55 protein-coding genes and 1 riboswitch (2 of these 56 cut by a window edge) are annotated in these 55319 nt (G+C 72.4%); of the genes, 20 read left to right on the top strand and 35 right to left on the bottom strand.

Annotation, left to right across the window (positions count from 1 at the left end; all coding sequences use genetic code 11):
- Together KUM49_RS41290 and KUM49_RS41285 are read right to left on the bottom strand one after the other, a co-directional pair.
- Nucleotides 1–301, bottom strand: the beginning of a protein-coding gene (locus KUM49_RS41290) for a DUF885 domain-containing protein (RefSeq protein WP_217242076.1). The gene continues 1391 nt to the left of window position 1, outside the view; the window shows 301 of its 1692 coding nt (coding positions 1–301); the start codon lies at nucleotides 299–301; its stop codon lies off the left edge, out of view.
- A 33-nt stretch (nucleotides 302–334) separates the two neighbouring features.
- Entirely contained in the window at nucleotides 335–829 is a 495-nt protein-coding gene (locus KUM49_RS41285; protein ID WP_217242075.1) for an Lrp/AsnC family transcriptional regulator, read from the bottom strand.
- 59 nt (nucleotides 830–888) lie between these two features.
- Here KUM49_RS41285 and KUM49_RS41280 point away from each other — a divergent pair, with 59 nt between their 5' ends.
- Nucleotides 889–2130 (top strand): PLP-dependent aspartate aminotransferase family protein, encoded by a 1242-nt coding sequence (locus KUM49_RS41280; protein WP_217242074.1) that lies wholly within the window; start codon nucleotides 889–891, stop codon nucleotides 2128–2130.
- Here the strand turns inward: KUM49_RS41280 and KUM49_RS41275 are convergent.
- From KUM49_RS41275 to KUM49_RS41265, 3 genes are all read right to left on the bottom strand, one after another.
- A complete protein-coding gene (locus KUM49_RS41275; protein WP_254402543.1) occupies nucleotides 2105–3547 on the bottom strand; it encodes a GNAT family N-acetyltransferase in 1443 nt (480 codons plus the stop codon). The genes KUM49_RS41280 and KUM49_RS41275 overlap by 26 nt on opposite strands.
- Nucleotides 3548–3689: 142 nt before the next feature.
- Nucleotides 3690–5264 carry an alkaline phosphatase gene (locus KUM49_RS41270; protein WP_217242072.1) on the bottom strand — a complete coding sequence of 525 codons (1575 nt, stop codon included), beginning with the start codon at nucleotides 5262–5264 and terminating at the stop codon, nucleotides 3690–3692.
- Between the two features lie 345 nt (nucleotides 5265–5609).
- Nucleotides 5610–6440, bottom strand: a complete 831-nt coding sequence (locus KUM49_RS41265) for an alpha/beta fold hydrolase (RefSeq protein ID WP_217242071.1) — start codon at nucleotides 6438–6440, stop codon at nucleotides 5610–5612.
- 152 nt (nucleotides 6441–6592) lie between these two features.
- Here KUM49_RS41265 and KUM49_RS41260 point away from each other — a divergent pair, with 152 nt between their 5' ends.
- Together KUM49_RS41260 and KUM49_RS41255 are read left to right on the top strand one after the other, a co-directional pair.
- Nucleotides 6593–7477: an RNA polymerase sigma-70 factor gene (locus KUM49_RS41260; protein WP_217242070.1), complete on the top strand. Its 885-nt coding sequence runs from the start codon at nucleotides 6593–6595 to the stop codon at nucleotides 7475–7477.
- 129 nt (nucleotides 7478–7606) lie between these two features.
- A complete protein-coding gene (locus KUM49_RS41255) occupies nucleotides 7607–8368 on the top strand; it encodes a GntR family transcriptional regulator (RefSeq protein ID WP_217242069.1) in 762 nt (253 codons plus the stop codon).
- Nucleotides 8369–8437: 69 nt separating this feature from the next.
- Here the strand turns inward: KUM49_RS41255 and KUM49_RS41250 are convergent, their stop codons facing one another.
- The 3 genes from KUM49_RS41250 to KUM49_RS41240 form a co-directional block, all read right to left on the bottom strand.
- Nucleotides 8438–9595: an ROK family protein gene (locus KUM49_RS41250; protein WP_217242068.1), complete on the bottom strand. Its 1158-nt coding sequence runs from the start codon at nucleotides 9593–9595 to the stop codon at nucleotides 8438–8440.
- 215 nt (nucleotides 9596–9810) lie between these two features.
- Nucleotides 9811–10473, bottom strand: a complete 663-nt coding sequence (locus KUM49_RS41245; protein WP_217242067.1) for a response regulator transcription factor — start codon at nucleotides 10471–10473, stop codon at nucleotides 9811–9813.
- Between the two features lie 14 nt (nucleotides 10474–10487).
- Complete coding sequence (locus KUM49_RS41240) at nucleotides 10488–11657, bottom strand: sensor histidine kinase (protein ID WP_217242066.1); 1170 nt, start codon at nucleotides 11655–11657, stop codon at nucleotides 10488–10490.
- Nucleotides 11658–11764: 107 nt separating this feature from the next.
- Here KUM49_RS41240 and KUM49_RS41235 point away from each other — a divergent pair, with 107 nt between their 5' ends.
- The 3 genes from KUM49_RS41235 (at nucleotide 11765) to KUM49_RS41225 (ending at nucleotide 13936) form a co-directional block, all read left to right on the top strand.
- Nucleotides 11765–12700, top strand: a complete 936-nt coding sequence (locus KUM49_RS41235; protein WP_217242065.1) for an ABC transporter ATP-binding protein — start codon at nucleotides 11765–11767, stop codon at nucleotides 12698–12700.
- Nucleotide 12701: 1 nt separating this feature from the next.
- Entirely contained in the window at nucleotides 12702–13427 is a 726-nt protein-coding gene (locus KUM49_RS41230) for an ABC transporter permease (RefSeq protein ID WP_217242064.1), read from the top strand.
- Between the two features lie 62 nt (nucleotides 13428–13489).
- The gene (locus tag KUM49_RS41225) at nucleotides 13490–13936 is read left to right on the top strand and encodes a hypothetical protein (RefSeq protein ID WP_217242063.1); all 447 of its coding nucleotides are present in this window, start codon (nucleotides 13490–13492) and stop codon (nucleotides 13934–13936) included.
- A 4-nt stretch (nucleotides 13937–13940) separates the two neighbouring features.
- On the opposite strand, the gene mug is transcribed toward KUM49_RS41225, so the two are convergent.
- The 9 genes from mug to KUM49_RS41180 all read right to left on the bottom strand — a co-directional run bounded on the left by mug (nucleotide 13941) and on the right by KUM49_RS41180 (nucleotide 24431).
- Nucleotides 13941–14489 carry a G/U mismatch-specific DNA glycosylase gene (gene mug / locus KUM49_RS41220; RefSeq protein WP_217242158.1) on the bottom strand — a complete coding sequence of 183 codons (549 nt, stop codon included), beginning with the start codon at nucleotides 14487–14489 and terminating at the stop codon, nucleotides 13941–13943.
- Nucleotides 14486–15928: an adenylosuccinate lyase gene (gene purB, locus KUM49_RS41215; protein ID WP_217242062.1), complete on the bottom strand. Its 1443-nt coding sequence runs from the start codon at nucleotides 15926–15928 to the stop codon at nucleotides 14486–14488. Before purB ends, mug begins: the two co-directional genes overlap by 4 nt.
- Nucleotides 15929–16169: 241 nt before the next feature.
- Nucleotides 16170–16952: an SGNH/GDSL hydrolase family protein gene (locus KUM49_RS41210; RefSeq protein WP_217242061.1), complete on the bottom strand. Its 783-nt coding sequence runs from the start codon at nucleotides 16950–16952 to the stop codon at nucleotides 16170–16172.
- Nucleotides 16953–17068: 116 nt separating this feature from the next.
- Nucleotides 17069–18082, bottom strand: a complete 1014-nt coding sequence (locus tag KUM49_RS41205) for a hemolysin family protein (RefSeq protein ID WP_217242060.1) — start codon at nucleotides 18080–18082, stop codon at nucleotides 17069–17071.
- A complete protein-coding gene (locus tag KUM49_RS41200; protein WP_217242059.1) occupies nucleotides 18079–19413 on the bottom strand; it encodes a hemolysin family protein in 1335 nt (444 codons plus the stop codon). The genes KUM49_RS41205 and KUM49_RS41200 overlap by 4 nt, the downstream gene beginning before the upstream one ends.
- 160 nt (nucleotides 19414–19573) lie before the next feature.
- A complete protein-coding gene (locus KUM49_RS41195; RefSeq protein WP_217242058.1) occupies nucleotides 19574–19999 on the bottom strand; it encodes a GNAT family N-acetyltransferase in 426 nt (141 codons plus the stop codon).
- Complete coding sequence (locus KUM49_RS41190; RefSeq protein ID WP_217242057.1) at nucleotides 19996–20979, bottom strand: LLM class F420-dependent oxidoreductase; 984 nt, start codon at nucleotides 20977–20979, stop codon at nucleotides 19996–19998. The genes KUM49_RS41195 and KUM49_RS41190 overlap by 4 nt, the downstream gene beginning before the upstream one ends.
- A gap of 46 nt (nucleotides 20980–21025) precedes the next feature.
- Complete coding sequence (locus KUM49_RS41185; protein ID WP_217242056.1) at nucleotides 21026–23593, bottom strand: ABC transporter permease; 2568 nt, start codon at nucleotides 23591–23593, stop codon at nucleotides 21026–21028.
- A gap of 4 nt (nucleotides 23594–23597) precedes the next feature.
- The gene (locus tag KUM49_RS41180) at nucleotides 23598–24431 is read right to left on the bottom strand and encodes an ABC transporter ATP-binding protein (protein ID WP_217242055.1); all 834 of its coding nucleotides are present in this window, start codon (nucleotides 24429–24431) and stop codon (nucleotides 23598–23600) included.
- Nucleotides 24432–24640: 209 nt separating this feature from the next.
- Between KUM49_RS41180 and KUM49_RS41175 the strand changes: the two genes are divergently transcribed.
- Nucleotides 24641–24916, top strand: a complete 276-nt coding sequence (locus KUM49_RS41175; RefSeq protein ID WP_217242054.1) for a toxin-antitoxin system HicB family antitoxin — start codon at nucleotides 24641–24643, stop codon at nucleotides 24914–24916.
- Between the two features lie 4 nt (nucleotides 24917–24920).
- Nucleotides 24921–25295 (top strand): fic family toxin-antitoxin system, toxin component, encoded by a 375-nt coding sequence (locus KUM49_RS41170; protein WP_217242053.1) that lies wholly within the window; start codon nucleotides 24921–24923, stop codon nucleotides 25293–25295.
- Here KUM49_RS41170 and KUM49_RS41165 read toward each other — a convergent pair whose 3' ends face one another.
- Both KUM49_RS41165 and KUM49_RS41160 read right to left on the bottom strand, forming a co-directional pair.
- Entirely contained in the window at nucleotides 25296–25985 is a 690-nt protein-coding gene (locus KUM49_RS41165; RefSeq protein ID WP_217242052.1) for a class I SAM-dependent methyltransferase, read from the bottom strand. It abuts the gene before it with no gap.
- Between the two features lie 83 nt (nucleotides 25986–26068).
- Complete coding sequence (locus tag KUM49_RS41160) at nucleotides 26069–26752, bottom strand: triacylglycerol lipase (protein ID WP_217242051.1); 684 nt, start codon at nucleotides 26750–26752, stop codon at nucleotides 26069–26071.
- A gap of 223 nt (nucleotides 26753–26975) precedes the next feature.
- On the opposite strand from KUM49_RS41160, the gene KUM49_RS49375 reads away from it, so the two are divergent.
- Nucleotides 26976–29840: a LuxR C-terminal-related transcriptional regulator gene (locus tag KUM49_RS49375; protein ID WP_374200268.1), complete on the top strand. Its 2865-nt coding sequence runs from the start codon at nucleotides 26976–26978 to the stop codon at nucleotides 29838–29840.
- Here the strand turns inward: KUM49_RS49375 and bioD are convergent.
- From bioD to bioB, 3 genes are read right to left on the bottom strand one after another with little or no spacing between them, the layout of a single operon-like run.
- Entirely contained in the window at nucleotides 29837–30553 is a 717-nt protein-coding gene (gene bioD / locus KUM49_RS41145; RefSeq protein WP_217242050.1) for a dethiobiotin synthase, read from the bottom strand. The genes KUM49_RS49375 and bioD overlap by 4 nt on opposite strands.
- Nucleotides 30554–30566: 13 nt before the next feature.
- On the bottom strand, nucleotides 30567–31856 hold the full coding sequence (locus tag KUM49_RS41140; RefSeq protein ID WP_217242049.1) for an adenosylmethionine--8-amino-7-oxononanoate transaminase: 1290 nt from the start codon (nucleotides 31854–31856) through the stop codon (nucleotides 30567–30569).
- Nucleotides 31849–33015 (bottom strand): biotin synthase BioB, encoded by a 1167-nt coding sequence (gene bioB / locus KUM49_RS41135; RefSeq protein ID WP_217242048.1) that lies wholly within the window; start codon nucleotides 33013–33015, stop codon nucleotides 31849–31851. Before bioB ends, KUM49_RS41140 begins: the two co-directional genes overlap by 8 nt.
- A 167-nt stretch (nucleotides 33016–33182) precedes the next feature.
- Here bioB and KUM49_RS41130 point away from each other — a divergent pair, with 167 nt between their 5' ends.
- Nucleotides 33183–34310 carry an 8-amino-7-oxononanoate synthase gene (locus KUM49_RS41130; protein ID WP_217242047.1) on the top strand — a complete coding sequence of 376 codons (1128 nt, stop codon included), beginning with the start codon at nucleotides 33183–33185 and terminating at the stop codon, nucleotides 34308–34310.
- A 42-nt stretch (nucleotides 34311–34352) separates the two neighbouring features.
- Here the strand turns inward: KUM49_RS41130 and KUM49_RS41125 are convergent, their stop codons facing one another.
- Both KUM49_RS41125 and KUM49_RS41120 read right to left on the bottom strand, forming a co-directional pair.
- Entirely contained in the window at nucleotides 34353–34583 is a 231-nt protein-coding gene (locus KUM49_RS41125; RefSeq protein WP_217242046.1) for a DUF397 domain-containing protein, read from the bottom strand.
- Nucleotides 34584–34592: 9 nt separating this feature from the next.
- Nucleotides 34593–35453: a helix-turn-helix transcriptional regulator gene (locus KUM49_RS41120; protein WP_217242045.1), complete on the bottom strand. Its 861-nt coding sequence runs from the start codon at nucleotides 35451–35453 to the stop codon at nucleotides 34593–34595.
- 213 nt (nucleotides 35454–35666) lie between these two features.
- Between KUM49_RS41120 and KUM49_RS41115 the strand changes: the two genes are divergently transcribed.
- Nucleotides 35667–36125, top strand: coding sequence for an ATP-binding protein (locus KUM49_RS41115; protein WP_217242044.1), 459 nt, complete (start codon nucleotides 35667–35669; stop codon nucleotides 36123–36125).
- A gap of 35 nt (nucleotides 36126–36160) precedes the next feature.
- On the opposite strand, the gene KUM49_RS41110 is transcribed toward KUM49_RS41115, so the two are convergent.
- The 4 genes from KUM49_RS41110 to KUM49_RS41095 all read right to left on the bottom strand — a co-directional run bounded on the left by KUM49_RS41110 (nucleotide 36161) and on the right by KUM49_RS41095 (nucleotide 38800).
- On the bottom strand, nucleotides 36161–36724 hold the full coding sequence (locus KUM49_RS41110) for a DUF6328 family protein (protein WP_217242043.1): 564 nt from the start codon (nucleotides 36722–36724) through the stop codon (nucleotides 36161–36163).
- 101 nt (nucleotides 36725–36825) lie between these two features.
- Nucleotides 36826–37299, bottom strand: a complete 474-nt coding sequence (locus tag KUM49_RS41105; protein WP_217242042.1) for a C40 family peptidase — start codon at nucleotides 37297–37299, stop codon at nucleotides 36826–36828.
- A gap of 3 nt (nucleotides 37300–37302) precedes the next feature.
- Nucleotides 37303–37514, bottom strand: a riboswitch (cyclic di-AMP (ydaO/yuaA leader).
- Between the two features lie 337 nt (nucleotides 37515–37851).
- Nucleotides 37852–38157 carry a hypothetical protein gene (locus tag KUM49_RS41100; RefSeq protein ID WP_217242041.1) on the bottom strand — a complete coding sequence of 102 codons (306 nt, stop codon included), beginning with the start codon at nucleotides 38155–38157 and terminating at the stop codon, nucleotides 37852–37854.
- A 7-nt stretch (nucleotides 38158–38164) separates the two neighbouring features.
- Complete coding sequence (locus KUM49_RS41095; RefSeq protein WP_217242040.1) at nucleotides 38165–38800, bottom strand: ATP-dependent Clp protease proteolytic subunit; 636 nt, start codon at nucleotides 38798–38800, stop codon at nucleotides 38165–38167.
- Nucleotides 38801–38863: 63 nt separating this feature from the next.
- Between KUM49_RS41095 and KUM49_RS41090 the strand changes: the two genes are divergently transcribed.
- Complete coding sequence (locus KUM49_RS41090; protein WP_217242039.1) at nucleotides 38864–39142, top strand: type II toxin-antitoxin system Phd/YefM family antitoxin; 279 nt, start codon at nucleotides 38864–38866, stop codon at nucleotides 39140–39142.
- A gap of 86 nt (nucleotides 39143–39228) precedes the next feature.
- On the opposite strand, the gene KUM49_RS41085 is transcribed toward KUM49_RS41090, so the two are convergent.
- Nucleotides 39229–40242, bottom strand: coding sequence for an ABC transporter permease (locus tag KUM49_RS41085; RefSeq protein ID WP_217242038.1), 1014 nt, complete (start codon nucleotides 40240–40242; stop codon nucleotides 39229–39231).
- Between the two features lie 115 nt (nucleotides 40243–40357).
- On the opposite strand from KUM49_RS41085, the gene KUM49_RS41080 reads away from it, so the two are divergent.
- From KUM49_RS41080 to KUM49_RS41045, 8 genes are all read left to right on the top strand, one after another.
- Nucleotides 40358–40987 carry a TetR/AcrR family transcriptional regulator gene (locus KUM49_RS41080; protein WP_217242037.1) on the top strand — a complete coding sequence of 210 codons (630 nt, stop codon included), beginning with the start codon at nucleotides 40358–40360 and terminating at the stop codon, nucleotides 40985–40987.
- Between the two features lie 133 nt (nucleotides 40988–41120).
- Nucleotides 41121–41423: an urease subunit gamma gene (locus KUM49_RS41075; RefSeq protein WP_010988499.1), complete on the top strand. Its 303-nt coding sequence runs from the start codon at nucleotides 41121–41123 to the stop codon at nucleotides 41421–41423.
- A gap of 15 nt (nucleotides 41424–41438) precedes the next feature.
- Complete coding sequence (locus tag KUM49_RS41070) at nucleotides 41439–41750, top strand: urease subunit beta (RefSeq protein WP_217242036.1); 312 nt, start codon at nucleotides 41439–41441, stop codon at nucleotides 41748–41750.
- Nucleotides 41743–43464, top strand: a complete 1722-nt coding sequence (locus tag KUM49_RS41065; RefSeq protein ID WP_217242035.1) for an urease subunit alpha — start codon at nucleotides 41743–41745, stop codon at nucleotides 43462–43464. Before KUM49_RS41070 ends, KUM49_RS41065 begins: the two co-directional genes overlap by 8 nt.
- A 13-nt stretch (nucleotides 43465–43477) precedes the next feature.
- On the top strand, nucleotides 43478–44152 hold the full coding sequence (locus KUM49_RS41060; protein WP_217242034.1) for an urease accessory protein UreF: 675 nt from the start codon (nucleotides 43478–43480) through the stop codon (nucleotides 44150–44152).
- Nucleotides 44153–44313: 161 nt separating this feature from the next.
- A complete protein-coding gene (ureG, locus tag KUM49_RS41055; RefSeq protein WP_217242033.1) occupies nucleotides 44314–44991 on the top strand; it encodes an urease accessory protein UreG in 678 nt (225 codons plus the stop codon).
- Nucleotides 44988–45752 carry an urease accessory protein UreD gene (locus KUM49_RS41050; protein WP_217242032.1) on the top strand — a complete coding sequence of 255 codons (765 nt, stop codon included), beginning with the start codon at nucleotides 44988–44990 and terminating at the stop codon, nucleotides 45750–45752. The genes ureG and KUM49_RS41050 overlap by 4 nt, the downstream gene beginning before the upstream one ends.
- 142 nt (nucleotides 45753–45894) lie before the next feature.
- Nucleotides 45895–47490 carry an alpha/beta hydrolase gene (locus KUM49_RS41045; RefSeq protein WP_217242031.1) on the top strand — a complete coding sequence of 532 codons (1596 nt, stop codon included), beginning with the start codon at nucleotides 45895–45897 and terminating at the stop codon, nucleotides 47488–47490.
- A 54-nt stretch (nucleotides 47491–47544) separates the two neighbouring features.
- On the opposite strand, the gene KUM49_RS41040 is transcribed toward KUM49_RS41045, so the two are convergent.
- From KUM49_RS41040 to ddaH, 6 genes are all read right to left on the bottom strand, one after another.
- Nucleotides 47545–48588, bottom strand: a complete 1044-nt coding sequence (locus KUM49_RS41040) for an NAD(P)-dependent oxidoreductase (protein ID WP_254402542.1) — start codon at nucleotides 48586–48588, stop codon at nucleotides 47545–47547.
- A gap of 58 nt (nucleotides 48589–48646) precedes the next feature.
- On the bottom strand, nucleotides 48647–49372 hold the full coding sequence (locus KUM49_RS41035) for a 1-acyl-sn-glycerol-3-phosphate acyltransferase (RefSeq protein ID WP_217242030.1): 726 nt from the start codon (nucleotides 49370–49372) through the stop codon (nucleotides 48647–48649).
- 227 nt (nucleotides 49373–49599) lie between these two features.
- Entirely contained in the window at nucleotides 49600–50829 is a 1230-nt protein-coding gene (locus tag KUM49_RS41030) for a PP2C family protein-serine/threonine phosphatase (RefSeq protein ID WP_217242029.1), read from the bottom strand.
- A 78-nt stretch (nucleotides 50830–50907) separates the two neighbouring features.
- Nucleotides 50908–53394 carry a SpoIIE family protein phosphatase gene (locus KUM49_RS41025; protein ID WP_217242028.1) on the bottom strand — a complete coding sequence of 829 codons (2487 nt, stop codon included), beginning with the start codon at nucleotides 53392–53394 and terminating at the stop codon, nucleotides 50908–50910.
- Nucleotides 53395–53543: 149 nt separating this feature from the next.
- Nucleotides 53544–54779 carry an ornithine--oxo-acid transaminase gene (rocD, locus tag KUM49_RS41020; RefSeq protein WP_217242027.1) on the bottom strand — a complete coding sequence of 412 codons (1236 nt, stop codon included), beginning with the start codon at nucleotides 54777–54779 and terminating at the stop codon, nucleotides 53544–53546.
- Nucleotides 54776–55319 carry the 3' portion of a dimethylargininase gene (gene ddaH / locus KUM49_RS41015; protein WP_217242026.1) on the bottom strand. 278 nt of this gene lie beyond the right edge of the window, so only the last 544 of its 822 coding nucleotides appear in the window; its start codon lies beyond the right edge, outside the window; its stop codon occupies nucleotides 54776–54778. The genes rocD and ddaH overlap by 4 nt, the downstream gene beginning before the upstream one ends.

Here is a 55319-nt window from a genome sequence, read left to right as displayed (position 1 = left end):
GCAGCCCCTCGTCCGCCTCGTGCACGGCGAGCTCCGCACCGAGCCGTTCACGCAGCAGCCGCGCGCACCGGCGCTCGATGTCACTGTCCGCACCGGGCTGCCGCTCGGCCTCGTCGAGCCTCGCGAGTGTCGTCCGCTGGAGTTCCGCGAGCGCCTCCTGGCCCGCGGGCGAGAGGTCGGGCAGCCTGCCGGAACTCTCCTTCACGCCGAGATACGTACCGGTGACCGGGTCGAGGGCGATGAGTTCGTCGACGTACGCGTCGGCGACCTCACGGGGCAGCGGGCTCTTGGTCTCAGACATGGGGACCATCCTCGTACGACGGGTCGCCGCACGTCACCCGGATTGAGCCGACGGCGTAGCGGGCGGGAGGAGGGGCCCGCAGTCCCACTGCTGGAAGATCAACCGGGTCTCCACGCGGGCCACTTCGCGCCGGGACGTGAACTCGTCGATGACCAGGCGTTGCAGGTCGGTCATGTCCGCGACGGCCACATGGACGAGGTAGTCGTCCGGGCCGGTGAGGTGGAAGACGGTCCGGGACTCCGCGAGCGCCCGGATCCGCTCCACGAAGGGGCCCACCAACTCCCGCCGGTGCGGCCTGACCTGCACGGACAGCAGCGCCTGAAGGCCACGGCCCAGCTTGGCGGGGTCGAGCCGGAGCTGATGGCCGAGGATGACGCCCGCGCGGCGCAGCCGGGTCACCCGGTCCAGACAGGTCGACGGGGCGACGCCGACCTGCGCGGCGAGGTCCCGGTAGGTGGTCCGGGCGTCGTTCTGCAACAGCCGCAGCAGATGCAGGTCCACCGGATCCAGTACGACAGATTCGGACATCGGCCGAACGTAGCACGGGCATTCGCCCCCGTCCCCCGTCCGGTGTTCACCCTTGCGTCATGGACACAGCGAGCAGGGAGGCGTCGTCGTACGACGCCGTACGCACCGCCACGAGAGCACTGGCCACCGAGGCCGTCCACGCCGGCCGCGACGACCTCGCCCGGCAGGGACTGCACGCCCCGCCGATCGACCTGTCCACCACCTATCCCTCGTACGACAGCCGCGGCGAGGCCGCCCGGATCGACGCCTTCGCGACCACGGGCGCCGAGCCTCAGGGCCCGCCCGTCTACGGGCGGCTCGGCAACCCGACCGTCGCCCGCTTCGAGACCGCCCTGGCCCGTCTGGAGGGCACCGGGGCCGCGGTCGCGTTCGCCAGCGGGATGGCCGCGCTGAGCGCCGTCCTTCTCGTGCGGTCCTCCCTGGGCCTGCGGCACGTCGTGGCCGTACGCCCGCTGTACGGCTGCAGTGACCACCTGCTCACCGCCGGGCTGCTCGGCTCCGAGGTGACCTGGACCGACCCGGCGGGGATCGCGGACGCGCTGCGGCCGGACACCGGCCTGGTGATGGTGGAGTCCCCGGCCAATCCCACGCTCGCCGAGGTGGACCTGAGGGCCGTCGCCCACGCCTGCGGCTCAGTGCCGCTGCTCGCGGACAACACGTTCGCCACACCCGTACTCCAGCGTCCCGCCGAGGACGGCGCGAGGCTGGTGCTGCACAGCGCGACGAAGTACCTCGGCGGGCACGGGGACGTCATGGCCGGGGTCGTGGCCTGCGACGAGGAGTTCGCCGGGCGGCTGCGGCAGGTCCGGTTCGCCACGGGCGGTGTGCTGCATCCGCTGGCCGGCTATCTGCTGCTGCGCGGCCTCGCGACCCTGCCGGTGCGGGTCCGGGCCGCGTCCGCGAACGCCGCCGAACTCGCCCGGCGCCTCGCGGCCGACCCGCGTGTCGGCCGCGTCCACTATCCGCGCATCGGCGGCGCGATGATCGCCTTCGAGGCGGAGGGCGACCCGCACGAGGTCATCGGCGGCGTCCGCCTGATCACCCCTGCCGTGAGCCTCGGCAGCGTCGACACCCTCATCCAGCACCCGGCGTCCATCAGCCACCGCATCGTGGCCGCCGAGGACCGGCGGGGCGCCGGTGTGAGCGACCGCCTGCTGCGGCTGTCGGTGGGCCTGGAGGACGTCGAGGACCTGTGGGAGGACCTGGACCGGGCGCTGGGCGAACGGTCCGACAGGGTGTGTCGGACCGTTCGCCCGGCCAAAGAGCCCGCGGCACCTAGTCCCGCACGGTCTCCTCGCTGAACTCCCGCTCCCGCTGCCGCTCGTACGGCGGACGGGCCGCGACCGAAGCCGCGTCCAGGCGGGCCGTGATCACCAGGGTGCCCTCCTCGATCTGGTAGTCGAGGGGGAGGCCCAGGCCGCGCATCGCGGCGACCATGCCGGTGTTGGACGCCTGCGTCACCGCGTACACGCTCGCGCAGCCGGCCTCGACGGCCATCGCCACCAGCCGGCCGAGGAGTTCGCCGCCGATGCCGCGCCGCTGCCAGGCGTCCTCGATGAGGAGGGCGACCTCCGTCTCGTCCCCGTCCCACAGCAGGTGACCGAGCCCGACGACGCGTCCGGAGGCGGTCCGCACGGTGAGGGTCCGGCCGAAGCGGGGGCTGAGCAGGTGGTTGAGGTAGCGGTCGGCGTCACCGACCGGGCCGTGGTACCGCATGCCGAGAGTGCGCTGCGAGCACCGCTCGTGCATCGCCCTCGCGGCCTCCAGGTCACCCGTGTCGGCCCGGCGCACGGTGATGTCGCTGCCCTCGGGGAGCGTCAGCACGTCGTGGCTGCGCGGCACCCGCGGACCGAGCTGCGCGTCCAGCTCCATCAGGGCCCGCACCCGCGCGAACTCGGTCGGCGTGAACGGCAGGTACGGCCGCTCCACGGTGATCACTCCGCCCTCCGGCGCCCGCAGCCGCATCACGGTGTCCTCCAGGATCCCTTCCGCGGGTACCGCCTCGGGCCCTGCGCCGCCACCGGCCACCGGCTTCGCGGGCTGCGAGCGGATGGTGCACCGGCCCAGCAACTGCCGCAGCGCGAGCGGCAGTTCCGCCGCGTCCAGGGCCGTGCGGGCGGCGAGGCCCAGGACGCGGGTCGGCGCGTCCACCAGGTCGTGGGCGTCGGCCCGCTCGATCCAGGTGTCGCTGCCGCCGGCCAGCGCGACCGCGCGGGTGATCTCGCTGCCCGCGAGGTCTCCGGGGGCGCGCAGCAGGAACTCGTCCACGGTGCCGTCGGCCAGCGGGTGCGTCTGCAGGCTGAGGATGTCGACGCGCTGCCCGGCGAGGGCCGTGCACAGGGCGGCCAGCGAGCCCGGCGCGTCCTTCACCGTGGTCCGCATCCGCCACAGCGTGCTCTCCTCGGCCACCGGGTCCGGTGTCGCCGACGCCTGGTCGGACGGCCCGGCCTGCTGCTCGGTGGGCAGCGGCCGGGCACCGGTATCGCCCGTCGGGGGCGCGTGACCGTGGCGGCGTGACCACCATGTGTGGAACCCCGCCGTGGCGACCAGGACGATCGCGGAGATCGCCAGCAGCGCGGGGCCGTCGGGCCCGTGCCCGACCAGGTTCGCCACGGCGTCCGCCACCGCCACGGCCGTGAACAGGGCGGCGAGTTCGACCACGTCGCGCCGCCAGTGGTGGACGGGGCGACCGTTCTTGGCGCGCGTCACATCGGACATTTTTCGAGTCATGCAGCCACTGTGGAGGAACGGTGTTGCGTGATCACGAACGCTTTGTGACTGATCGGTAAAAGATAGTTCCGTACCTTTTGTTTTTCTTTATACGATTCTGATGTGGCCGTTGCGGGCTCCTGCTTGCCCGTTACTGGCCGACCCGGCCCGGCTGGAGCGCCTGTGTGAACAACACGGTGCCGTCCTGTTCCCGCAGCCGTACCGTCATCTCCGCGCTGTTCCCGTCGATGTCGACCTCGCCGAAGAACTGGTATCCGCCTGCCGGGGAGACGTTGGCCGTGGTGGGCGCCTTCACGAAGACGCGGTCCGGGCCGAAGGTGCCGTCCAGCGCGTTCGCCGGGAAGGCGCCCGCGTTGAGCGGTCCGGAGACGAACTCCCAGAACGGCGCGAAGTCCTTGAACGCGGCCCGCGACGGGTCGTAGTGCTGGGCCGAGGTGTAGTGGACGTCGGCCGTGAGCCACACCGTGCCGGTGATCCGCCGGTGCTTGACGAACCGCAGAAGCTCGGCGATCTGCAGCTCCCGGCCGAGCGGCGCGCCGGGATCGCCCTGCGCGACCGCCTCGATGTTGGGCTTGCCGTCGCCGGTGTCCGGGACGACCAGGCCGAGCGGCATGTCGGAGGCGATCACCTTCCACACCGCCCGGGAGCGGGCCAGCTCGCGCTTGAGCCATTCCAGCTGCTCGCGGCCGAGGATGCCCTGCGGGTCGGTGGTCTGGTTGTCCGGCGAGTTCGCGTTGCGGTACGTGCGCATGTCCAGGACGAAGACGTCGAGGAGCGGGCCGTGGTGCTGCACCCGGTGGACCCGGCCGTCGGGGCGGCGCAGGGTCGAGATCGGGAAGTACTCCGAGAAGGCCTGCCGGGCGCGGGCGGCGAGGACGTCGACGTTCTTCTCCGTGTACCGGGTGTCGGCGAGGATTTCCCCCGGGAACCAGTTGTTGGTGACCTCGTGGTCGTCCCACTGGATGATGGAGGGGACCCGGGCGTTGAAGCGCCTGAGGTTCTCGTCGAGCAGGTTGTAGCGGAAGTTGCCGCGGAACTCCGCCAGCGTCTCGGCGACCTTGGACTTCTCCTCGGTGGTGATGTTCCGCCAGGTCCGCCCGTCCGGCAGGGCCACGGTCTCGGTGAGCGGTCCGTCGGCGTAGATGTTGTCGCCGCTGCAGAGGAAGAAGTCCGGGTCGAGGGCGCCCATCGCCTCGTAGATGCGGTAGCCGCCGAGCTCAGGGTTGATGCCCCAGCCCTGCCCGGCCAGATCGCCCGACCAGACGAACCGCACGCCGTCGCGTCGCCGGTCGGACGCCGTACGGAATGTGCCGGTCACCGGCTCGCCGGTGCGGCGCGGGTCGTCCGGGTCGGCGAGCAGTACGCGGTAGTGGATCTGCTCGCCGACCGGCAGCCCGCGCAGCCGGGTCGTGCCCGCGAAGTCCGTGTCCGCGCCGAGCAGCGGCCCGTGCCATCGGCGCGCGTTGCGGAACGACTCGGTGGCGGACGTCTCCACGACCATCCGCGCCGGACGGTCGGAACGCACCCACACGAGCCCGGAGTCGCTGGTGACGTCTCCCGTCTGCACGCCCCAGCCCGCCCGGGGGCGCCCGGACAGCGCGAAGGCGGGCGCCGCACCGACGGCGGGGGACAGGGTCAGGGCCGCCGAGGCGGCCAGGGAGCCGCGCAGGACGCTGCGGCGGCCCGGGAACGGACGGTGTGTCATGGATGCGCCTCCGGGGACGGGTTCCGGCCAGTGTGCAGTGACACAACTACTGGTACGGCGCAGCCCGCACGGAAACCACGGGTGAACACGTGGACAACGCACCGCGGGACGGGAAAACCGGCACCGGGCACCGGCCGGACGCGGACGCACGTCAAGGTCTTCGCGTGCCGGCGGGCTCCGCGGCGCCCGGCGGCGGGACGCTGCGCCGGCTCGCCCCGCCGTCCGTGGGGCGCCGGCCGTACCCCGTCCGTGATGGGCACGCGCGTCGGCGGAGGGAAGCCGAGTCGTCCACGCCACGGCCGGGCGGCAGGCCGTCTGTCGGCTACGGGAACGAGGACGAGCCCGTCAGCGGCTGCCGTCGAGGATGACGCGAGCGACCAGCGCGGGGTCGTCGTTCATCGGGCAGTGGCCGCAGCCGGGCAGCCGCACCAGGCGTGCCCGGGGGATGATCTGCTTGGCGCGTACGCCCTGGCGCCGGATGAGCAGGCGGTCCTTCGTGCCCCAGGCGAGGGTGACGGGAACGCCGGGCACGTCGTCGGTGAACTGGACGCTCGTGCCGGACCGGAGAGTCTCGGCGAACCCCGTCGCCCGCGCCAGCGCCAGCGTCTCGGCCACGACGGCCTCCGGCGAACGGCGGGTCGGGCGGGCGTAGATGGTGCTCGTCAGGGCCGCGCGGCCGGCGGCCGTGCGCGCCAGCCGCTCGACCATCGGGAGCGGCATCCGCTCGGCGATCCGCCGCATCGCGAGGAGGACGCCGAAGGCGTAGCGCCGCTCGGCCTGCGACCAGAACCCGGCCGGGGACAGGGCGGTGACCGACCTCACGAGCCGGCCGCGGCCGAGCTCCAGGGCGAGCAGACCGCCGAGCGAGTTGCCCGCCACGTGCGGCCGGTCGAGCTCCAGGGCCTCGCAGAAGGCGCCGAACACCGAGGTGGTCGTGGACAGGTCGTACGACAGGCCCTCGGGCAGACCGGGGGACACCCCGAACCCGGGCAGGTCCACGGCGATCACGTCGCGCTCGGTCGCGAGGATGTCCACGATCGGGTCCCAGGCCTGCCGGTGGTGACCTATGCCGTGCAGCAGGAGCAGCGGGTCACCACGGCCCGCGCGCGTGTAGGACACGGTGACGGGTCGGGGCCCTCGCGGGGAGGGCACTTCGAAGGAGATCGTGGTGGACATGGGGCTGCTCCTCGACGGTGGGGCTCGTTGACGGCCGCGGCGTAGACATGTTGTCAGCAATTGCTACCGGCGGGTAGCCCCTTGGGGTCACTGGGGCGGCACGCCACCGAGGCCGCCTGGACACGGCCCCGGGCGTCCGCTGGGATGGAGCCGTGACCGCCGACACCGTGACCGACGTCTTCGAAGAACACCGCCCCGTCCTCCTGGGCGTCGCCTACCGCATGCTCGGGCGGGTGGCCGACGCGGAGGACGTGGTGCAGGAGGCCTGGCTGCGCTGGTCGGGAGCCGACCGCACCGAGGTGCGGGAACCGCGGGCCTATCTGGTGCGCGTCACCACCCGCCTCGCCATCGACCGGCTGCGCCAGGTCAAGGCGCGCGGAGAGACGTACGTCGGCCCGTGGCTGCCGGAGCCGTACGCCACCGACTTCGGGGACACCGTGCCCGACACCGCGGAGCGGGCGGTGCTCGCTGACTCCGTCTCCCTGGCCGTCCTTGTCGTCCTGGAGTCGCTGTCGCCGCTGGAGCGCGCGGTGTTCGTCCTCCGCGAGGCCTTCGGTTACCCGTACGCCGACATCGCCGCCATGCTGGAGCGCGGCGAACCGGCCGTGCGGCAGCTCGCCGGGAGGGCGCGCAAGCACGTCGAGGAGCGCCGGCCGCGCTACGAGGTCGACCCCGTCCAGCGTCGTGACCTCACCGAGCGTTTCCTCGCCGCCGCCGGGGAGGGCGATCTGGAGGGGCTGATGTCCCTGCTCGCCCCGGACGTCCGCCTCGTCGGCGACAGCGGCGGCAAGGCGAAGGCGCCGCTGCGGGTCGTGGAGACCGCCGACAAGGTGGGCCGCTTCATCATCGGCGCCGCCCGGAAGGGCCTCCCCGACGTGTCCTTCCGCTTCCTGGAGCTCAACGCGGGCCCCGCGCTCCTGGTCCTGTCGGGCGGCAGACCCGACTCCGTCTTCCAGCTGGACGTCCTGGACGGTCGCATCCAGTCCGTCTACGTCATCCGCAACCCGGACAAGCTGCTGTCCCTGGCCGCGTTCTGACACTCGGTGCCCTGAGGATTGGTCTTGACCAAGGGTGGGGGCCGTCTTATGGTCGCAGAGAAGTGCAACAACCTTTAATAAACAAGGGCGCTGAAACGCCGCCGGATTACGGCGATTGCGGAGGACAGGGTGGGGACCACGCAGCTGGAAACGGTGCCGGAACCGAAGTACTGGCATCTCAAGACCGTGCTCAGTGAGGCATTGGACACCGAGTTCACGGTGGGCGAGATCCTGCCCAACGAGCGCGACCTCGCCGCCCGCTTCGGCGTGGCCCGCGCCACGCTCCGTCAGGCCCTGGAGCAGCTCGAACTGGAAGGCCGCCTCCAGCGCCGCCGCGGAGTCGGTACGACGGTCGCCCCGCCCCGCGTGGGCGTGGCCGTCGGCACGGAACAGCACGCCTGGCCGGGCGCGGCCGGCGACGACTGGCAGCCCGTCGACTCCACGCCCCAGGTGCCGCCCGCGGCCGTGGCCGCCGCGCTGGAGACCGCGGCCGATCAGCCGGTCCACGTGGTGCGCCGCTCCCGTACGACCCACGGCCAGCCCGTGGCCGCCGAACTGCTCTACGTCGCTCCGTCAGCGGTGCCGGACCTCTCCGCCATAGACGCGCCCGCCGGAGCGGCACGCGCGCGTGCGGTACTGCGCGAGCTCCAGCGCCTGGAACTGGACGGCCAGGAGAGCGCCGTCGAGCTGGGCTCCGCCCGCGCGGACGACGCCCGGCAGCTGGACCGGCTCCCCGGGGCGCCCGTCCTCGTGGTCACCACCCGTTACCTCGCCGAGGGCCGGACGGCCGCGGTCTCCGTCGCCACGTACCGCGCGGACACCTGCCGGCTGACCTTCGGGGACTCCGGCGGTGTGGAGGTCCACCAGGGCCCGGAGCGCCGGGCGTCCTGACCCCGTCGCAGTGACCCACGTCGAGCGCCCCGGAGCCGTTTCCGGGGCGCTGTTCCCTGTCGGACGCCCTCAGCGGCGCGCCGTCACCGTGCCCTCCACCGCGAACAGCTGCTCCTCCACATGGTCGAGCGCCAGCCGTAGCGCGCCCGTCGCCACCGCGGCCTCGCCGAGGAGCGACAGGGCCACCTTCGGGGGCCGCAGACAGTAGCGTGCCAACTCGCGTCGCAGGGGCTCCAGTACGCCGTCCAGACCGGCGGCCCAGCCGCCGACGACGACCAGTTCCGGGTCGAGGGCCAGGACCAGCGCCGCCACGTCGTGGACGAGCCGCTGGATGAAGCGGTCGACGGCCGCGCGGGCCCGCTGGTCGCCCTCGCGGGCCTGCGCGAAGACCTTGGCGACGGCCTGCTCGTCCAGGGGGTGCAGGGGCGTGTCCGTGGTGGACAGCAGCGTCTCCGGGGTGACCTCACGCCCGAGCAGGTGCAGGGCGCCGATCTCGCCGGCCGCTCCGCCGTAGCCCCGGTGCAGCTGCCCGCCGATCAGCGCGCCGGCGCCCGGGCTCAGCCCGGCCAGCACGAACACGACGTCGTCGGACTCGATGGCGGAGCCCTTCCAATGCTCGGCGACCGCCGCGGCGTTGGCGTCGTTCTCGACCAGGACCGGGCACTTGAAGGAACGGCTCAGCCGCTCGCCCAGGCGCAGCCCCGTCCACTCGGGCAGCGCGGTCCCCAGCCGAACCGTTCCGTCCGCCTCGACGATCCCCGGCGTGGCGACCCCCACGGCCCGCAGGGAACCGCGCGCGATCCCGGCCCGCCGCAGCAGTTCGGCCACCGCGGTGCGCACGCGTTCCAGACGCTCGTCCGCCGAGGCCGTCTCGTCGACGTCCTTGGCCTGCGCGCCGATGATCCGGCCGTCCAGGTCGGACAGGAGCACGGCGACGCGGTGCGCGCCGATCTCCAGGCCCAGCAGATGACCGGCCTCGGCGCGGAACCGGAACCGGCGCGCGGGCCGTCCCTGCCGCCTGACGACGCTCTCGTCGGCCGCCTTCTCGACGACGTACCCCGCCTCGATGAGCCCTTCGACGACACCCTCGACGGTCGGCCGGGACAGTCCGGTCACCCGGGTGATCTCGGTCAGCGTCGCGCAGTCCGTGGCGCGCAGCGCGTGCAGCACCACCGCGGAATTGATCCTCCGCAGCAGCGAGGGATCCCCGCCGGTCAGCCGCCCCAACGTCCGTCCTCCCAGCTCGTGCGCGTGTTGGCCGGATCGTACTCGGCGCGGCGGACCCCGGCGAGTGCCGGGACGCGCGAGCCGCCCGCCCGGCTCCACCGACGGGTTCAGGTCAGCGGGAGGCTCGGGCCGCCGACAGGCTCAGGTCGGTGGGCGGCTCCGGCCCACCGACGGGCTCAGAGCGGCCGTCCGCCTCGCGCCTTCGGCGGTTCCGGTCAGCCGGGCGCCACGAACCCCGACTCGTACGCCGCGATCACCGCCTGCGTACGATCCCGCGCACCCAACTTCGCCAGTACGGCGCTGACGTGCGACTTCACCGTCTCCGTCCCCACGACCAGCCGGGCGGCGATCTCCGCGTTCGACAACCCGCGGGCCATCAGCCGCAGCACGTCGGCCTCCCGCTCGGTCAGCTGGGCGCGCTCCATCACCGCTCGGGCCGCGCGGTTGCCGCCGTCCTCGCCGTACTCGGCGGCGAGCTGCCGCACCGAGGCCGGGAACAGCAGCGACTCGCCCTCGGCGACCAGCCGCACCGCGTGCACGATCTCGGCCGGCCGGGCCCGCTTCAGCAGGAACCCGTCGGCACCGGCCCGCAGCGCCTCGTACACGTACTCGTCGTTCTCGAACGTCGTCACCACGAGGATCTTCGGCGGCTCGGCGACCGTCCGCAGCACCGCGCGCGTGGCCTCGATGCCGTCCAGGAGCGGCATCCGTACGTCCATGGCGACCACGTCGGGCCGCAGCTGCCGCACCAGCGGGATCACCGCCGCCCCGTCGGCCGCCTCCCCGGCCACCTCGATGTCGGGCTGCGCCTCCAGCACGGCCCGCAGACCGGCACGTACGAGGGGTTCGTCGTCGACGAGGAGAACGGTGACCGGCATCCGGTCAGCGTAGATCAGCGCAACGGCAGTTCGACCTGCACCTGCCAGTCGCCCAGGTCCGGGCCGGTGCGCGCACGGCCGCCGAGCAGGGCCGCGCGCTCGCGTATGCCGCGCAGGCCGCTGCCCCGCCCGGGGCCGGGTGTGCCGGCCGTGAGCGGGTTACGGACCTCCAGGCCGAGACTGCTGTCGTCGACCTCGATGCGGACCCGGACGGGGACGGCTCCCGCGTGCCGCAGCACGTTGGTCAGCGACTCCTGGAGGATGCGGTAGCCCTCGCGGGAGACCGGTCCCGGCACGGTGTCCAGCGGCCCGGTCACGTCGACGTCGACCTTCGCCCCGGAGGCGCGGGCCGACTCCAGGAGCCGGTCGGCGTCGGCGAGCGTCGGCCGGCTGCTGACCGGACGCTCCGACTCCCGCAGGATCCCGAGCACACGCTCCAGATCCTCCAGGGCCGCCCGGCCGGTCTCCTCGATCGCGACCAGGGCGCGGTCCGTGAACGCGGGATCGCCGGCCGCGCGCGCGGCCCCCGCCTGCACCACGGCCACGGTCAGCGCGTGGCCGATGGAGTCGTGCAGTTCGCGGGCGATACGGGTGCGCTCCAGGAGCTGTTCCGTGCGCTCCTCCAGGGCGGCGAGCCGCTCGGCGGGGGAGGGGCCCAGCAGGCGGTGGGCGAGTGCGGTGATGAGGTGGCCGGAAGCGAGCACGGTCACCGCCAGCGCGACCAGAGCCGGGGGCACGAGCAGGATGTGCCACCAGCGGTGGCCGTCGACGGGGAACAGCAGGCCCTCGTCGATGCCGCCGCCGAGCGCCGCCGACACCAGGTCCACCACGGTCAGGAGCAGGTGGACGGTGAGCATCGAGGTCGCGCAGCCGAGCAGCAGCCGCAGCTCCAGCCACACGACGAGCCGCCGCCGGTCGCCCCAGGAGGCGGACGGCGCGACGACGATGTCGGTGTTCTCACTGTCGTGCCGGTGACCGGTCAGCAGCAGCCTGGCCTGCAGCCCTTCCACGGTGCGCATCGCGGGCACCAGCCCGGCCGGGACGAGCACCGCGGCCGCCACCACCCAGGTCCACCACGCTTCCTCGATGAACAGCCACATGCTCGGCCACACGATGGCGATGTACAGATGCAGCAATCGTGAGTACGTCACCGCCCGGCCGAACGGGCGCAGGATGCGGGCCATTTCGTCATCGTGCCAGCCGCCACCGACACCGGACCTCCCCCGCACGGGGGAGACGATCTCCACGCGCGGGGGAGGTGCCGGTTCCCCCGCGCGGCCAGGCTGCTGCCATGACCAGCATCGACGTCCAGGACCTCAGCAAGGAGTACGGCACCCGGCGCGCCGTGGACCACCTCACCTTCCGCGTCCTCCCCGGCCGGGTCACCGGCTTCCTCGGCCCCAACGGCGCCGGAAAATCCACCACCATGCGGCTGGTGCTCGGCCTCGACCGGCCGACGTCCGGCTCCGCCACGCTCGGCGGCCGCGCCTACGCCACGCTCCGTGAACCCCTGCACCACGTGGGCGCCCTGCTCGACGCGCAGGCCGCGCACGGCTCCCGCACCGGCCGCGACCACCTGCGCACCCTCGCGGTCGGCAACCGCATCCCGGACCGCCGGGTCGACGACGTGCTGGAGGAGACCGGGCTCGCCACGGTGGCCCGCCGCCGGGTGAAGACGTACTCCCTGGGCATGCGCCAGCGGCTGGGCATCGCGGCCGCCCTGCTCGGCGACCCCGAGGTGGTCATGCTCGACGAGCCCTCGAACGGCCTCGACCCCGAAGGCATCATCTGGATCCGCGAGTTGCTGCGCCGGCTCGCGGCCGAGGGGCGCACGGTCCTGGTGTCCAGCCATCTGATGAACGAGACCGCGTCCTTCGCCGACCATCTCGTCGTCCTCGGCCGCGGCCGTCTGCTCGCCGACACGCCGATGCGGGAGTTCATCCACGCCCGCGTGCGGCCCCGCGTACGCATCCGCACCTCCGACCCCACCGGGCTCAAGAGCGTGCTGGCACAGCACGGTCACGACGCCGAGCAGCACGAAGACGGGTACTGGACCGTGCACCACGCGCGCGTGGACGACATCGGCCGCCTGGTGTCCGCCGCGGGCGTGCCGGTCCTCGAACTCACGGCGGAGGAAGCCACGTTGGAACAGGCCTACCTCGATCTCACGGCCTCGGAAACCGAGTTCGCCGCCCCCTCGTCCGCGACGCAGCCGCAGGAGGCCTGACATGCCGTTCGCACCCGTCCTCCGCGCCGAGTGGCTGAAGATCCGCACCCTGCGTTCGCTGTGGGGAGCACTGCTGGCGGTGTTCGCCGCGACCACCGCGTTCTCCTCCCTCGCCGGGGTGTCCGAGACGTCCGACCCCGAGTTCGACCCGCTGTTCATGGCGCTGTCCGGGGTCGCCCCCGGCCAGATCGCGGCCATCTCCTTCGGCGCGCTGGCCGTGTCGTCCGAGCTCCACGGCGGCGGGCTGCGGTCGGCCCTCACCGCGGTGCCGCAGCGCGGACGGTGGTTCGCGGCCAAGGTGACCTCAGTCGCCGTACCCGCCCTCCTCGTGGGGCTGCTCACCGCGTTCGCCGCGCTGGTCGTGGCGAGGGCCGGACTCGGCGACGCGGCGAGCGGGCTCAGCGTCGGGGAGCAGGCGCGCGGGGTCGTGGGCAGCGGGATCTACCTGATGCTGATGGCGCTGTTCGCGGCCGGACTCACGGCCCTGCTGCGCAGCGGGGTGGCCACGCTGTCCCTGCTGATCCCGTTCGTCCTCGTCGTCTCGTTCGTCGTCGGGGACGCGGCGGGCACGCTCGCAGACTTCCTGCCGGACAAGGCCGGCCAGGTGGTGCTTCACCAGACGTACGACGGCACGTTGGGGCCGTGGTCAGGGCTTGCCGTGACCACGCTGTGGACCGCGGCGGCACTGGTGGCGGGGGCATGGAGCGTACACCGGCGGGATGCCTGACGCCGGGGCCGTCTGACGCCGGGCCAGGCCAAATGTCAGTGGCGGCCGGTTTACTGGGCCACATGGACAGTGCGAAGTACCTCGCCAAGCTCGACTCGCTGTGCACCGAGGACCTGTCCGAGGCGCGCGGCGGGTCGGACCTCTTCATGGCGGGACCCGGTTACCGCATCGTGTCGTTAGCGGCGAGCCACGGCCTGCGAACGGGCGACGCGTCGCAGCGGGTGGAGACGGCGGACGACGTCCAGGCTCTCAAGGACGACCTCGCACGGCAGATGAACGGCCGCTGGGGCGAACAGCAGCCCAGCTGGGGGATGGTGACGCTCAGGGTGCGCGTCGAGCGCGGAGAGGAGATACCGGAGCCGTGGGCCACGATGAGCATCCTGGTGGATGAGCTGGACCTGTGGCAGCCGCTCGGCACGGGACGCTGGATCGCCCTGGGCGTCGCGGACAAGGACGACGCCGACGAGGTCCACGTCCTCGCCGTCGCCTCCGACACGGACCCGCCCTGACCCGCTAGGTACTTTCCGCCGCGGTCCGCAACCGCGCGAACTCCTCCGCCATCGTCGCCGCCGTCCAGTGCGCGTTCAGCCCGCTCGGATTCGGCAGCACCCACACGCGCGTGTCCCCGATCGTCCGCTCCTGCGGCCCCACCTTGGCCTTGCGGTCGTCGAAGGCGGCCCGGTAGGCGGAGACGCCGACCACGGCCAGCCAACGCGGGCGCAGCCGTGCCACCTTGAGCGCCAGAAGCCGGCCGCCCTCCTGGTACTCCTGTGCGCTCAGCTCGTCGGCCCGCGCGCTCGCCCGGGCCACGACGTTCGTGATGCCGAGCCCGTACGACAGCAACTCCTGCTGTTCCGACGGCTTCAGAAGCCTCGGCGTGAACCCGGACAGATGCAGCACCGGCCAGAACCGGTTGCCGGGTCGGGCGAAGTGGTGGCCCGTCGCGGCCGTCATCAGACCGGGGTTGATACCGCAGAACAGCACGCGCAGACCGTCCGCGACGACGTCCGGCACCAGACGGTCGCGGGCGGCCTCCAACTCCTCGGGGGTGAAGCGCGTCAGAGGATCGCTCCGGGGGTGTAGCCCGCGGCCTCGGGGCGCTGCTTCACGATCTCCTCGATGCGGCCGACAACCGTGGCGACCTGGTCGGCCGCGGCGCCCGTGAAGGACAGCTTGTCCGCCATCAGCGCGTCCAGCTGGGCACGGTCGAGCGGGATGCGCTCGTCGGCGGCCAGCTTGTCGAGCAGTTCGTTGCGCTCGGCGCCCTGCTCGCGCATCGCCAGCGCGGAGGCCACCGCGTTCTCCTTGATCGCCTCGTGCGCGAGCTCACGGCCGACGCCCGCGCGCACCGCTCCCATCAGCACCTTGGTGGTGGCCAGGAACGGCAGGTAGCGGTCCAGCTCACGCGCGACGACCGCCGGGAAGGCGCCGAACTCGTCGAGCACCGTCAGGAACGTCTCCAGCAGGCCGTCGAGGGCGAAGAACGCGTCCGGCAGGGCGACCCGGCGCACCACCGAACAGGACACGTCGCCCTCGTTCCACTGGTCGCCGGCCAGTTCGCCGGTCATCGACGCGTAGCCGCGCAGAATGACCATCAGGCCGTTGACGCGCTCGCAGGACCGGGTGTTCATCTTGTGCGGCATCGCGGACGAGCCGACCTGGCCCGGCTTGAAGCCCTCGGTGACCAGCTCGTGCCCGGCCATCAGCCGGATCGTCTTCGCCAGCGACGAAGGCGCCGCCGCCAGCTGCACCAGCGAGGTCACGACCTCGTAGTCCAGCGACCGCGGGTAGACCTGGCCCACCGAGGTGAACGCCTGCGAGAACCCCAGGTGCCCGGCGATCCGCTGCTCCAGCTCCGCGAGCTTGGCCGCGTCCCCGCCCAGCAGGTCCAGCATGTCCTGCGCGGTACCGACCGGGCCCTTGATGCCGCGCAGCGGGTAGCGGCCGAGGAGCTCCTCGGCCCGGCCGTACGCCACGAGCAGCTCGTCGGCAGCGGTCGCGAAGCGCTTGCCGAGCGTGGTCGCCTGGGCGGCGACGTTGTGCGAGCGACCGGCCATGACCAGCTCGCCGTACTCGCCCGCCAGCTTCCCGAGCCGTGCCAGCACGGCCACCGTACGGTCGCGCACCAGCTCCAGCGACAGCCGGATCTGCAGCTGCTCCACGTTCTCGGTCAGGTCGCGCGAGGTCATGCCCTTGTGCACCTGCTCGTGCCCGGCGAGGTCGTTGAACTCCTCGATCCGCGCCTTCACGTCGTGCCGCGTGACCTTCTCGCGCTCGGCGATCGAGGCCAGGTCGACCTGGTCGAGGACACGCTCGTAGTCGGCGATCGCCGCGTCCGGCACCTCGATCCCGAGGTCCTTCTGGGCCCGCAGCACGGCGAGCCAGAGCTGACGCTCCAGCCTCACCTTCTGCTCGGGCGACCAGAGCGTGGCGAGCTCGGTCGAGGCGTAGCGTCCGGCGAGGACGTTCGGGATGCGGGGCTTGGCGGGAGCGGAAGTCACGTGGACGGATTCTACTGGCGATTCCTGCAGGCCAGCGCCGCGGGTGTGTTCGTCGGAACCTACGAGAGCGCCGCGGCGAGGCCGGCCGGCACCTTCGCGGCCCACAACTTTGGCCCACCCGCAGGTGGGCGCCCTCCCGCGCGACCACGCCACCGTGTCCAGGAGGTCCGGCCGCTCCGGCTGACACGACCGGCACTTCGCCATGAGCTCCGCCCGCGTGCCACCCGCAGGGCAGGCCGGGCTACTGAGTCGGCCGCTCGTAGGGCCGCAGGTCGGGACGTTTCGGCGGCAGTCCGTCGCCCGAGGAGCGGCCCGTCAGCCGGCGGGCGATCCACGGCAGCAGGTACTGCCGGGCGAACCGGACGTCCGCGGCCCGGCGGGCGGCCCAGCCCGGCGGCAGGGTGAGCGGCAGCGGCGTGCGCCACTCGGTGTCCTCGGGCTCGTAGCCGAGCGCCTGCCAGACCGCCTCGGCGACCCGGCGGTGGCCCTCCGCCGTCAGGTGCAGCCGGTCCACGTCCCACATCCGCGGGTCGCCGAGCGAGGGCGCCCCGTACAGGTCGACGACGAGGGCGCCGTGCTGGGCGGCGAGAGCGTCGACACACTCGAACAGCTCCTCCATGCGCGGCCGGAAACGCTGCAGGACCGGGCCCTGGCGCCCCGGGCTGCGCATCAGCACCAGCTGCTTGCAGGACGGGGCGAGCCGCTCCACGGCCTCCGTCAGCAGGGCGCGTACCCGCCCCATGTCGCACTTGGGGCGGAGCGTGTCGTTGAGCCCGCCGACCAGCGTGACCACGTCGGCCTGCATGGCCGCCGCCACGTCGATCTGCTCGGCGACGATCTGCCCGATCAGCTTGCCGCGCACCGCGAGGTTCGCGTACCGGAAGCCGGGGGAGTGGGCGGCCATCCGCCCGGCGAGCAGGTCGGCCCAGCCCCGGTAGGTGCCGTCCGGCAGCAGGTCCGACATGCCCTCGGTGAAGGAGTCGCCGACCGCGACCAGGCTGGTGTGTGTGGGGTTCGTCTGCATGGCGTCAGCGATGGTAACCCGGGGCCATACCCGCCGGTCGGTCGGCCCGGACACCCCCACTTCACCGGTCACAGCCACCGATGGAACAGCACACGCCCGCTGCCGCGGTCAACCGCTCACGCACGCTGCCCGAACAGCTCCCGCAGCACGTCCTCCATGGTCACCAGACCGGTCAGCCGCCCGTCCGCGCCCAGCACCGCAGCCAAGTGCGTACGACTGCCCCGCATCGCCGTGAGCACGTCGTCCAGCGGCGTGCTCTCCCGGATCCGGGCGATGGGCCGCATGTCCCTCTGCTGGAACGGCAGGTCGCGCGGCATCTTGTCGAGCGCGTCCTTCACATGCAGGTAGCCGGTGATCCGGCGCCCCTCGTCCACCACGGGGAAGCGGGAGTAGCCGGTCTCGGCCGACAGCATCTCCAGCCGCTCGGGTGTCACGCCCAGGTACACGTAGGCGACGCGGTCCAGCGGGAGCACGACGTCCCGCACGGGCCTGCGCCCCAGCTCCAGCGCGTCGTGCAGCCGCTCCCGGGCACGGTCGTCGATCAGCCCGGCCTCGCCGGAGTCCCGGACGATCCGGGCCAGCTCGGCGTCCGAGAAGGTGGCCGTGACCTCGTCCTTGACCTCCACCTTGAGCAGCTTCAGCAGGGCGTTGGCGAAGGCGTTGACCGTGAAGATCACCGGGCGCAGCGCCCGGGACAGGGCGACCAGCGGCGGGCCGAGCAGCAGCGCGGTGCGCACCGGCTCGGCGAGCGCGATGTTCTTCGGCACCATCTCGCCGAGCAGCATGTGCAGATACGTCGCCAGGGTCAGCGCGATCACGAAGGAGACCGCGTGCCCGGCGCTCGTGGGCATGCCCATCGCGTGGAACGCCGGCTCCAGAAGATGCGCGATGGCCGGCTCTGCGACCACACCCAGCACCAGGGTGCACAGGGTGATGCCGAGCTGTGCGGCCGCCATCAGCGCGGACACGTGCCGCAGCCCCCACAGCACGCTCTTCGCGCGCCGGTCGCCCTGGTCGGCGTAGGGCTCGATCTGGCTGCGGCGCACGGAGATCAGGGCGAACTCGGCGCCCACGAAGAAGGCGTTGACGACGAGGGTCGCCAGACCGATCAGCAACTGGACGGCGGTCACGTGCCTTCCACCTCCGTCATCTCGTCATTCAGCGGTGCGTGCAGCAGCAGCCGGGCGGCCCGGCGGCCCGAGGCGTCCACCACGTCCAGCCGCCAGCCCGTGACCTCGATGCGGTCACCGACGGCGGGGATGCGGCCGAGCTCCGTCGCGACGAGTCCGGCCAGGGTCTCGTACGGCCCCTCGGGCGTCCTCAGGCCGACGCGGGCGAGCTGGTCGGTGCGGGCGGAGCCGTCCGCGGAGAACAGGGTGCGGCCGTCGTCGTCGGTGCCGGCGGGGGCCAGGTCGGGCGTCTCGTGCGGGTCGTGCTCGTCCCGTACCTCGCCGACGACCTCCTCGACGATGTCCTCCAGCGTGGCCACGCCCGCCGTACCGCCGTACTCGTCGATGACCACGGCCATCGTGCGTTTGCCGGCCAGCCGGTCCAGGAGCCGGTCGACGGTGAGGGACTCCGGGACCAGCAGCGGCTCACGCATGAGCTCGGAGACGGGGACGCGGGGGCGGCGGTCGGCGGGAACCGCCAGGACGTCCTTGATGTGCGCGGTGCCCACGACCGAGTCGAGGTTGCCGCGGTAGACGGGGAACCGGGACAGTCCCGTCGCCCTGGTGGCGTTCGCCACGTCCTCGCAGGTCGCCTGCGCGTCCAGGGCGATGACCTGCACGCGCGGTGTCATCACGTTCTCCGCGGTCAGGTCGGCCAGGTTCAGCGTCCGGACGAACAGCTCGGCGGTGTCCGCCTCCAGGGCGCCCTGCCGGGCGGAGTACCGGGCCAGCGCCGCCAGCTCCTGCGGCCCGCGCGCGGAGGCCAGTTCCTCGGCGGGCTCCAGGCCGAAGAGCCGCACCGCGCGGTTGGCGGTGTTGTTGAGGTGGGTGATGAAGGGGCGGAACGCCGCGCTGAACCAGCGCTGCGCGTTGCCCACCCGCTTGGCCACGGCCAGCGGCGAGGAGATTGCCCAGTTCTTCGGCACCAGCTCGCCGACGACCATCAGGAAGACCGTCGACAGGGCGGTGCCGAGCACCAGGGCGAGCGAGCTCGCCGTGGAGCGCGAGATGCCCATGGATTCCAGCGGGCCCGCGATCAGCGCGGCGATCGACGGCTCGGAGAGCATGCCGACCACCAGGTTGGTGACCGTGATGCCGAGCTGCGCGCCGGAGAGCTGGAAGGTCAGGCTCCGTACGGCCTTGAGGGCCCCGGCCGCGCCGCGCTCGCCGCGCTCCGCGGCGCGCTCCAGTTCGCTGCGCTCGACGGTGGTCAGCGAGAACTCGGCGGCGACGAAGGCGCCACAGGCCAGTGAGAGCAGGATCGCCACCAGCAGCAAGAGCACTTCTGTCATCGGGTCACCTCCGTCCCATGGTCGGACAGGGCAGGGAGGATCGCGCGATGTCGCGTACTGGGAGGCTCGCCCATGGGCGGACGCTCACACCTTTCATGGAGGACCGAGTGGCCCACCAAGGGTAAAGGATGGGTAAAAGAGTGCGATTGAGGGTCCGGAGCTAGTCCGTGAGGGACTTTACCCAGCGCCGCCACTTCTCCTCGGGCGTGTACCCGGCGGCCCGCCACGCGTGGTGCGCGGTCTCGTTGCGGGTGAGCACCATCGCGTCCCCACGGCGCCCGCCGAGCCGTACGAAACGCTCCTCGGCGGCCGTGAGCAGGGCGCCGCCGATGCCCCGGCGGCGGCGGTCCGGATGGACCGCGAGCCGGTACAGATGGCAGCGCCAGCCGTCGAAGCCGGCGATCACCGTGCCGACCAGCTCCCCGTCGAGCTCGGCCAGGATCAACGCCTCGGGGTCGCGGGCGACCAGCCGCTCCACGCCGCCCCGGTCGTCGCTGATGCTCGTCCCCTCGGCGGCCACCTTCCAGAAGGCCAGCACGGTGTCCAGGTCGTCGGGCGTCGCGGCCCGTATCCGCAGGTCGGTCATACGGCAATCCCATCACGCCCGCCGGACCGGGACGCGGAATTCCAGGATCCGGACGGTTGTCGGCCCCGCAGCCGGGCGACCACCGGCGCGAACGCCTCCATGTACGGCTCCAGCACGGTCAGATAGGAGAACCCGTACCGCTCGCGCTGCGCCAGCACCTTCGCGGTGATCTCCTCCAGGGAGCCGGCCAGCACGAGGGGCAGTTCCAGGGCCTGCGCCACGGTCAGGTCCGGCACCCGCTCCACGAGGGGCCGCACGGCGGCCTCCGGGTCGTCGGTGATCACCACCAGTTGGATGAGGAGGTTCCGTTCGGCCGGCTCCGCGCGCCCCTTCGCCAGGTCCTGGTACCGGGCCACGCGCTCGTCGAGTTCCTCGGGTGTGATCGGCAACAGCTTGCCCGCCGTGTCCCCGGGCACCGGGCGCGCACCGGTGAAGGCCGCGATGTCGGCGTGCTCGGCGGTGAGTCGCAGCATGCGGTCGCCGTTGCCGCCGACCATGAGCGGCACCCGGGCCTGCGCCGGCCGCGGCCCGGGGATCTCCCCGCTCGGGCGAAGTGGCGAGTGGGCAAGCTCCGGGGAGCCGAGCAGGCGCTCCAACTCCTCGATCGTGCGCCAAAGATGGTCGACCCGCTCGCCCGGCGAGCCGTACGGCAGCCCGGCCGTGTCGTGCTCGGCCTGGACGTATCCCGTGCCGAGGCCTAGCTCCAGCCGCCCGCCGGTCAGCGCGTCGGTCGTGGCGACCTCACGGGCCAGCAGCGCGGGGTTCCAGAAACCGGCGTTGAGCACGAACGTGCCCAGCCGCGGCCCCTGGGTCGCCTCCGCCGCCGCGACCAGGGCCGGGAAGGGCGCGACCATACCGAGATGGTCGGGGACCAGGATCACGTCGTAACCGAGCTCCTCGGCCCGCCGGCACTTGGCCCGCCAGTCCTCGGCGGGCGCGGGGACGATCATGCTGGCACCGAAGCGGAACGGACGCGACATGAACTCTCCTCAGCGGCAAGCGACTTGAGTACGCGCCGTGATTCCGTCACTCGTGCGCGATGGCCGCCAGCACGTTCATGCGGGAGGCACGGAGCGCGGGCAGCAGTGCCGCCACGACCCCCACCACCGCCGAGCCGACGACGACCGCGACGATGGTGCCCCACGGAATGGCGAGCGCGTTCATGCCCTGCAACGCCAGGACCTGCTGGGTGCACACCCCCCACACCAACCCCAGAGCGAGGCCCAGTACCGCGCCGAACACCGCGATCACCACCGACTCCAGCCGGATCATCCGGCGCAGTTGTCGCCGGGCGAGCCCGATGGCCCGCAGCAGCCCGATCTCCCGGGTCCGCTCCACGACCGACAGGGCAAGGGTGTTGACCACGCCGAGGACCGCGATGACGATCGCGAGCCCCAGCAGCGCGTACACGAGGTAGAGCAGCACGGCGATCTGGTCGTGGACGAGTTCCTTGTAGTCGGCCAGGTCGCGCACCTGCACCTGCGGATACGGATCGAGTGTCCGCTCCAGGCCCGCACGCAGGTCGTCGGCGCTCGTCCCGGAGGCCGCGTTCACGTACAGCGTGGAGTCCTGCGCGCCCGGCGCCAACTTCTCCAGCGTGGCCAGACCGAAGTACAGGCCGCCCTGCGTGCCGAACCCCTCGGCGGCGTCCTGGTCGGTGAGGGCGCCCACGGTCAGTTCCGTGGTGCGTCCGCCCTGGAACTCGACGGGGATCGCGCTGCCGACCCGGACGCCGTGGTCGCGCGCGAAGTCCTGGTCCATGGCGATCCGGCCGTCCGCGAGCGCCGCCGCGGTGTCGCCCTGCGCGTAGGTGATGTTGGCGACCTCGTCGAGCTGCGGGTCGTAGGCCGCCGCGGTCGTCTCGACCCGGTCGCCGTCCGGCAGTCGTACGGCGATCGGTGTGAACCGCGACCGTACGACGAGCCCCACGCCTTCCGTGTCCCGCACCGCGTCGGTGACCTCCTGCGGGAAGGGCAGGAAGTTGCCGTTCTGCACGACGAAGTCGGCGCCCAGCGTCTCGTCGATCTGCCGGTCGAAGGACTCGCTCATGGAGGCGCTCGCCACCGACATCCCGCCCACCAGGGCCAGGCCCACCATCAGCGCGGCCGCGGTGGCTCCGGTGCGGCGGGGATTGCGCAGGGCGTTGCGCTGGCTCATCCGGCCGACGGGCCCGAACAGCGCCGGGAAGGCGCCGCCGAGCACCCGGATCACCGGCCGCACCAGCAGCGGGCCCGCGATCACGGTGGCGAGGAGGGTCAGGATGATGCCGAGGCCCAGCAGGGAGGCCGCCGAACCGGTCTCCGACGAGGTGACGCAGCCGACGAGCGCGGCCGCGCCGAGCACTCCGACGACACCGCCGACGATCGCCCGCGTCCTGAGGGGCTTGCCGATCCCGGCGATCTCGGCGTCCGAGAGGGCCGCCATCGGTGAGACGCCCGCCGCGCGCCGGGCCGGGAGGTAGGCGGCGACGAAGGTGACGCCGACGCCGACCACGTACGCCGCGACCGGCGTGCTCCAGCCGATGACCATCTCGCCGGCCTTGATGTTCATGCCGAGCGCGTTCATCAGCTGGATGAGCCCGGCGGCGAGCCCGATGCCGGTGGCCAGGCCCAGCGTGGAGCCGACCAGGCCGAGCAGCATTGCCTCGGTGAGGACCGAGCGGCGCACCTGGCGCCGGTCGGCGCCCAGCGCGCGCAGCAGGCCCAGCTCGCGGGTCCGCTGGGCGATCAGCATCGAGAAGGTGTTGACGATGAGGAAGACGCCCACCAGCGTGGCGATGCCGGCGAAGCCGAGCATGACGTACTTGATGATGTCGAGGAATCCGCCGAGCTGTTCGACGTCCGACTCGGCCTGCTCGTCGGCGGTCCGGTAGTCGTAGGTGTCGGCGCCGAGCGCGGCGGCCACGCGCTGCTTCAGCGATGCGTCGCTGACGCCCTCGTCAGCGTCGACCGAGATGCTGGTGGCGGCCTTGGCGTCGCCCAGGAGCTTGTCCTGCGCGGTCTCGGGGTCGAGGAAGAGCAGTGCGGCACCGGGGTTGGTGGTGGTGAAGGTGGCGATGCCGACGACCTCGACCTTGAAGGAGCCCGGGCCCGCGATCACGGTGAGCGTGTCGCCGATCCGCACGTCCTTGCGGTCGGCGGTCTCCGAGTCGAGCATCGCCTCGGCCGGTCCGCGCGGGGCGTGGCCGGAGGTGAGCTCCACCGGGCTGCGCTCGTCCGGGTTCCAGTCGGTGCCGATGGTGGGGGCACCGGTGGTCGGGCCGACGGACTCGTTCTCGTCGTCGACGACGGTGATGTTCTCGACCTCGGCGTCCGAACGCGCGGCGGCGACCCCGTCGATCCGGGCCACGCGGGCCGCGAGCTCGGCGGGCAGGGTGGCCGTCGTGCCGGACGGCACCGCCTCGTCGAGGTTCTCCTTCGGGCTGACGGTGACGTCGGGCGCGGTCGTGGCGAACAGCCGGTCGAAGGTCCGGCTGAGCGTGTCGGAGAAGATCAGGCTGCCCGCGACGAACGCCACGGACAGGACGACGGCCAGAGCGGAGAGCATCAGCCGCCCCTTGTGGGCGAGGAAGCTGCGGAGCGTCGCCTTCAGCACGGGATCAGTCCTTGTCGAGGGTGACGTCGGACGAGGTGTCCCCGTCCTCGGCGCTGAACGGGGCCCGGCTCACGTCGAAGCGCTTCATGCGCTCCAGAACCCCCTCCGCCGTCGGCCGCTCCATCTCGTCCACGATCCGCCCGTCCCCGAGGAAGAGCACCAGGTCGGAGTGGGCGGCCGCGCCCGGGTCGTGGGTCACCATGACGACGGTCTGCCCGAGCTGGTCGACGGCCTCCCGCAGAAATCCGAGGACTTCCAGGCCCGCCCGCGAGTCGAGGTTGCCGGTCGGCTCGTCCGCGAAGATCAGTTCGGGCCGGGAGGCGAGCGCCCGCGCGCAGGCGACGCGCTGCTGCTGGCCGCCCGAGAGCTGGGACGGCCGGTGTTTGAGCCGGTCCCGCAGCCCGAGCGTGTCGATGACCTGGTCCAGCCATTTCTCGTCGGGCTTCTTGCCCGCGATGTCCATGGGCAGGGTGATGTTCTCGGCCGCGTTGAGCGTCGGAATGAGGTTGAACGACTGGAACATGAACCCGATCCGGTCCCGGCGCAGCCGCGTCAGCTCGCGGTCCTTCAAGCCGGTGATCTCGGTGTCGCCGAGCCACACCTGTCCGGCCGAGACGGTGTCGAGGCCGGCCAGGCAGTGCATCATCGTGGACTTCCCGGAGCCGGACGGCCCCATGACCGCGGTGAACCGGCCGCGCGCGATGTCCACGTCCACCGAGTCCAGGGCCAGCACGGTCGTCTCGCCCGAGCCGTAGGCCTTGGTCAGGCCGCGGGCGCGGGCGGCGATCCCGTCGGCCGGGGTCTGGCCCGGCGCGTGCTGAGCAGCGGGTGTGGACAAGGCTGTCTCCTCGCTTCTGGTCGCTCCTGGCTGTCACGCACTGGTCGTCCTGGCCGAGGGTAGTGTGATCCGGCCCACACTCGGTATCCCTCGTGGGGCCGAGTCGCCCTCCGCCGCAGGTCGGGTCCCTGATACCGGTGTAAGGGGCACCTTTCCGCCCGCGGCGGAGCCTCTTGCGGCTGCTAGCGCCCGGGCGCTAGCTTCGAAGCATGGCCAAGACCCAGCTGAACGTGCGTGTCGACGAGGGCACCGCCCGCGCCGCCCGCGAACGCGCCCAGGCCCGCGGCATGAGCGTCAACCGCTACATAGAGGAACTGGTCAGGCAGGACGCCGGCGAGGTCGGGCACACCTTCGTGGAGGCCGCCGCCGACTTCATGAAGCAGTACGAGTCCGTGTTCGCCGAGGAGTTGGACGGGGGTACCCCCGTCCGGGTGGAGCCGGCGGTGGTGGACGGGCACGAGAGCTCCCGCGAAGGTCGCCGCTGATCCCTTGAGCACCCTCCGGATCGACCTCGCCTGGCTCCTCATGGTCGCCGAACACAAGACCCCGGGCGACCCCCAGGTCACCGACTGGGGCGCGCTCGTCGCCGCCGTCGCGCGCCATGAGGCGCAGATATTCGACGTCCCCGTCTACGACAGCCCGCACGCGCGTGCCGCCGCGCTGCTCCAACTCCTCATCCACGTCCCGGCCCTGGAGCGCTCCAACGCCCTGTTCGCCTGCGCCGTCGCGTACGCCTATCTCGTCGCCAGCGGCCTCAAGGTCGTCACCTCGCCCGAGCAGGTGCGGGAACTGGCCCGCCTGGTCAAGAGCGGCGAGGCGTCCGTGTACGACATCGCCCAGGAACTGCGCCGGTGGAGCCTGTGATCACGGCTCCTCGGGCGCGGGGCGCCACGCGGTACCGAGCACGCAGTACGAGGTGGGCAGCCTCGGGCCCTTCTCGGGCATCAACACCTGCCGGTAGGGGCCGAGCTCGAACCCGGCGTCCCGCAGTGCGCCGACCGGGTCCCGGGCGACGTGGCAGCCGCCGCTCAGTGGCGGCCACAGCGTGCGGTCCAGCGCGCGCTGGGTGAGGGTCATCGCCCGGCCGCCGCCCCGGCCGTGCTCGAAGAACCGCACCTCGCCGCCGGGCCGCAGCACCCGCCGTATCTCACCGAGGGCCCGCGGCACGTCCCGCACACTGCACAGCACCAGCGAGACCACCGCCGCGTCGAAGGCCTCGCTCTTGACCGGCAGCGCCTCCGCCGCGCCCGGCACCACGTCGACCGGCACCTCCGAGCGCAGCGCGGACTCCACGGCCAACTGCCGCAGCACACGCTCCGGTTCGATGGCCACGACCTCCGAGACGGCGCCCGGGTAATGCGCGAAGTTCAGGCCGTTGCCCGCGCCGATCTCGATGACCCGTCCGGACAGCCCGGCCAGCAGCCGCTCGCGCACGCCGGCCATGCCCATCCTGGTCTCGGCCCTCACACTGATCCGGGCGTAGCACCGGGCGAACAGCGGGTGGTGGACGGGATCACGGGACACCTTGCCGGATCGTGCGGATCGCAGCGGCATGGCAACCTCCCTGGCAGGCGGGCCTCACCAGGATTGTCCCCCGTACGGGCCCGCCGCACCCCCGCGAGCTCACGGCGTCCGTCTCAGCCGACGAAGTTCCGCACCTGCTGGTAGACGCCGTAGTCGTTGTTCATCTCGTTGTGGGAGACGCAGCCGACCTCGACGTTCGTCGCGCCGCTGAGGATCGCGCTGGTGTCCGGGGTGAGCGCGTCGTCGCAGTTCGACCAGTAACTGGCGTAGGAGACGCTGCCCGGCGTCTCGTCGCCGGAGTTGAGGGCGGCCAGGAAGGAACTGCCGGTCTTCAGCTCCGTACACGACGTGTAGAGCCACGAGCACCACGAGGCGACGCTCGTGCCGTGGTTCACACCGGCGGCCGAGACGAAGTCGTCGACGTACGCCGTCCCGCCGAGGTTCTTGAGGTAGTAGCGGGAGCTGAGCGCGCCCATGGAGTGCACGACCAGGTCGACCTTGGTCGCACCCGTCCTCGCGAGCACGTTCTTGACCTGGGTCGCGAGCTGCTGAGCGGTGGAGACGTTGGACTTGGTCCAGTCGTACGACCAGGTGGTGAGTTCCGCGGACGTGTAGCCGTCGGCCTTGAAGTAGGCGATCCAGTCGTCCCAGCTGCTCGCCGAACTGCTCAGGCCGTGCACGAAGACGACCGGGTTGCGGGTCGCCCCCTCGGCGGGAGTCGCGGCGAGCGAGAGGGACGCGAGGAGCGATGCGGTCACGGCGGACAGAGCCATGGCGACACGAGGCTTACGGCGCATGAGGCCTCCTGGAGCGGGTGGGGGTTCCAGGAGTGTCCGGTGGGGTCCTCGCGCGCCGCATCGGCGAAATCGCCGGTCTTTACGCGTCAATTAACTCGCCAGTAACGTCAAGGGTGTGGTGACACCGGTAAACCCCCCGCCGCTTGACCGCGCTTCGCCACCGCGACGCACGGACACGTGCAAGCCGTCCGCTCCCGCGCTCCCCGAAGGCGTCCGCGTACGGGTGTTGCGTGCCGTATACGGCGATCCGCGCGCCGCCGCCGAACTCCTGCCGCGGCTCACCGAACGGCAGTCGACCGGCCTGGACCCGCTGCCGACGGAACCGGCCGAACTGGCCCCCGCCGTGCTGCGCGCACGCCGCGCTCGGATCCAGTCGCTGCCCGACGACACCCGACTGCTCCTGCTCCTCGCGGCGGCGGACCAGTACCCGCTCGCGACCCATGCCTTCCTACGCGCCGTCACGGCCGCCCGCCTCGACACCCGGCCCCTGGAGGCAGCCGAGGCGGCCGGCGTCGCGCAGGCGACGGCGGGCGGGGTCGTCTTCCGGGACGCGTGGACGATGATCGCCGCGTACGAGACGGGCTCCCCGGCGGACCGGCGCGAAGCCCACCGGCTGCTGGCCCGCGTGCTGTGCGGCGACGGCGAGACACCCGGCCGGTCCTGGCACCGGGGCGCCGGCGCGCTCGGCCCCAGTACCCGGCTCGCGACGGAACTCGGGGCTGCGGCGCGCCAGGCGCACGACGCGGGCCTCCTCACCCCGGCCCGGGCCCTCGCCGAACGGGCGGCCGCCCTCAGCCCCGACCCCCGTGACCAGTCCCGCCTGCTCGCCCTCGCGGCCGCCTGCGCCTGGCAGTCCGGCGACGGAGACCGCGCCCGCCGCCTGGCCGCCGCCGGCCACGAGGAGGCCCTGACCGGCGTCCTCGCCCTGCGGGCGGGCAACGCCTCCGAGGCGTTCGACGCGTTGCTGGGGGCGGCGGTGCGACGGGTATCCGAGGCAGTCGAGGGCGCGGGTGAACACCCCGAGGTCATGTCCGGCGGGCCCGAAGGGACACACGCGCGGGGCGGGTCGAGCCGCACGCCGTCCGCATCGGCGGCACACGGCGGGCAGGAGCACCGGGCGCGGGCCACACGGGTCCCCACCGACCACCCGGACACCGCGGCTCACGCCGCCGTGCCCCCGGTGCCGGCTGCGGGGTTTGCAACTCCGCGCGGTGCGGGGGGAGTCGGTGCGGGGACCGCAGGTCCGCCTGTCCCGGCTGGAGCGGGTGCGGGCGCCGCAGCTCTGCCCGTCCCGGGCGGGGCGCGTGTGGGCGCCGCAGCTCCGCGCGTCCCGGATGCGGTTGGCGCGGGATCCGCAACCCCGCCCGTCCCTCACGGAGCGGGTGTGGGCGCCGCAGCTCTGCCCGTCCCGGACGGAGCGCGTGGGGGCTCCGCAGATCCTCGTGTCTCGGGCGGGGCGGGTGTGGGCTCGGAAGCTCCGCCTGAACCGGGACGAGCCAGGGCGGGGTCCGCAGTTCCGCTCGTCCCTGACGGAGCGGGTGCGGGTACCGCAGCCCTGCCTGCCTCTGACGGAGCGGGTGCGGGTACCGCAGCCCTGCCTGCCTCTGACGGAGCGGGTGCGGGTACCGCAATCCTGCCTGCCTCTGACGGAGCGGGTGCGGGTACCGCAATCCTGCCTGCCTCTGACGGAGCGGGTGCGGGCACCGCAACCCCGCCCGTTCCGGATGGAGCCGAAGCCGCGGACGGCGCCCCCGACCTCGTCACCGCGTACGCCTTCGCCCTCGACCCGGCCGCCCGGCTCCTCGCTCGTGCCACCGAAGCCGCCGTCTACACCGGCGACCTGCGCCGGTGCCGGGAGGCGGCCCGTGCCGCCGATCGGTGGGGGATCGTGGCCCCCGGCACGCTCGGAGCGCTCGCCGCCGCCTTCGACGGGCGGTACGAGGATGCGCGGGACCTGCTGATGGCGGCGGCCGGGCGGTGCGGTCCCGGCGGGGATCCCACCGTGCTGATTCATGCCGGTATCGCCGCACTGCTGCTCGGCGACCACACCGCGGCCGCCACCGCCACCCACCGCGCGGCCGCCTCGGCCCGGGCGCGGGGCGTGACGGCCACCGTCGTGCAGGCGATGGAGTTCCGGGCGTACGCCGACTTCTGGACCGGGCGCCCCCGAGCCGGGGAAGCCGCCGCGGCGGACGCGCTGGGTCAGGCGTACGCCACCGGCCAGGACAACGGCGCGTGCCATCTGCAGGCCGCGCTCGCCATGTTCGCGGCGATCACCGGCGACGCGGACGTCTGCCGCGCACGCGCCGCCACCGCACGGTCGTACGCCCTCGCCCGCGGCCTCGGCCTGCCCGCCGCCCTCGCCCAGTGGGCGCTCGCCTACCTCGACCTCAGCAGTGGGCGCTTCGCCGCGGCGGCGGCCCGGCTGCGCGCCCTCGCCGGATTCGGGCCAGGCCACGGCCACCGCGCCATCCGCCACCTGGCCACCCCGCATTACGTGGAGGCCGCCGTACGCACCGGCGACAGCAGGGTCGCCCGGGCCGCCCACGCCGACTACCACCGCTGGGCGAGCGCCGTGCTCAGCCCCGACGACCTCGCCCTCAGCGCCCGCTGCCGTGCCCTGCTGGTGCCGGGCGAGGAGGCCGTGGCGCACTACCGCGAGGCACTGGACCTGCACTCGCGCGGCACCCGGGACTTCGAACGCGCCCGCACGGAACTGCTGTTCGGCAGCGCGCTGCGCCGGCTGCGCCGCCGTACCGAGGCACGCGACCGCCTCCACAGCGCCCTGGAGGCGTTCGACGCCTTCGGCGCGCCGCACTGCGCGGCCCAGGCCCGCACCGAACTCCGCGCCCTGGGCGCGCCGACGGCACCCGCACCCACCGCCCCGGACGGCCTCACGGCCCGTCTGACCGCCCAGCAGCTGCTGGTCGCCCGGATGGCCGCCGAGGGCGCCACCAACCGTGAGATCGCCGACCGCCTCGCGCTCAGCCCGCGCACGATCGACCACCATCTGCGGGGAGTCTTCACCCGACTGGACATCCGCTCCCGCATCGAACTGGTGAGACTCCTGGGCGAAGCCGGCGACTAGGGAGCCTGCCGTCCGCGGAACGCCTCCGCGTCCCACGTCCCGTCCAGCCGCGGCGCGAGCCAAGTCGGCGCCGCGGTGCGGAAGTCGGCGGGCGCGAGGGACCCGGCCCCGGCGGGCAGGGCCCCGAGCAGCGGCGCGCCGGACACGTCGGGCAGGTCCGCCAGGTTGCAGCGCGAGGCGAGATCCGGTGCGTCGGGCCAGCTGCCGATCACGACGCCGACCAGGTCGAGCCCGCGGTTGCGCAGTTCACGGGCCGTCAGCTCCGTGGTGTTCAGCGTGCCCAGACCGGCCGACGCCACCAGCAGCACCGGTGCGGCCAGCAGCCCGGCCGCGTCCGCCAGTGTCCCGCCCGTCGCGTCGAACCGGACGAGCAGTCCGCCCGCCCCCTCGACCAGCACCAGGTCGTGCTCGGCGGCCAGCTTGGCGGCGGCCTCGGCGACCTCGTGCGGACGCACCGGCGCCCGCCCGGCCCGCCGCGCTGCCGTGGCCGGCGCCAACGGCTCGGGATACCGGGCGACTTCCTCGGCCCGCACGGTCCCCGCGAGCCGCGCCACCTCGGCGGCGTCCCCGGGTTCGTCCGGCCGTACGCCCGTCTGTGCGGCCTTGAGCACGGCCACCGACCGTCCGGCCGCCAGCGCCGCGGCGGCGACGGCGGCGGTCGCCACCGTCTTGCCGACCTCCGTGCCCGTGCCCGTGATCACCAGTACCGGCATGTCACACTCCTGCTCATCCCTCGCGCGCCGCCGCGCACACCGCGCGCGCGATCCGTGCCACGTCCATGTCGCCCGTGACGTACGGCGGCATCGTGTAGACGAGGTCGCGGAACGGCCGCAGCCACACGCCCTCGCGGACGGCCGCCCGCGTCGCCGCCGCCATGTCGACCGGGTGGTCCAGCTGGACCACCCCGATGGCACCGAGGACCCGTACGTCCTTCACTCCCGGCATCTCCCGTGCGGGCGCCAGCCCTTCCCGCAGCCCCGCCTCGATCCGCTTGACCTCCGCGAGCCAGTCCTGGCCCAGCAGCAGCTCGATCGAGGCGCAGGCGACCGAGGCCGCGAGCGGGTTGCCCATGAAGGTCGGGCCGTGGGCGAGCACCGGGACCTCGCCCCGCGAGATGCCGTCGGCCACCCGTGACGTGCACAGCGTCGCCGCCATCGTCAGGTATCCGCCGGTCAGCGCCTTGCCCACGCACATCACGTCCGGCGTCACCGCCGCGTGTCCGGCCGCGAACAGCGCGCCCGTGCGGCCGAACCCCGTGGCGATCTCGTCGAACACCAGGAGCACGCCGTGCGCGTCGCAGGCCTCACGCAGCACCCGCAGATAGGCGGGGGAGTGGAACCGCATCCCGCCCGCGCCCTGCACCACCGGCTCGACGATCACCGCGGCCAGCTCGTCGGCGTGCTCCTCGATCAGCGCGCGCAGCCGGTCGGCGTACGACTCCTCGAACTCCACCGGCGGCGGGTCCGCGAACACCTGGCGCTGGAGCACCCCGGACCACAGCTCGTGCATCCCGCCCTCGGGGTCGCACACCGACATCGGCTGCCAGGTGTCGCCGTGGTAGCCGCCGCGCCAGGTCAGCAGACGTTGCTTCGCCGGGCGGCCGAGCGAGCGCCAGTACTGCAGGCACATCTTGACCGCGACCTCGACCGACACCGACCCGGAATCCGCGAGGAAGACATGCTCCAGACCATCGGGCGACATGTCGACAAGGAGCTTCGCGAGCCGTACCGCGGGCTCGTGGGTGAGCCCGCCGAACATCACATGGCTCATCCGCCCCAGCTGCTCGCGGGCGGCCTCGTTGAGCACCGGGTGGTTGTATCCGTGGATCGCCGACCACCACGACGACATGCCGTCGACCAGTTCGCCCGAGCCGTCCGCCATCCTCAGGCGCACCCCGCTCGCCGACTCCACCACGAGCGGTTCCTGCCGGCCGGGCATCGGACCGTACGGATGCCAGACGTGCCGCCGGTCCAGTTCCAGCAGCTCGGCGACAGGCAGGCCGGTCAGGTCAGGCATTGGGCGCGAGGTCCGTTCCGGCGCCTCGACGGCGTACGGCGACCAGGTCCGTACGGGCCTCGCCCGCCGGCGTGGCGGCCGGAGCGGAACCGCACGCACCGCCACCCTCCTGGGAGGACCCGCACCCGGCGGCCTCCTCGGAGCCGCATCCGCCCCTGCGGTGCTCCGGCAGCGTGACCTGGTCGGTGCCCTCCACCTCGAACCCGGCGTCCGCGATCATGTCCAGGTCGGCCTTGCCGGCCTGGCCCTCACTGGTGAGGTAGTCGCCCAGGAAGATCGAGTTGGCCAGGTGCAGGGCGAGCGGCTGCATCGACCGCAGATGGACCTCGCGCCCGCCCGCGATGCGTACCTCGACGTCCGGGCAGACGAAGCGGACCATCGCCAGGATCCGCAGGCACCGCTGGGGGGTGAGGTTCCACTCCTTGGCCAGCGGCGTGCCCTCGAACGGGATCAGGAAGTTGACCGGCACCGAGTCCGCATCCAGCTCACGCAGCGAGAAGACCACGTCGATCAGGTCCTCGTCGCGCTCGCCCATGCCGGCGATCAGCCCGGAGCAGGCGGAGAGGCCGGCCGCGTGCGCCTTCTGCACGGTGTCCACCCGGTCGGCGTACGTGTGCGTGGTCGTGATGTCCCCGTACGTCTCCTCGGACGTGTTCAGGTTGTGGTTGTACGCGTCCGCGCCCGCCTCGCGCAGCCGCTCGGCCTGGCCGTCGGAGAGCAGACCGAGGCAGGCGCACACCTCGACGCCCTCGTTCTGGTCCTTGATCGTCTTGATCGTGTCGGAGACCCGGTCCACGTCCCGGTCGGTGGGGCCGCGTCCGCTCGCCACCAGGCACACCCGTTTGGCGCCTCCGGCCAACCCGGCCGCCGCGGCCTTCGAGGCGTCGTCGGGCTTGAGCCAGGTGTACTTGAGGATCCCGGCGGTGGAGCCGAGCCGCTGCGAGCAGTAGGAACAGTCCTCCGGGCACAGGCCCGACTTGAGGTTGACGAGGTAGTTGAGTTTCACCCGTCGGCCGAACCAGTGCCGGCGTACCTTGCCGGCCGCGGCCACCACATCGAGCAGGTCGTCGTCGGAAGTGGCGAGGACGGCCAGCGCCTCCTCGCGGGTCGGCAGCTCGCGCCGAAGCCCCTTGTCCACCAGCGTGTTCAGCAGGTCCATGAGAGCCGATCCTGTCCTACGCAGGCGCTTTCGGCCAAGGAGAGTTCGGACAACGAAGGCTCTTCGACGTGTGGGTATTGCCACATCATGGGTGCCCGGCCGTCCCGCTAGGGTCTGTGAACTGCCTACAAATCGCCGGCGCTGCCGGCACATTCCCTGGAGGGCCGATGGCGTTCGCCTGGATCGACGAGCAGGCCGAGCTGCGCCGCCGCGCCGGACTCGTACGGACGCTGCGCCCCCGCCCCTCCGACTCACCGCTCCTGGACCTGGCGAGCAACGACTACCTGGGCCTGGCGCGGCACCGGGAGGTCACCGAGGGCGCGGCGCGCGCCGCGCGGACCTGGGGCGGCGGCTCCACCGGCTCCCGGCTCGTCACCGGTACCACGGAACTCCACCAGGAGCTCGAACACGAGCTGGCCGACTTCTGCGGCTTCGAGGCGGCCCTGGTGTTCTCCTCCGGGTACGCGGCCAACCTCGCCGCGGTCACCGCGCTGGCCCCGCACGGCTCGCTGCTCGTCTCCGACGCCGGCAACCACGCCTCGCTGATCGACGGCTGCCGCCTGGCCCGCGGGACCACGCAGGTCGTCGCGCACGCCGACCCGGACGCCGTACGCAAGGCACTGAGGACGCACGAGGGTCCCGCCGTCGTCGTGTCCGACACGGTCTTCTCCGTCGACGGCGACGCTGCCCCGCTGGCAGGGCTCGCCGAGGCCTGCCGGGAGCGCGGCGCGGGACTGGTGGTCGACGACGCCCACGGCCTCGGCGTTCTCGGCGACGGCGGCCGCGGCGCCCCGCACGGGGCGGGGCTCGCGGGCGCCGACGACGTCGTCGTGACGGTCACGCTGTCCAAGTCGCTCGGCAGCCAGGGCGGTGCCGTCCTCGGCCCCGCCCGGGTGATCGACCACCTGGTCAACGCGGCCCGGACCTTCATCTTCGACACCGGCCTCGCCCCCGCGGCGGCGGGCGCGGCCCTCGCGGCCCTGCGCCTGCTGCGCCGCGAGCCGGAGCGGGCGGCGCGGGCCCGGGAGGTCGCCGCCGACCTGCACGCACGCCTGAGCGCCGCGGGTCTGGAGGCGGTACGTCCGGACGCCGCGGTCGTCTCCGTGCGCGCACCGTCCCCGGAGGGGGCCGTGCGCTGGGCGGCCGACTGTCGTGCGCACGGGCTGGCCGTGGGCTGCTTCCGTCCTCCTTCCGTGCCCGACGGCATCTCCCGGCTGAGGCTGACCGCCCGCGCGGACCTCACCGACGGGCAGATCGAACGCGCTGTACGGGTGATCGGCGAAACGCGACCGTGAGTCGGCGTGGCACGGCCGCGCGTCGCGCCCGGGGGGAAACGGTCAGATGTGGTGCACCGCGGCCGTGAAACCCGCCCAGCTCTCGGGGGAGAAGAGCAGCGCGGGTCCGGCCGGGTTCTTCGAGTCACGCACGGCGAGCAGTCCGGCCGAGCGCCCGGCCACGAGCCGGGCGGTCTCGACGCAGTTGTTCGCTCCCGTGCTGTAACTGCTGCGCAGCCACCGCAGGCCGTGCAGATCGGTGGTCGAGGGTACGTCCCGAGGCAGTACGGACATGGTGCCTCCTTACGCGCCGTCACCTGTCGCGGCGATGTAGTCCAACGAGTCCTTGGGCGAAAGGGCGTGGAACTGAAGGGCGTTGAAGGCCTCCGTGTAGGCCTGGAGGTCTTCTTTCCGTTCGAGGTAGAGGCTACTCGTCAAGTGGTCGAGAACAACCACATCCAGATCAGATGTGCGCGAAAATGAGAAAATAACGAAAGGCCCGGTGACACCGATGTGCGCGCCGGCCGCGAACGGCAGTACCTGCAACCGCACTTGGGAAAGCCGCGCGGCCTCGACCAGCCGCGCCAGCTGCCGCGCCATGATGCCGGGGCCGCCGACCTCCCGCCGCAGCACCGCCTCGTCCAGGACTGCGCTCAACTCCAGCGGCGGATGCGAACGCAGCACGTCCTGCCGGGCCAGGCGCACCCTGACCAGGGCGTCCAGCTTCTCGTCGTCCAGCCCGCCCACCGCGGCCTTCGTCACCGCGCGTGCGTACTCCGGTGTCTGCAACAGACCGGGCACCACCGTGGTCTCCAGCGTGCGCATCGCGCTGGCCTGCGACTCCAGGCTGATGAAGTCCCGGTAGGTCGGCGGCAGTACACCTCGGTACGCGTGCCACCAGTGGTGCCGGCCGCCGGTCTCGTCGGAGCCCGCCAAGGCCAGCAGTAACTCGCGCGGTGGGGAGTCGTGCACGCCGTAGGCGTCGAGGAGTAACCGCACATCGGCCGGTTTCACCCCGCTCGCGCCGGTCTCGATCCGGCTCACCTTCGACTGGTGCCAGCCCACCAGCCGGGCCGCCTCACCACTCGTGAGCCCCGCACCGGTGCGCAGCGCACGCAGTTCGGCGCCCAGCTTCCGGCGGCGCACCGCGGGACCGTGCTGCATGGGCTACTCCTTACTCCAACCGAGGCACCCAAATACGGTCTGCCGTCGCAGAGTTCACTGCTTCGAGCGACAGATATATGCATATCTTGGTGGATCGCCACCCGTGACCGCCCCGGTAATGGCACTCTGGCGGCGAAGCACCAGTCCGGGACCGTACTCGAACCTCCGCTTTCGCGTCGGACTGCGGTCCCGTGGGAAAGGGACGACGTCGTCATGGCAGACCACCTGGAATCATCCGTCACTCTGCCGAGCGATCCCGCCTCGGTCTCCGTTGCCCGCTCCTACGTGCTCACCACCCTGGCGGAGTGGGGTCTGCCGCCGGGCACGGAGGCGGCCGACACCATTCGCCTCATCGTCTCCGAACTGGCCACCAACGCCGTACAGCACACCTTCGGGCAGTCACCCACCTTCACGGTGGACATCGCGCTCGACCGTGACGAACACCTGCGCATCGGTGTAACCGACAGCCACCCGCGCTTTCCGAAACGGCTGCCCGCCGCCGTTCAGCAGGACAACGGCCGCGGAATGGTGATCATCCGCTGGCTGACCGCGGAGTGCGGCGGCAAGCTCAGAGTGCGGCCGACCCGCGAGGGGGGCAAGACCGTGTCCATCGAAGTGCCGTGGACCGTACCGGCCGAGCCGGTTCCGGCGGCGGGGCAGCAGGAGCCGTAGGCACCTCTACGACCGGGCCCGGTGCCTCGAGCGGGTCACCGGCGGCGCGCCGACAGCTCGCGGTGCGGTGCTCCTCCGCGCACCACCGTGGCCGGCCCGACGGCTGACCGCTGGGCGTCGGCCCGTACGGCCCGCTGCACCAGCCGTGGGAGCAGCCACCACAGGCCCAGGCACACGAGCAGGGTCGCCCCGCCCGCGGCCAGCCCGCCGGCCCGGCCGGTCGTCACGTCCACCACGAGCAGCACCGACCCGGTGAACGCGAGCACCAGCACCCCCATGCCGAGGGTGGCCAGCCGGGAGGAGACCTGGACTATGCGGGCCTTGGCGCCCTTCTGGAAGAGCGAGCGGTGCAGGGCGGCGGGTGCGGTGAACAGTGCCGCCGCGAGGACCGCCAGCAGGAGCGTGACGACGTACGTGGTGCGCTGGACCGTGTCGAGGGACGGGAAGCGCGGCGTGAAGGCCAGGGTCAGCAGGAAGGCGAAGAGGATCTGCACCCCGGTCTGGGTCACGCGCAGTTCCTGGAGCAGCTCGCCGAAATTGCGGTCGGCGCGCTCCAGCGGAGTCTCGTTGCGTGCGGTGCAGGGACTGTGGTCGGCCATGGATGAACGAGTAACCACTTCGGCCCGTGTCACGCGCTCCACAGAGCCCCCGGAAGGGGGCGGCGGCGGGTCAGGCCGCCACCACCCCCTCGCGGGTGGGTCTACTTGACCCGGCCGTACCAGACGCTCTTGGTCCAGATCTTCTGCAGTCGCACCACGTCCCCGGTCTTCGGGGCGTGCCAGATCTTCCCCTTCCCGGCATAGATGCCGACGTGGTAGACGCTCGAACCCGAGTGGAAGAACACCAGGTCCCCGGCCTTGCGGCTCTTCGAGGAGATGTGGTGCGTCTTGTTGTACTGCTGGGCCGCCGTGCGGGGAAGTTTCTTGCCCGCCTTCTTGAACGAGTACAGCGTGAGCCCGGAGCAGTCGAAGCGGCGTGGCCCGGTGGCGCCGTACTTGTACGGGGAGCCCTTCTTGGACGCGGCGATCTGAAGTGCCTTCGTCGCCGGCGTGGCGGCCGCGGCGTCGGAGGCGACACCCGGTACCACGACGGAGCCGCTCACCGCGGCGATGGTGAGGGCCGAGGCCGTACCGGCCCGGACCATGAGCGACGGGACACGATTGAGCGCAGACATGCGCAACCCTTCGTCAGCCGCCTGTGAAGGATGACCTGTCGGATTCGGGCTGGCGAAGTTGCCCGGCCGCTGCTGCGGCTTCACCCCAAGGGCTGCTCGGCCCGGTCATGGCGTGACCGTTCCGGCGACCCGTATTGCTTGGGTCCTCCACTCCTGCCGATCCACTCCTGTCGACCGGTCATCCGGGCAGCGGCAGGACTCGGCGTCCGCCCGGATCGCCCCGCCGCTTCGGCGGGGGCTTGTCGTCAGACAGGGATCTTGGCTCACTGATGTCCGAAAATCCCAACGGAACCGATGGTTTGTGTTGTTACTCACCACTCACCCGTTCGGGTGGACACCCCAGTGTTCGAAGGGGTGTCGAGGGACCTGCGGGCCCTCGGACCAGCATCGGAACGGCTCATTCCGCCCTGGGGGCACGCGTGTTGCGCAACCCCACAGGGCCTGTAAATGGACGCGGAAGTACTCCAAATGGTGGTACGCCGTTTGGTCCCTTCCGACACGGGCCCGGACGCTCCGTCAGAGGGCGGGGCGTCCGGAACGGCTGTGGGTGCGTCAACTGTCGGTGAGCGGCGGCAGTGTGACGCGAGCCGCGCGGCGCTCCCCGTCCAGCACGCGCAGCGCACGCGCCAGCGTGTCGGCGTGCACCTCGCTCTCGCCCCGACGGTGCATCAGCGCCAGCGCGTCCCGCAGCGCGGCCGCCTTGGTGACCAGCGCCTGCGCGGCCCGCAGCCCGCTGTACGTGTCGCCGGGGCGGGCCGGGTTGATCCTGCCGAGCAGGTCGACCACGTCGAGATAACGGTCGATCAGCTCGCCCTCGGCGCGGGTCAGGGCGGGCAGCGGCGGCAGATCGGGCAGCATCGGTGGCTCACCCCCGGCCGGGAGCGGGGTGCGAGCCCTTGCGGCTCGGGACGATCCGGTCCGCCAGCCCGTACTCCAGCGCCTCCTGCGCGGTGAAGATCTTGTCGCGCTCGATGTCGGAGTTCACCTGCTCCGCACTGCGCCCGGTGTGCCGTACGAGCATCTCCTCCAGGCGGGACCGCACGCGCGTCAACTCGGCGGCATGGATGGCCAGGTCGCTCGCCTGCCCCCGTATCGGCTCCGAGGCCGCGGGCTGGTGGATCACCACGCGGGCGCCCGGCAGCAGGCTCCGCTTCCCGGGCGTCCCCGCGGCCAGCAGGACGGCGGCCGACGAACCGGCCTGCCCCAGGCACGTCGTCTCCACGTCACACCTGACGTACTGCATGGTGTCGTAGATCGCCGACATCGAACTGAACGATCCGCCGGGGGAGTTGATGTACAGCACGATGTCGCGGTCGGGGTCCTGGTACTCCAGGTGCATGAACTGGGCCATCACGTCGTTCGCCGAGATGTCGTCGATCGGAGTCCCGAGGAAGACGATCCGTTCCTCCAGCAGCTTCGCGTACGGGTCCATCGTCCTCATGCCGGAACTCGTGCGTTCGGTGAACTCGGGCAGGGCGTGGCGGGCGGACGGTCGGGTCATGAGAGCCCCTCCTTCGGCGTCTGTAAAAAATGTACAGGATGTACGTGACGTTATGATGGAGGTATGGCCTACGAGATTCCGGTGACGCAAGCCAGAGCTGAACTCGCCGACCTGATCAATCGGGTGGTGTACGGCGGTGAGCGGGTGGTCGTGACACGGCACGGCAAACCCCTCGTCGCCCTGGTGTCCGCCGCCGACCTCGAACGGCTGGAGGAACTCCAGGAGCCCGCTGAGGAACACGTGGTCAGCGCGGTCTCCTCGGTCCGTGAGGTGGCGTCCGCTGCCCGTGAACAGCAGCGCTTCGGCATCGCGGCACACCACCGGGGGCCCGGCGCCTCCTGAGGGCTCCCCTGGCGCCCCACACGGCACACGACAAGACCGCACACCCCCGTCCGCCACGACGAGGGTGCACGGCCGGGCCGGCGCGGTCAGCCGACGGCCACCGGCTCTGGCCGGGATGCGGACTCGGCCCGCTGCGCACGCGTCCTGAGCGCACCGCCGAGGAGTACGGCGCCCAGGCCCAGCGCGGACCACCAGGCCAGCGTGAGGACGGGGCCGGTCGCTGCCGCCCCGTCGAAGAACGACACCGAGCGCAGCAGGCTCGTCCCCGCGCCCGGCGGCAGCCACTGGCCGATCGTGCCGGCCGGCTCGGGCAGCATCTGCGGCGCGGTGGCCGCCCCGGAGAACGGGTTGCCGAACAGCATCACGACGCTCGCGGCGATCGCGAGGCCGGCAGGACCCGCCAGGGCGGCCAGACCGGCCACCGCCGCGCTCACGGCCAGCGCCGCCAGGGTGAAGGTCCCCGCCTCCGCCCACCAGTCGCCGGTGACGACATGGAGCCAGCTGTGCGCGACGGCGGCCGCCACCACGCCGATCAGGGCCGTGGCGCCGACGAGGGCGCCGACGGCACGGAAGCCGCGCAGTCCCAGCAGGGTGACCGCCGACCCCGCCGCGATGCCGGCCAGGGCGAGCGGCAGCACGCTCGCGTTCAGCGCCGAGCCCCGCGGGTCCGTCTGCGGGGCGGCCACCACGTCGACCGTCTCGACCCGCGCGCCCGAGGCGGCGGCCTGCTCCGCCATCGTCTGCTGGAGCATCTGGGCCACGAACGGGCTCGCCGCGGACGCGGTCAGCAGTGTGGTCCCCTGGGCGGTGACCAAGACGGCGCCGTATACGGTCCGGTCCTCGATGGCGTCCCTGGCGGCGGCCTCGTCGGCGTAGCGGTGGATCTCGAACGCGCCTTCCCGCTGCGCGAGTCGCTGCTCCGTCTGGGCCGTCGCGGCAATCGTCCCGGCGACCCCGAGCGGCAGGTCGCGGGGTGCGGTGCGGGCCGCGGGCCAGGCGAAGGCCCACAGGGCGAGTGCCGCGAGCAGGGGGACGAGGACGACGACCGCGATCACGCGGCGCGCGGGAGCCCTGCCAGGGCTGGCGGATGCGGCGGACATGGAATCTCCTTCGACGCGACAGTAAAAAGAAGGATCGTTCGTTTTGACTGTGCCCCCACGGTCTCGCCGAGGTCGCGACCTTGTCAAGAAGGAATGTTCGTTCTACGTTGGGGCCATGGCCCGCGTATCCCAGGCACACCTCGACGCCCGCCGCCGCCAGATCCTCGACGGCGCCGCGCTCTGCTTCGCCCGCAACGGCTTCCACGCCACGTCCATGCAGGACGTGCTCAAGGAGGCCGACCTCTCGGCCGGAGCGGTGTACCGCTACTTCGCCGGCAAGGAGGACCTGATCGCCGCGATCGTCGGCGAAGTGCTCGGAGAGGTCCGTGAGGCTTTCGAGGAGGCCGCGAAGCAGAGCCCGCCGCAGCCGCCGGACCTCCTGGTCGGATCGGTCCTGAGCCGGACGCTGGCCGCGCGGGCGTCGTTGACCGTCGACGGGGAGCCGGCCTTCCCGCGACTGATCGTCCAGGTGTGGGCGGAGACTCTGCGCAGCCCGGAGCTGGCGATCACCCTGCGGGACGGGTACGCCGCGGTGGCCGAGGCCTGGGTGCGGGTCGTCGAGGCGTACCAGGCGGCCGGGATGATGCGGGCGGACCTGCCCCCGGAGCATGTCGCGCGCACCATGATCGCGGCCGTCCAGGGGTTCGTCGCGCAGCAGCCGCTGCTGGGGCCGGCCCCGGTCGAGGTCCTCCAGAACGGACTACGCGCGTTGATGAGCATGTCGGCCCCGCGGGACGAGGCCTGAATGGATCACAGCTCGGTTAACTTGCCTGAAACCCGGTCCAACTAGCCTGCCGATCGACGCCACCAGGGACTTTGCCCCGGGGCCGCGGCAGCCGGACCCCGCACGGTCCGGAGCGAGGACTGTGAGGTGGGACGTGCAACTGACCCCGCACGAGCAAGAGAGGCTGCTGATCCACGTGGCGGCCGACGTGGCCGAGAAGCGCCGGGCCCGCGGGCTGAAGCTCAACCACCCCGAGGCGGTCGCGCTCATCACGTCGCACATCCTCGAGGGTGCGCGTGACGGCCGTACGGTCGCCGAGCTGATGTCCTCCGGGCGCAAGCTGCTCACCCGCGACGACGTCATGGAGGGCATCCCCGAGATGATCCACGACGTCCAGGTCGAGGCGACCTTCCCGGACGGCACCAAGCTCGTCACCGTCCACGACCCGATCGTCTGACGGGAAGGAGCAGCCGTGATTCCCGGAGAGATCCTGTTCGCTTCAGGCCCGATCGTCTACAACGAGGGCCGCGAGGTCACCTCGCTGACGGTCCTCAACGCAGCCGACCGGCCCGTCCAGGTCGGTTCCCACTACCACTTCGCCGAGGCCAATCCCGGTCTGGACTTCGACCGCGCCGCGGCACACGGCAAGCGGCTCAACATCGCCGCCGGCACCGCCGTGCGCTTCGAGCCCGGGATCCCCGTCGACGTCGAACTCGTCCCGCTCACCGGCGCCCGTGTGGTGCCCGGACTGCGCGGGGAGACCGGAGGTGCCCTCGATGCCTGAGATCTCGCGTGCCGCGTACGCCGACCTCTTCGGCCCCACCACCGGCGACCGCATCCGGCTCGCCGACACCGATCTGCTCGTCGAGATCGAGGAGGATCGTTCCGGCGGTCCGGGACTCGCCGGTGACGAGGCCGTCTTCGGCGGCGGCAAGGTCATCCGCGAGTCCATGGGCCAGTCGCGTGCCACGCGCGCGGAGGGCACCCCGGACACGGTGATCACCGGTGTCGTGATCATCGACCACTGGGGGATCATCAAGGCCGACGTCGGCATCCGCGACGGCCGGATCACCGGCATCGGCAAGGCCGGCAACCCCGACACCATGGACGGCATCCACCCCGACCTGGTCATCGGCCCCGAGACCGAGATCATCGCCGGCAACGGACGCATCCTGACCGCCGGCGCCATCGACGCGCACGTCCACTTCATCTGCCCGCAGATCGCCGACGAGGCGCTGTCCTCCGGCATCACGACACTGATCGGCGGCGGCACCGGCCCCGCCGAGGGTTCGAAGGCGACGACCGTGACGCCCGGCCCCTGGCACCTGGCCCGGATGCTGGAGGCGATGGAGGAGTACCCCGTCAACTTCGGCCTCCTCGGCAAGGGCAACACCGTCTCCCACGAGGCGATGCTGTCCCAGATCCGCGGTGGCGCCCTCGGCCTGAAGCTGCACGAGGACTGGGGGTCGACCCCGGCCGTCATCGACGCCTCGCTGACCGTCGCCGACCGCACCGGCATCCAGGTCGCCATCCACACCGACACGCTGAACGAGGCCGGATTCGTCGGCGACACCCTCGCCGCGATCGCCGGACGCGGCATCCACGCCTACCACACCGAGGGTGCCGGCGGCGGGCACGCACCGGACATCATGACCGTGGTGTCCGAGCCGCACGTCCTGCCGAGTTCGACGAACCCGACCCGCCCCTTCACCGTCAACACCGCCGAGGAACACCTCGACATGCTGATGGTGTGCCACCACCTCAACCCGGCCGTCCCGGAGGACCTCGCCTTCGCCGAGTCCCGGATCCGGCCCTCCACGATCGGCGCGGAGGACATCCTCCACGACCTGGGTGCCATCTCGATCATCTCCTCCGACGCGCAGGCCATGGGCCGGGTCGGCGAGGTCATCATGCGGACCTGGCAGACGGCCCACGTGATGAAGCGGCGGCGGGGCGCGCTGCCGGGCGACGGACGCGCGGACAACCACCGGGTACGTCGCTATGTCGCCAAGTACACGATCAACCCGGCCGTCGCGCAGGGCCTCGCCCACCAGGTCGGCTCGGTCGAGACCGGCAAGCTCGCCGACCTCGTGCTGTGGGAGCCCGCGTTCTTCGGGGTCAAGCCGCACCTCGTCGTCAAGGGCGGGCAGATCGCGTACGCGCAGATGGGCGACGCCAACGCCTCCATCCCGACCCCGCAGCCGATCCTGCCGCGTCCGATGTTCGGTGCGATCGGGCGGGCGCCCGGGTCGAACTCCCTCAACTTCGTGGCGCCGCTCGCCATCGAGGACGGGCTGCCGGAGCGGCTGCAGTTGGGCAAGCGCTTCGTCGCCATCGAGTCGACGCGTGCAGTGACCAAGGCCGACATGCGGGAGAACGACGCTCGGCCCCGCGTCCAGATCAATCCCGACAGCTTCGCCGTGCACATCGACGGGGAGCTCGTCGAGGCGACTCCGGCCGCCGAACTGCCCATGGCCCAGCGCTACTTCCTCTTCTGACGGCGCGGATCCCATGTCACGAGCATCACTACTCGTCCTGGCCGACGGCCGCTTCCCCGCCGGAGGGCACGCCCACTCCGGCGGCGCCGAGGCGGCCGTCAAGGCCGGGCGCGTCACCGGCGCCGCGAGCCTGGAGGACTTCTGCCGCGGGCGGCTGCACACGGCCGGGCGGGTCTCCGCGTCGCTGTCCGCGGCCGCCGTACTCGGCGTGGAGCCGGTGGAGTTGGACGCGGCCGCCGACGCGCGGACGCCGTCCCCCGCGCTGCGGGTCACCGCGCGGAAGCTGGGCCGCCAGCTGATGCGGGCCGCCCGGGCGACCTGGCCGTCGGAGGAACTGGACGACCTGGCACGGCAGTTCCCCAAAGGGGCGCACCAGCCGGTGGTACTCGGGCTCGCGGCTCGGGCGGCGGGGCTGGGGGCTCTGGACGCCGCCTACTGTGCGGCGTACGAGAGTGTCAGCGGGCCGGCGTCGGCCACGGTGCGGTTGCTGAGTCTGGACCCCTTCGACGCGACCCGGGCGCTGGCTCGGCTGGCGCCGGAGCTGGACCGCGTCGCGGATCAGGCGGTGGAGGCGGCTCGGAGGGCTGTCGACGAGGGCGTGGATGCCTTGCCCGCGGCTTCCGCTCCGCTTCTGGAGATCAGCGCGGAGGTGCACGCCGCTTGGGGTGTCCGGTTGTTCGCGTCCTAGCTGTTTTCGCCCCGCCGCCCCTTCCCGTCCCGTTCTCCGGGGGCTTCGCCCCCGGACCCCCGTATCGGCCTGAACGGCCTCGTTCTCAAACGCCGGACGGTCTGGTGGTGCCGGACCGCGCTGAAATGGCACCGCCCGCCTCGAAATTCTGGAGCCGCTCCATGCACCTCGACCACTCCCACGACGGCCCCGCCGCCGTCAGCGCCGACGCTCACCGCCCCGACGGCTCGCACCGCGCGCTGCGGATCGGGCTCGGCGGGCCCGTGGGGTCCGGGAAGACCGCCACCGTCGCCGCGCTCTGCCGGGCGCTGCGCGACGAGTTGTCCCTCGCTGTCGTCACCAACGACATCTACACGCGCGAGGACGCCGAGTTCCTGCTCAGGGAGGCCGTGCTGCCGCCCGAGCGGATCACCGCCGTGGAGACGGGGGCCTGCCCGCACACCGCGATCCGGGACGACATCTCCGCCAACCTCGAAGCGGTCGAGGACCTGGAGGACGAGGTCGGCCCCCTGGACCTGATCCTCGTCGAGTCCGGTGGCGACAACCTCACCGCCACCTTCTCCCGGGGGCTCGTCGACGCGCAGATCTTCGTGATCGACGTCGCCGGCGGAGACGACATTCCGCGCAAGGGCGGTCCGGGCGTCACCACCGCCGACCTCCTCGTCGTCAACAAGACCGACCTCGCCCCGTACGTCGGCTCCGATCTGGCCCGGATGGCGGCCGACGCCAAGGCGCAGCGAGCCGAACTGCCGGTCGTCTTCCAGTCACTCAGGACCGAGGCCGGCGTGCGGGACGTCGCCGCCTGGGTGCGGGCGCAGCTCGCCGCGTGGACGGCATGACCGCGGCCGTGACAGGGGTACGGGCCACCGCGCGGATGCTCGCGCGGGACGACGGCCGCGGGGGTACGTCCCTGCCCGTCCTGGAGGGTGAGGGACCGCTGGCGCTGCGCCGGACCCGGGGGATCGGCAGCCAGGCGCACGTCATGATCGTCGGCGCGATGAGCGGGCCGCTCGGCGGGGACCACTTCGCGGTGGAGGCCGGGGTGGAGGCCGGGGCCCGGCTGCGCGTCGGGTCGGCCGCCGCCACCATCGCACTGCCGGGCCAGGCCAAGGGCGAGTCCCGCTACGACGTGCGGCTCACCGTCGCCGACGGCGGCGAACTGCACTGGCTGCCCGAGCAGTTGATCTCGGCGCACGGCAGCGACCTGTACGTCACGACGCGTGTCGAACTCGGTGCGAGGGCCCGGCTCGTCCTGCGCGAGGAGCAGGTGCTCGGGCGGTCCGGTGAGGAGCCGGGGCGGCTCGGCAGCCGTCTGGTCGTCCGGGTCGCGGGGCGTACCGTGCTGGACCAGGAGCTGTCCTGCGGGCCCGGAGCGCCGGAAGGCTGGGACGGGCCCGCCGTGCTCGCGGGACATCGGGCGGTCGGGCAAGCCGTCGTCGTACGACCGGAGTTCGCGGAGGAACCGGTGACGGCGCGGGTGCTGGGGGAGGGGGCCGTGATCGTGCCGCTCGCGGGTCCCGCCGCGCTGGTGACCGCGGTGGCGCCGGACGCGCTGAAGCTTCGGCGGGTCCTGGACGAGGCGCTGACCTCCCTCGGTTGAGGGCGAGGGAGCGGGGACCGTCTAGCGAACGCCCCAGTCCGGTTATCGGATTGGCAAAGAAGGTCAACAACCCCTGTTCTCAGGGAGCTCACAGCCGCGAGGATCCCCGTACCACTCGCAACGACGTACGGGGAGGCCCCACTTGAGGGACAAGAGAGCGACGAGGCGGGCGACGGCGCTCGGTACGGCCGGAGCGCTCGTCACAGCGACCCTGATAGCCGGGGCCGTGACGGCGCCCGCCGCGAGCGCGGACACCCGGCACGGCCAGGACCGCGAGGCCCGCGGCGCCGCGATCGCCGCCGCCAAGGCCGAGAAGGCCGGGATCGACTGGCAGGACTGCCCGGCCGACTGGAACCTGGAGAAGCCGATCCAGTGCGGCTATGTCACCGTGCCGCTCGACTACGCCAAGCCGTACGGCAAGCAGATCAAGCTCGCCGTCGACCGGATCGGCAACACGGGCACGAAGGAGGAGCGCCTGGGCGCCCTCGTCTACAACCCGGGCGGACCGGGCGGCTCCGGCCTGCGCTTCCCGCGCCGGGTCACCACCAAGGCACCGGTGTGGGCCAACACGGCCAAGGCGTACGACTTCGTGGGCTTCGACCCGCGCGGCGTCGGCAAGTCGGCGCCCATCTCCTGCGCCGACCCGCAGGAGTTCGTGAAGGCGCCCAAGATGGACCCGGTGCCGGACTCCGAGGCCGACAAGCTGGCCCAGCGCAAGCTCGCCCGCGAGTACGCCGAGGGCTGCTACGAGCGCAGCGGCGAGATGCTGCCGCACATGACCACGCCGAACACCGCGCGCGACCTCGACGTCATCCGCGCCGCGCTCGGCGAGAAGAAGCTCAACTTCCTCGGCGTCTCCTACGGCACCTACCTCGGCGCGGTCTACGGCACCCTGTTCCCGGGCCATGTCCGGCGCATGGTCGTCGACAGCGTCGTCAACCCGTCGCGGGAGAAGATCTGGTACGAGGCCAACCTCGACCAGGACGTCGCCTTCGAGGGCCGCTGGAAGGACTGGCAGGACTGGGTCGCCGCCAATGACGCCGTCTTCCACCTCGGCGCCACGCGGGCCGAAGTCCAGGTGAAGTGGCTGGAGTTGCGTGCCGCGGCGAAGAAGAGCCCGATCGGCGGGGTCGTCGGACCGGCCGAGCTGCTGGGCTTCTTCACGGGCGCCCCGTACTACGACTCCTCGTGGATTCCGGTCGCCACCGTGTTCAGCAAGTACTTCGCCGGCGACACCCAGGCGCTCGTCGACGCGGCCGCCCCGGACATGACCGACACCGCGGGCAACATCGCCTCGGAGAACGGCAACGCCGTCTACACGGCCGTGGAGTGCACCGACGCCAAGTGGCCCACCAGCTGGAAGAAGTGGGACCGGGACAACACGCGGCTGCACCAGAACTACCCCTTCCTGACCTGGTCCAACGCGTGGATGAACCTGCCGTGCGCGACCTGGCCGGTCAAGCAGCAGACGCCGGTCGACGTCAAGACGGGCAAGGGGCTGCCGGGGGTGCTGATCGTGCAGGCCGAGCATGACGCCGCCACGCCGTACGGCGGCGCCGTCGAACTGCACAAGCGCTTCAAGGGCTCCCGCCTGATCACCGAGAAGGACGCGGGCTCCCACGGCGTGACCAGCCTGGTCAACCCCTGCATCAACCAGCGGGTGGACACCTACCTGCTCACCGGCAAGCTGGACGGCTCCGACGTGACGTGCGGACCGCACGTGACGCCGAAGCCGTAACCGGTACGCCGGGGGAGGGAGGGCGGCCGTCACCGACGGCCGCCCCCCTTTCGCTCAGGCCTCGGGCGCGTCGAGCGCGTCGAGAAACGCGTCCTCCGCCGCGTAGTCGAAGAGGTCGCCGTACGCCTGGGCCATCTTCGGGTACGCCTCCCGCCAGTCCCGCCCGGCGAGTTGGCCCTCGATAAACGCGACGGTGTCCGGCAGCGTCTGCGCGTACCGGACGACCGGGCGGTAGCCCAACTCCCGTTCCGCCGCGGACATGTCGCACACCACGGGCTTCGGCACCGACCACGGCGTGTCACCCACCGTGGGCTCCGGCGGCGGTCCGTCCACCAGGACGCTCTCGCTCTCGGTCCCCATCACGGCGTCGATCTCCCGGGCGATCTCCGCCACCGTCAAGGCGTCCGGATCCACGGCGTTGAGGACCCGGGTGCCCGGCCGCGCGGCGGCCAGCCGGATCAGCTCCGCGATGGTGTGGACGCTCGCCGGATGGAACCGGCTCCCGCCGCCGTAGGACAGGATGCGCCTGGGCCGGCCGTCCAGGTTGCGCTTGACGAAGTAGAGCTCGCGCGGAGTCCGGCAGTGCGGTCCGTGGATCGCACCGGCGCGCAGCAGTGTGGCCGGCAACCGCGCCCCGGCGCCGAGGAGTTCGTTCTCCAGGCCCGCCTTGCGGGTGCTGTAGGAGGTGTCGCCCGGCCGGACGGTCCGCTGGTCCTCCGTGATCGGCACCGGGTACTCGGGGAAGCCGTCCGGTTCCTTCTGGGTGTCGAAGCCCCGGCCCTTGTCGTCCTCGTACACCGACACGCTGGAGATCACCACGGCCGATCCCACACGATCGCCCAGCGAGATCAACTGCCGTGCGTGCCCGGGCCCGTAGGCCACCATGTCGACCAGGACGTCACATCCGGCGCCGACCGCCGCGGCCAGGGCCGCGTCGTCCTCCCGGTCCGCCCGCACCGCACGCACACCGTCGGGCCAGCCCTCGTCGTGACCGCCGCCGCGCGAGACGGCCGTCACCTCCCAGCCGTCCCGGGCCAGCACGCCCGCGGCCACCCGCCCGATCTGTCCTGTCGCTCCGACCACCACAGCACGTCTCATGCGGCGACCGTACGACCCGGCCCGCCGCGGCTGCCAGACGCTCTGCCGACAGCAGAGGTCAACGCAGCGGCAGCCGGGGGAACCTGCGCTCCTTCTCGGAGCGCGCCGCGGCCTCCTCCGCCTTGGCGACGGCCGCGTACTGGTCGACGTACTCCTGCTCGGAGAGCGTCAGGATCGCGTACATGATCTCGTCGGTGATCGCGCGCAGGATCGCCTTCTCGTTCTCCATGCCGGCGTACCGGGAGAAGTCGAGGGGCTTGCCGAAGCGGATCACCACGGGGTGGATGTTGGGGACGAGCTTGCCGGGGGGCTGGGCCTCGAAGGTGCCGATCATCGCGCAGGGGATGACCGGTACTTGGGCCTTGAGCGCCATCACGGCGACGCCGACCTTGCCCTTGTAGAGCCGGCCGTCGTGGGAGCGGGTGCCCTCCGGGTAGATGCCGAGCAGTTCGTCCTTGCTCAGGACGCCGAGCCCTTCGCGGATCGCGGCCTGGCCCGCCTCCTTGCCGGAACGGTCCACCGGGATCTGCCCGGCGCTGCGGAAGAAGGTCGCGACCAGCCGGCCCCTGATGCCGGGGCCCGTGAAGTACTCGGCCTTCGCCAGGAAGGTGATGCGCCGCTTCAGGACCGCGGGCATCAGGAAGTGGTCCGAGAAAGAAAGGTGGTTGCCCGCGACGATGGCCGCGCCCGATGCCGGAACGTGTTCAAGGCCTTCTATTCGAGGGCGGAAGACCAGTCTCAGCAACGGCCCCAAGAACACGTATTTGAGCAGGTAGTAGAACAAGGGGGGTCGCTCCTCACTCCGGCGGTCGGCTCGACCGCCGCGTTAAAGCAGGTCAACCGGCACGTCGTGGGGATGCCAGTGTAGGCCCAGGCCGCGGCCGCCGGAACTGGAGCGGACGGGCTCGGGCAAGGGTTTGGCCGATCCGCGACGGGCCGGCGGCGGTCGGGCCGGCGTCGCCTGCACGTCCGTCCACACAGCCGTACGCACGACCGCGCTCATGGCCGTACTCACAGTCTGACAATGATCAGGGCCGTGTCGTCCGTGGCGCCACCGGGAGGCAGCAACTCCAGCAGAACGGCGTCGGCGAGGGTCTCGGGATCCACGGCCCGGTGGCGGCGCAGGGAGTCGGCCAGACGGGCCAGACCGGTGTCGATGTCCTCGCGGCGCCGCTCCACCAGGCCGTCGGTGTACAGGGCGAGGATGGCGCCGTCCGTGAAGGTGGTGTCGGCCTGCGGCCTGCGGATCGGGTCGGGGCGGGCGTCCAGCGGGGGGTCGGTGGCCCGGTCGAGGAACTCCACCCCGCCGTCGGGATGGACCAGGACGGGCGGCGGGTGGCCGGCGCTGCTGTAGCTGATCGTGTGCCGGTCGAAGTCGATGAACGTGGTGACCACGGTGGCCGATTCGGCGCCGTCGACCACGTTGGCGTACCGGCCGAGGACGTCCAGCGCCTGGGCGGGCCCCTCGGCGACCCGGGAGGTGGCGCTCAGCGCGCTGCGCAGCTGGCCCATGACACCGGCCGCCTTCAGTCCGTGACCGACCACGTCGCCCACGGAGACGCCGAGCCGGTGGCCGCCGACCAGGTCGACCAGGTCGTACCAGTCGCCGCACACGTTCAGCGCGCCGACCGCGGGCCGGTAGCGGACGGCGGCCCGGTGGTCGCCCACCTGCCGGCGGGCGGGCAGCATCGCCTCCTGAAGGGCGAGGGCCACCTCGCGCTCGCGGGCGTGGGCCCGCCGCAGCCGCTCGTTGACGTCCTGCAGTTCGCGGGCGCGCGTGTACAGCTCGGCCTCCAGCACCCGGGTCCGGCCGGTGCTCCGGCCGCCGCGGGCCCGGATCAGCTCGGTGACCTCCTCCACCCGGTGCACCACCAGCACGACCTCCCCGTCCGGGCCGAACACCGGCGCGTTGCACGGGCTCCAGTACCGCTCCTGCCAGTGCCCGGGCCGCTCGGGGTCCTCGACGTCGTACCGCTGCAACGCCATCGCGTCGCGTTCGCCGGTGGCCAGCACCCGCTGCAGCGAGGCCGCCAGGTTGCGCATGCCGTTCGCATCGGGGTCGTTGGGGTTGTCCGGGAAGACCTCGAACAGATGGTGTCCCACGATCTGCTCGCGCTTGCGGCCGGTGACCCGCAGGAATTCCTCGTTGACGTCCGCGTACACCAGTTCGGGCGTAAGTGCGGCCACCATTCCGGGCAGGGACTGGAACAGCGTCGCGTAGTCGATCGCCGCATCGTTCATCGCATCCGCTCTCGCCACCGGGATCGTCCCAGTTTCGCACGATATGCGCAGTCTCGTTCCGTGTCGGTCGGTCCGTGGTCACGCCGGAGGATCAGTGAGCGACTGCTCCGCCCAGATGACCTTTCCCTCGGGAAGGAAACGGGTGCCCCATCGCTGGGTGAACTGGGAGACCAGCAGCAGTCCGCGCCCGCCCTCGTCCAGGGTGCGGGGGTGGCGCAGATGGGGTGCCGTGGCACCGCCGTCGAAGGCCTCGCAGATCAGCGTCCGGTCCTTGATCAGCCGGAGCCGGATGGGACCGGTGGCGTGCCGGATGGCGTTGGTGACCAGTTCGCTGACGACGAGTTCCGTGGTGAAGGCCAGCTCGTCCAGCCCCCAGTCCGTCAGCCGGCGGCTGGCCGCCTTGCGGGCGTCGGCGACGACGGCCGGGTCGGCGGGGAGCTCCCAGGACGCGACCTGATCGGCGCCGAGGCGCCGGGTACGGGCCATCAGCAGCGCCACGTCGTCGTGCGGCCGGGCCGGGACGAGGTCGTTCACGACCGCTCGGCAGCGCTGGTCGAGGGAGGACGCCGACCGCTCCAGCGCCCGCCGCAGCCGCTCCCGGTCGGTGTCCAGGGCCCACTCCTCGCCGCCGGCCAGCAGACCGTCGGTGTACAGCGCGAGCGTGCTGCCCTCCGGCAGGATCATCTCGACCGACTCGAACGGCCGGCCGCCGGCGCCCAGCGGCGGCCCCTGCGGCAGGTCGACGAACATGATCGTCCCGTCCGGCCGGACCACCGCGGGCGCGGGATGCCCGGCGGCGGCCATCGAACACCGCCCGTCGACCGGGTCGTGCACGACGTACAGACACCCGGAACCCACCTCCTGCGCGTCGGCGCCAGCCTCGGCGTCCGGTGCTCCGCTCTCCTCCTGCGCGGTGCGCGCCACCACGTCGTCGAGGTGCGCCAGCACCTCGTCCGGGGGCAGATCCAGCGCCGCGAGGGTCCGTACGGCGGTCCGCAGCCGTCCCATGGCCGCGGCGGCGGCGATGCCGTGACCGGGCACCTCTCCCACGACGAGGGCCACCCGGGCGCCGGAGAGCGGGATCACGTCGTACCAGTCGCCGCCGAGGCCGGTCAGTTCGTTCGCCGGGCGGTAGTAGGCGGCCACCTCCACCGCGTCCTGGTCGGGCAGCCGGTGCGGGAGCAGGTTGCGCTGCAGCGCCAGTGCCGCGTCCCGCTCGCGGGTGTAGCGCCGTGCGTTGTCCACGCACACCGCGGCCCGCGAGACCAGGTCCTCGGCGAGGCTCAGGTCCTCCTCCTCGAAGGGCTCCTGCCGGTGACGCCGGAAGAAGGTGGTGACGCCGAGCGTGACACCCCGCGCCCGGACCGGCACGACCATCACGCTGTGCAGGCCGGGATCCGGGAACGTGCCCCCGGGGCCGCCGGAGCTGTCCGCACCCCATTCCGGGGCGAGCGGGTCCCCCCGCTCCTCGCGCCGGGGCAGGCCGGTGGCGAGGCACCGGATCTGCGGAGAGCCCGGCGGGTAGGCGGCGGGGTCGCCGATACCGACGGTGGGGGCGGCGGCAGGCTCGGCACCTTCCTGGCCGTCCGAGCCCTCATCGGTCGACCTCCGCCCCGCCCGTCGCAGCCGTACCGGATCCGTCCCGTCCAGCGGCCCGGGCGCCGGCTCCGCTCCCCGCAGCACCGACTCCAGCAGGTCCACGACGACCAGGTCGGCGAGCGCCGGTACGGCCACGTCGGCCAGCTCCTGCGCCGTCCGCACGATGTCCAGGCTGCGGCCGATGTACTCGCCGGCCCGGTCGAGGAGGGCCAGCCGCTGCCGGGCGCGGTGGTGCCCGGTGATGTCGACGACGGTGTAGTACACGCCCATCGGGTGACCCCGCTCGTCGTCGAGCCGGGTGAACGACATCACGTGCGCGGTCTCCCGGTGCGGCGCGGAGCGCACGCTGCCGACGTGCTCGTATCCGATGACCGGCTCCCCGGTCGTCAGCGCGTGCCGCATCTGCGCCTCGATGGCAGCGGAGTCCAGGCCCGGCTGTATGTCCGCCAGCCGCAGCCCGAGCCGCCGCTCGGGCGGTCCGCCGCCGAACTGGGCCAGGGCCGCGTTCGACCACACGTACCGCAGGTCGGTGTCCACGATGGCGATGCCGACGGGCGACCGGGCGGCCATCTGCTCCAGCACGGTGCGCTGCATGTCCCAGCCGGGGGCCTCGGCCATCTCCGACATCAGCATGAGCCACCGGGACGGCCCCCGGGACTCCTCGGCGGAGGCGATCCGGACCATCACCCTCACCGGCCGCCCGTCGCCGCGGCGCACCGACAGCAGCCCCGCCCAGCCGCCGTTCGTGCGCCACTGCTCGACCAGGTGCGGCACCCGTCCGGCGTCCTCGGCGGTCAGCAGGTCAGCCAGGCTCGTGCCGACCGCCTCGGCGGCCGGGTACCCCAGCAGCCGCTGCGCGTCGGCGCTCCAGCTGGTCACCACCCCCGCCGCGTCCAGCAGCAGTGACGCCGCGTCCGCCACGTCGAACCGCCGGCGGGACACCTCGTGCTCCTCAAATGTGCCCACTGCCGACCCCTCCGTCGCTGAGAGTGGTCTACCACCTCCTGACTCAATCTTGCCCCGCGACGACGGGACCGCACCGCGCCGCGGCCGGGGAGTTGAGTGGGGGGCCGCGGCACTCCGCCCGCGCGGCGGCCGACACCCACCCGCCCGGCTCAGTCCCGCCCGAGCACCCTGCGCAGCGCCCCGAGCGCCGACATCAGCTCCGCCTCCGTGATCGTCAGCGGCGGGGCCAGCCGGATGGTCGAGCCGTGCGTGTCCTTGGCCAGGACGCCCTCACGGAGGAGCCCCTGGCCGATCTCGCGGCCGCTGCCGATGGCCGGGTCGATGTCGACGCCCGCCCACAGGCCGCGGGAGCGGAAGCCGACCACGCCCCGGCCGACCAGTGCGGCGAGGCCGTCGCGCAGCACCTCGCCCAGCTCGGCCGCCCGGCGCTGGAAATCACCCGTCTCCAGCAATTCCACGACCGCCGTGCCGACCGCCGCGGCGAGCGGGTTGCCGCCGAACGTGGAGCCGTGCTCGCCCGGCCGGAGTACGCCCAGCACGTCCCGGCGGCCCACCACCGCCGACACCGGCACGATCCCGCCACCCAGCGCCTTGCCCAGCAGAAGCAGGTCCGGGACCACCCCCTCGTGTTCGACGGCGAGCGTTTGGCCCGTGCGGCCGAGCCCCGACTGGATCTCGTCGGCGATGAAGAGGCAGCCCGTGCGGCGGGTCAGCTCGCGTACGCCGGTCAGGTAGCCCTCGTCGGGGATGACGACTCCCGCCTCGCCCTGGATCGGCTCGATCAGCACCGCCGCCGTCGTCTCGTCGACGGCCGCCTCCAGCGCGGCCAGGTCGTTGTACGGGACGACGCGGAAACCCGGCGTGAACGGGCCGAAGCCGGACCTTGCCGTCTCGTCCGTGGAGAACGACACGATCGTCGTCGTACGGCCGTGGAAGTTGTCCGCGGCGACCACGATCGTCGCCTGATCGGCCGGGACGCCCTTCACCTCGTACGCCCACTTGCGGGCCACCTTGATGCCGCTCTCGACCGCCTCCGCGCCCGTGTTCATCGGCAGCACCATGTCCAGCCCCGTCAACTCGGACAGACGCTCCGCGAATTCGGCGAGCCGGTCGTTGTGGAAGGCGCGCGAGGTGAGGGTGAGGCGGTCGAGCTGCGCGTGGGCCGCCTCGACCAGCGCGGGGTGGCGGTGGCCGAAGTTGAGGGCCGAGTAGCCGGCCAGCATGTCGAGGTAGCGGCGGCCCTCGACGTCCTCCACCCAGGTGCCCTCGGCGCGGGCGACGACCACGGGCAGCGGGTGGTAGTTGTGCGCGAGGACCGGCTCCTCGGCGCGGATCAGGTCGGCGGAGGTACGCGTACGGACAGGAACACGGGCGGGAGCTGTCATGAGCGGATCTCCTGGGTGCAGCACTTGATGCCGCCGCCGGCCTTCTGGAACTCGGAGAGGTCGACGGGGACGGGGACATAGCCGTGGTCGGAGAGGCGGGAGGCGAGCGCCTCGGCGCGTGGCGCGATGAAGACGTTCCGGCCGTCGGACACGGAGTTGAGGCCGAAGGCCATCGCGTCGTCACGGGTGGCGAGCACCGCGTCCGGGTACAGCCGGGCCAGTACCTCGCGGCTGCCGGTGGAGAAGGCCTCGGGGTAGTACACGATGTTTCCCTCGCGCCCGGCGTCCAGCACGAACAACGCCGTGTCGAGGTGGTAGAAGTACGGGTCCACCAGCGTCAGGCTGATCACCGGATGGCCGAAGAACTCCTGCACCTCGCGATGCGCCTCCCGGGTCGTCCGGAAGCCGGTGCCGGCCAGCATGTACCGGCCGGTCCACACCAGGTCGCCCTCGCCCTCGCAGACGGACCGCGGGCGGTGGACGTCGTAGCCCGCCGCCTGGAACCAGGTGTCGTAGTGCGTGGACTCGGGGCGGCGCTCG

The organism is Streptomyces sp. AC555_RSS877 (genome assembly GCF_019049245.1).
GTDB lineage: Bacteria > Actinomycetota > Actinomycetes > Streptomycetales > Streptomycetaceae > Streptomyces.
This window is presented reverse-complemented; position numbering and strand designations above follow the sequence as displayed.

What these genes read in the sequence shown, in the direction of transcription:
- KUM49_RS41095 (WP_217242040.1), bottom strand. Translation starts at nt 38,800, where the DNA reads ATGACCCGACCGTCCGCCCGCCACGCCCTGCCCGAGTTCACCGAACGC.
- KUM49_RS41125 (WP_217242046.1), bottom strand. Translation starts at nt 34,583, where the DNA reads ATGTCCGTACTGCCTCGGGACGTACCCTCGACCACCGATCTGCACGGC.
- KUM49_RS41265 (WP_217242071.1), bottom strand. Translation starts at nt 6,440, where the DNA reads ATGTCCACCACGATCTCCTTCGAAGTGCCCTCCCCGCGAGGGCCCCGA.
- KUM49_RS41230 (WP_217242064.1), top strand. Translation starts at nt 12,702, where the DNA reads ATGCCGTTCGCACCCGTCCTCCGCGCCGAGTGGCTGAAGATCCGCACC.
- KUM49_RS41110 (WP_217242043.1), bottom strand. Translation starts at nt 36,724, where the DNA reads ATGGCCGACCACAGTCCCTGCACCGCACGCAACGAGACTCCGCTGGAG.
- KUM49_RS41080 (WP_217242037.1), top strand. Translation starts at nt 40,358, where the DNA reads ATGGCCCGCGTATCCCAGGCACACCTCGACGCCCGCCGCCGCCAGATC.
- KUM49_RS41245 (WP_217242067.1), bottom strand. Translation starts at nt 10,473, where the DNA reads ATGCCGGTCACCGTTCTCCTCGTCGACGACGAACCCCTCGTACGTGCC.
- KUM49_RS41285 (WP_217242075.1), bottom strand. Translation starts at nt 829, where the DNA reads ATGTCCGAATCTGTCGTACTGGATCCGGTGGACCTGCATCTGCTGCGG.
- KUM49_RS41210 (WP_217242061.1), bottom strand. Translation starts at nt 16,952, where the DNA reads ATGCAGACGAACCCCACACACACCAGCCTGGTCGCGGTCGGCGACTCC.
- KUM49_RS41235 (WP_217242065.1), top strand. Translation starts at nt 11,765, where the DNA reads ATGACCAGCATCGACGTCCAGGACCTCAGCAAGGAGTACGGCACCCGG.
- KUM49_RS41085 (WP_217242038.1), bottom strand. Translation starts at nt 40,242, where the DNA reads ATGTCCGCCGCATCCGCCAGCCCTGGCAGGGCTCCCGCGCGCCGCGTG.
- KUM49_RS41105 (WP_217242042.1), bottom strand. Translation starts at nt 37,299, where the DNA reads ATGTCTGCGCTCAATCGTGTCCCGTCGCTCATGGTCCGGGCCGGTACG.
- KUM49_RS41030 (WP_217242029.1), bottom strand. Translation starts at nt 50,829, where the DNA reads ATGAACGATGCGGCGATCGACTACGCGACGCTGTTCCAGTCCCTGCCC.
- KUM49_RS41120 (WP_217242045.1), bottom strand. Translation starts at nt 35,453, where the DNA reads ATGCAGCACGGTCCCGCGGTGCGCCGCCGGAAGCTGGGCGCCGAACTG.
- KUM49_RS41090 (WP_217242039.1), top strand. Translation starts at nt 38,864, where the DNA reads ATGGCCTACGAGATTCCGGTGACGCAAGCCAGAGCTGAACTCGCCGAC.
- KUM49_RS41065 (WP_217242035.1), top strand. Translation starts at nt 41,743, where the DNA reads ATGCCTGAGATCTCGCGTGCCGCGTACGCCGACCTCTTCGGCCCCACC.
- KUM49_RS41115 (WP_217242044.1), top strand. Translation starts at nt 35,667, where the DNA reads ATGGCAGACCACCTGGAATCATCCGTCACTCTGCCGAGCGATCCCGCC.
- KUM49_RS41140 (WP_217242049.1), bottom strand. Translation starts at nt 31,856, where the DNA reads ATGCCTGACCTGACCGGCCTGCCTGTCGCCGAGCTGCTGGAACTGGAC.
- KUM49_RS41040 (WP_254402542.1), bottom strand. Translation starts at nt 48,588, where the DNA reads ATGAGACGTGCTGTGGTGGTCGGAGCGACAGGACAGATCGGGCGGGTG.
- KUM49_RS41175 (WP_217242054.1), top strand. Translation starts at nt 24,641, where the DNA reads ATGGCCAAGACCCAGCTGAACGTGCGTGTCGACGAGGGCACCGCCCGC.
- KUM49_RS41280 (WP_217242074.1), top strand. Translation starts at nt 889, where the DNA reads ATGGACACAGCGAGCAGGGAGGCGTCGTCGTACGACGCCGTACGCACC.
- ureG (WP_217242033.1), top strand. Translation starts at nt 44,314, where the DNA reads ATGCACCTCGACCACTCCCACGACGGCCCCGCCGCCGTCAGCGCCGAC.
- KUM49_RS41060 (WP_217242034.1), top strand. Translation starts at nt 43,478, where the DNA reads ATGTCACGAGCATCACTACTCGTCCTGGCCGACGGCCGCTTCCCCGCC.
- KUM49_RS41160 (WP_217242051.1), bottom strand. Translation starts at nt 26,752, where the DNA reads ATGCGCCGTAAGCCTCGTGTCGCCATGGCTCTGTCCGCCGTGACCGCA.
- KUM49_RS41165 (WP_217242052.1), bottom strand. Translation starts at nt 25,985, where the DNA reads ATGCCGCTGCGATCCGCACGATCCGGCAAGGTGTCCCGTGATCCCGTC.
- bioD (WP_217242050.1), bottom strand. Translation starts at nt 30,553, where the DNA reads ATGCCGGTACTGGTGATCACGGGCACGGGCACGGAGGTCGGCAAGACG.
- KUM49_RS41270 (WP_217242072.1), bottom strand. Translation starts at nt 5,264, where the DNA reads ATGACACACCGTCCGTTCCCGGGCCGCCGCAGCGTCCTGCGCGGCTCC.
- bioB (WP_217242048.1), bottom strand. Translation starts at nt 33,015, where the DNA reads ATGGACCTGCTGAACACGCTGGTGGACAAGGGGCTTCGGCGCGAGCTG.
- KUM49_RS41130 (WP_217242047.1), top strand. Translation starts at nt 33,183, where the DNA reads ATGGCGTTCGCCTGGATCGACGAGCAGGCCGAGCTGCGCCGCCGCGCC.
- KUM49_RS41050 (WP_217242032.1), top strand. Translation starts at nt 44,988, where the DNA reads ATGACCGCGGCCGTGACAGGGGTACGGGCCACCGCGCGGATGCTCGCG.
- KUM49_RS41100 (WP_217242041.1), bottom strand. Translation starts at nt 38,157, where the DNA reads ATGCTGCCCGATCTGCCGCCGCTGCCCGCCCTGACCCGCGCCGAGGGC.
- KUM49_RS41195 (WP_217242058.1), bottom strand. Translation starts at nt 19,999, where the DNA reads ATGACCGACCTGCGGATACGGGCCGCGACGCCCGACGACCTGGACACC.
- KUM49_RS41225 (WP_217242063.1), top strand. Translation starts at nt 13,490, where the DNA reads ATGGACAGTGCGAAGTACCTCGCCAAGCTCGACTCGCTGTGCACCGAG.
- KUM49_RS41190 (WP_217242057.1), bottom strand. Translation starts at nt 20,979, where the DNA reads ATGTCGCGTCCGTTCCGCTTCGGTGCCAGCATGATCGTCCCCGCGCCC.
- KUM49_RS41200 (WP_217242059.1), bottom strand. Translation starts at nt 19,413, where the DNA reads ATGACAGAAGTGCTCTTGCTGCTGGTGGCGATCCTGCTCTCACTGGCC.
- KUM49_RS41240 (WP_217242066.1), bottom strand. Translation starts at nt 11,657, where the DNA reads ATGGCCCGCATCCTGCGCCCGTTCGGCCGGGCGGTGACGTACTCACGA.
- KUM49_RS41275 (WP_254402543.1), bottom strand. Translation starts at nt 3,547, where the DNA reads ATGTCCGATGTGACGCGCGCCAAGAACGGTCGCCCCGTCCACCACTGG.
- rocD (WP_217242027.1), bottom strand. Translation starts at nt 54,779, where the DNA reads ATGACAGCTCCCGCCCGTGTTCCTGTCCGTACGCGTACCTCCGCCGAC.